This is a genomic window from Algoriphagus sp., from assembly GCF_046296635.1.
Classification (GTDB): Bacteria; Bacteroidota; Bacteroidia; order Cytophagales; family Cyclobacteriaceae; genus Algoriphagus.
In genome coordinates this window covers 57,672-115,342 of the sequence record NZ_JBKBKZ010000001.1, presented here as the reverse complement: position 1 = coordinate 115,342, position 57,671 = coordinate 57,672, and the positions used below count along the sequence as shown (strand labels likewise).

The 57,671-nt window shown below is 41.1% G+C and carries 50 protein-coding genes and 1 tRNA gene (2 of these 51 cut by a window edge); 23 read left to right on the top strand and 28 right to left on the bottom strand.

Annotated features, from left to right (window positions below):
* Positions 1-282, top strand: the final stretch of a protein-coding gene (locus tag ACK4HU_RS00490; protein WP_409802803.1) for a head GIN domain-containing protein. Its footprint begins 438 nt before the window's first position; the window shows 282 of its 720 coding nt (coding positions 439-720); its start codon lies beyond the left edge, outside the window; the stop codon is at positions 280-282.
* Between the two features lie 152 nt (positions 283-434).
* Here ACK4HU_RS00490 and ACK4HU_RS00485 read toward each other — a convergent pair whose 3' ends face one another.
* Positions 435-794 carry a bleomycin resistance protein gene (locus tag ACK4HU_RS00485; RefSeq protein WP_409802801.1) on the bottom strand — a complete coding sequence of 120 codons (360 nt, stop codon included), beginning with the start codon at positions 792-794 and terminating at the stop codon, positions 435-437.
* A gap of 321 nt (positions 795-1,115) precedes the next feature.
* On the opposite strand from ACK4HU_RS00485, the gene ACK4HU_RS00480 reads away from it, so the two are divergent.
* The 4 genes from ACK4HU_RS00480 to ACK4HU_RS00465 all read left to right on the top strand — a co-directional run bounded on the left by ACK4HU_RS00480 (position 1,116) and on the right by ACK4HU_RS00465 (position 5,831).
* Positions 1,116-2,018, top strand: coding sequence for a bile acid:sodium symporter family protein (locus ACK4HU_RS00480; protein WP_409802799.1), 903 nt, complete (start codon positions 1,116-1,118; stop codon positions 2,016-2,018).
* Positions 2,015-3,016 carry a 1-acyl-sn-glycerol-3-phosphate acyltransferase gene (locus tag ACK4HU_RS00475; protein WP_409802797.1) on the top strand — a complete coding sequence of 334 codons (1,002 nt, stop codon included), beginning with the start codon at positions 2,015-2,017 and terminating at the stop codon, positions 3,014-3,016. Before ACK4HU_RS00480 ends, ACK4HU_RS00475 begins: the two co-directional genes overlap by 4 nt.
* A gap of 182 nt (positions 3,017-3,198) precedes the next feature.
* Positions 3,199-4,293 (top strand): 4-hydroxyphenylpyruvate dioxygenase, encoded by a 1,095-nt coding sequence (gene hppD, locus ACK4HU_RS00470; protein WP_409802796.1) that lies wholly within the window; start codon positions 3,199-3,201, stop codon positions 4,291-4,293.
* Positions 4,294-4,751: 458 nt separating this feature from the next.
* Positions 4,752-5,831, top strand: coding sequence for an MBL fold metallo-hydrolase (locus tag ACK4HU_RS00465; RefSeq protein ID WP_409802795.1), 1,080 nt, complete (start codon positions 4,752-4,754; stop codon positions 5,829-5,831).
* On the opposite strand, the gene ACK4HU_RS00460 is transcribed toward ACK4HU_RS00465, so the two are convergent.
* Together ACK4HU_RS00460 and ACK4HU_RS00455 are read right to left on the bottom strand one after the other, a co-directional pair.
* Complete coding sequence (locus ACK4HU_RS00460; RefSeq protein ID WP_409802794.1) at positions 5,828-6,616, bottom strand: AAA family ATPase; 789 nt, start codon at positions 6,614-6,616, stop codon at positions 5,828-5,830. The genes ACK4HU_RS00465 and ACK4HU_RS00460 overlap by 4 nt on opposite strands.
* A gap of 686 nt (positions 6,617-7,302) precedes the next feature.
* Complete coding sequence (locus tag ACK4HU_RS00455) at positions 7,303-8,553, bottom strand: NAD(P)/FAD-dependent oxidoreductase (protein ID WP_409802792.1); 1,251 nt, start codon at positions 8,551-8,553, stop codon at positions 7,303-7,305.
* A gap of 189 nt (positions 8,554-8,742) precedes the next feature.
* Between ACK4HU_RS00455 and ACK4HU_RS00450 the strand changes: the two genes are divergently transcribed.
* The 4 genes from ACK4HU_RS00450 to ACK4HU_RS00435 all read left to right on the top strand — a co-directional run bounded on the left by ACK4HU_RS00450 (position 8,743) and on the right by ACK4HU_RS00435 (position 13,518).
* Complete coding sequence (locus tag ACK4HU_RS00450) at positions 8,743-9,957, top strand: serine hydrolase domain-containing protein (RefSeq protein WP_409802790.1); 1,215 nt, start codon at positions 8,743-8,745, stop codon at positions 9,955-9,957.
* Positions 9,958-10,197: 240 nt separating this feature from the next.
* Positions 10,198-11,541 (top strand): amidohydrolase family protein, encoded by a 1,344-nt coding sequence (locus ACK4HU_RS00445; RefSeq protein WP_409802788.1) that lies wholly within the window; start codon positions 10,198-10,200, stop codon positions 11,539-11,541.
* A gap of 468 nt (positions 11,542-12,009) precedes the next feature.
* Positions 12,010-12,507: a hypothetical protein gene (locus tag ACK4HU_RS00440; protein WP_409802786.1), complete on the top strand. Its 498-nt coding sequence runs from the start codon at positions 12,010-12,012 to the stop codon at positions 12,505-12,507.
* 309 nt (positions 12,508-12,816) lie between these two features.
* On the top strand, positions 12,817-13,518 hold the full coding sequence (locus ACK4HU_RS00435; protein WP_409802784.1) for a DUF1003 domain-containing protein: 702 nt from the start codon (positions 12,817-12,819) through the stop codon (positions 13,516-13,518).
* Between the two features lie 11 nt (positions 13,519-13,529).
* Here the strand turns inward: ACK4HU_RS00435 and ACK4HU_RS00430 are convergent, their stop codons facing one another.
* The 11 genes from ACK4HU_RS00430 to ACK4HU_RS00380 all read right to left on the bottom strand — a co-directional run bounded on the left by ACK4HU_RS00430 (position 13,530) and on the right by ACK4HU_RS00380 (position 26,964).
* Complete coding sequence (locus ACK4HU_RS00430; RefSeq protein WP_409802782.1) at positions 13,530-14,627, bottom strand: VIT1/CCC1 transporter family protein; 1,098 nt, start codon at positions 14,625-14,627, stop codon at positions 13,530-13,532.
* Between the two features lie 4 nt (positions 14,628-14,631).
* Positions 14,632-14,985 carry a hypothetical protein gene (locus ACK4HU_RS00425; protein ID WP_409802780.1) on the bottom strand — a complete coding sequence of 118 codons (354 nt, stop codon included), beginning with the start codon at positions 14,983-14,985 and terminating at the stop codon, positions 14,632-14,634.
* Between the two features lie 182 nt (positions 14,986-15,167).
* A complete protein-coding gene (locus ACK4HU_RS00420) occupies positions 15,168-17,420 on the bottom strand; it encodes a lipid-A-disaccharide synthase N-terminal domain-containing protein (RefSeq protein ID WP_409802779.1) in 2,253 nt (750 codons plus the stop codon).
* Entirely contained in the window at positions 17,417-18,142 is a 726-nt protein-coding gene (locus ACK4HU_RS00415; protein WP_409802777.1) for a glycosyltransferase family 2 protein, read from the bottom strand. The genes ACK4HU_RS00420 and ACK4HU_RS00415 overlap by 4 nt, the downstream gene beginning before the upstream one ends.
* A 62-nt stretch (positions 18,143-18,204) precedes the next feature.
* Positions 18,205-18,753 (bottom strand): YceI family protein, encoded by a 549-nt coding sequence (locus tag ACK4HU_RS00410; RefSeq protein ID WP_409802775.1) that lies wholly within the window; start codon positions 18,751-18,753, stop codon positions 18,205-18,207.
* Positions 18,750-19,709, bottom strand: coding sequence for a DUF5777 family beta-barrel protein (locus ACK4HU_RS00405; protein WP_409802773.1), 960 nt, complete (start codon positions 19,707-19,709; stop codon positions 18,750-18,752). The genes ACK4HU_RS00410 and ACK4HU_RS00405 overlap by 4 nt, the downstream gene beginning before the upstream one ends.
* 2 nt (positions 19,710-19,711) lie before the next feature.
* Positions 19,712-20,164: a Rieske (2Fe-2S) protein gene (locus ACK4HU_RS00400; RefSeq protein WP_409802771.1), complete on the bottom strand. Its 453-nt coding sequence runs from the start codon at positions 20,162-20,164 to the stop codon at positions 19,712-19,714.
* A gap of 290 nt (positions 20,165-20,454) precedes the next feature.
* Complete coding sequence (locus tag ACK4HU_RS00395; protein ID WP_409802769.1) at positions 20,455-22,050, bottom strand: SulP family inorganic anion transporter; 1,596 nt, start codon at positions 22,048-22,050, stop codon at positions 20,455-20,457.
* Between the two features lie 13 nt (positions 22,051-22,063).
* The gene (locus ACK4HU_RS00390) at positions 22,064-24,001 is read right to left on the bottom strand and encodes a proton-conducting transporter membrane subunit (RefSeq protein ID WP_409802767.1); all 1,938 of its coding nucleotides are present in this window, start codon (positions 23,999-24,001) and stop codon (positions 22,064-22,066) included.
* Positions 24,001-26,502: a YbcC family protein gene (locus ACK4HU_RS00385; protein WP_409802765.1), complete on the bottom strand. Its 2,502-nt coding sequence runs from the start codon at positions 26,500-26,502 to the stop codon at positions 24,001-24,003. Before ACK4HU_RS00385 ends, ACK4HU_RS00390 begins: the two co-directional genes overlap by 1 nt.
* 90 nt (positions 26,503-26,592) lie before the next feature.
* On the bottom strand, positions 26,593-26,964 hold the full coding sequence (locus ACK4HU_RS00380) for a hypothetical protein (protein ID WP_409802763.1): 372 nt from the start codon (positions 26,962-26,964) through the stop codon (positions 26,593-26,595).
* A 567-nt stretch (positions 26,965-27,531) separates the two neighbouring features.
* Here ACK4HU_RS00380 and ACK4HU_RS00375 point away from each other — a divergent pair.
* Positions 27,532-28,125, top strand: a complete 594-nt coding sequence (locus ACK4HU_RS00375; RefSeq protein WP_409802761.1) for a DJ-1/PfpI family protein — start codon at positions 27,532-27,534, stop codon at positions 28,123-28,125.
* The gene (locus ACK4HU_RS00370) at positions 28,122-28,439 is read left to right on the top strand and encodes an antibiotic biosynthesis monooxygenase family protein (RefSeq protein WP_409802759.1); all 318 of its coding nucleotides are present in this window, start codon (positions 28,122-28,124) and stop codon (positions 28,437-28,439) included. Before ACK4HU_RS00375 ends, ACK4HU_RS00370 begins: the two co-directional genes overlap by 4 nt.
* 57 nt (positions 28,440-28,496) lie before the next feature.
* Here ACK4HU_RS00370 and ACK4HU_RS00365 read toward each other — a convergent pair whose 3' ends face one another.
* The 7 genes from ACK4HU_RS00365 to ACK4HU_RS00335 all read right to left on the bottom strand — a co-directional run bounded on the left by ACK4HU_RS00365 (position 28,497) and on the right by ACK4HU_RS00335 (position 38,411).
* The gene (locus ACK4HU_RS00365; RefSeq protein WP_409802758.1) at positions 28,497-30,671 is read right to left on the bottom strand and encodes a c-type cytochrome domain-containing protein; all 2,175 of its coding nucleotides are present in this window, start codon (positions 30,669-30,671) and stop codon (positions 28,497-28,499) included.
* 34 nt (positions 30,672-30,705) lie between these two features.
* Positions 30,706-32,160, bottom strand: coding sequence for a DUF1501 domain-containing protein (locus ACK4HU_RS00360; protein WP_409802756.1), 1,455 nt, complete (start codon positions 32,158-32,160; stop codon positions 30,706-30,708).
* A gap of 1 nt (position 32,161) precedes the next feature.
* Positions 32,162-34,477: a PSD1 and planctomycete cytochrome C domain-containing protein gene (locus tag ACK4HU_RS00355; RefSeq protein WP_409802755.1), complete on the bottom strand. Its 2,316-nt coding sequence runs from the start codon at positions 34,475-34,477 to the stop codon at positions 32,162-32,164.
* A 331-nt stretch (positions 34,478-34,808) separates the two neighbouring features.
* Positions 34,809-35,327, bottom strand: coding sequence for an acyl-CoA thioesterase (locus ACK4HU_RS00350; protein ID WP_409802753.1), 519 nt, complete (start codon positions 35,325-35,327; stop codon positions 34,809-34,811).
* Between the two features lie 3 nt (positions 35,328-35,330).
* The gene (gene pncA / locus ACK4HU_RS00345; RefSeq protein WP_409802752.1) at positions 35,331-35,960 is read right to left on the bottom strand and encodes a bifunctional nicotinamidase/pyrazinamidase; all 630 of its coding nucleotides are present in this window, start codon (positions 35,958-35,960) and stop codon (positions 35,331-35,333) included.
* The gene (locus tag ACK4HU_RS00340; protein ID WP_409802750.1) at positions 35,947-37,434 is read right to left on the bottom strand and encodes a nicotinate phosphoribosyltransferase; all 1,488 of its coding nucleotides are present in this window, start codon (positions 37,432-37,434) and stop codon (positions 35,947-35,949) included. The genes pncA and ACK4HU_RS00340 overlap by 14 nt, the downstream gene beginning before the upstream one ends.
* Positions 37,435-37,604: 170 nt before the next feature.
* Positions 37,605-38,411, bottom strand: coding sequence for a DMT family transporter (locus ACK4HU_RS00335; protein ID WP_409803194.1), 807 nt, complete (start codon positions 38,409-38,411; stop codon positions 37,605-37,607).
* 145 nt (positions 38,412-38,556) lie between these two features.
* On the opposite strand from ACK4HU_RS00335, the gene ACK4HU_RS00330 reads away from it, so the two are divergent.
* Positions 38,557-39,006 (top strand): peroxiredoxin, encoded by a 450-nt coding sequence (locus ACK4HU_RS00330; protein ID WP_409802749.1) that lies wholly within the window; start codon positions 38,557-38,559, stop codon positions 39,004-39,006.
* On the opposite strand, the gene ACK4HU_RS00325 is transcribed toward ACK4HU_RS00330, so the two are convergent.
* Positions 39,007-39,663 (bottom strand): ABC transporter ATP-binding protein, encoded by a 657-nt coding sequence (locus ACK4HU_RS00325; RefSeq protein ID WP_409802748.1) that lies wholly within the window; start codon positions 39,661-39,663, stop codon positions 39,007-39,009.
* A 217-nt stretch (positions 39,664-39,880) separates the two neighbouring features.
* On the opposite strand from ACK4HU_RS00325, the gene sucC reads away from it, so the two are divergent.
* Together sucC and ACK4HU_RS00315 are read left to right on the top strand one after the other, a co-directional pair.
* On the top strand, positions 39,881-41,095 hold the full coding sequence (gene sucC / locus ACK4HU_RS00320; protein WP_409802747.1) for an ADP-forming succinate--CoA ligase subunit beta: 1,215 nt from the start codon (positions 39,881-39,883) through the stop codon (positions 41,093-41,095).
* 11 nt (positions 41,096-41,106) lie between these two features.
* Positions 41,107-41,180: transfer RNA gene (locus ACK4HU_RS00315), tRNA-Arg, on the top strand.
* A gap of 458 nt (positions 41,181-41,638) precedes the next feature.
* Here the strand turns inward: ACK4HU_RS00315 and ACK4HU_RS00310 are convergent.
* Positions 41,639-42,535, bottom strand: a complete 897-nt coding sequence (locus tag ACK4HU_RS00310) for a DUF3078 domain-containing protein (RefSeq protein WP_409802745.1) — start codon at positions 42,533-42,535, stop codon at positions 41,639-41,641.
* Between the two features lie 45 nt (positions 42,536-42,580).
* Between ACK4HU_RS00310 and ACK4HU_RS00305 the strand changes: the two genes are divergently transcribed.
* Genes ACK4HU_RS00305 through ACK4HU_RS00295 form a run of 3 tightly spaced genes read left to right on the top strand, consistent with a single transcriptional unit; the run spans position 42,581 to position 44,899 of the window.
* Positions 42,581-42,856 (top strand): YidH family protein, encoded by a 276-nt coding sequence (locus ACK4HU_RS00305; protein ID WP_409803193.1) that lies wholly within the window; start codon positions 42,581-42,583, stop codon positions 42,854-42,856.
* A gap of 3 nt (positions 42,857-42,859) precedes the next feature.
* Positions 42,860-44,641, top strand: coding sequence for an SLC13 family permease (locus ACK4HU_RS00300; RefSeq protein ID WP_409802744.1), 1,782 nt, complete (start codon positions 42,860-42,862; stop codon positions 44,639-44,641).
* Positions 44,642-44,689: 48 nt separating this feature from the next.
* Positions 44,690-44,899, top strand: a complete 210-nt coding sequence (locus ACK4HU_RS00295; RefSeq protein WP_409802742.1) for a hypothetical protein — start codon at positions 44,690-44,692, stop codon at positions 44,897-44,899.
* A gap of 104 nt (positions 44,900-45,003) precedes the next feature.
* On the opposite strand, the gene ppk1 is transcribed toward ACK4HU_RS00295, so the two are convergent.
* A complete protein-coding gene (gene ppk1 / locus ACK4HU_RS00290) occupies positions 45,004-47,124 on the bottom strand; it encodes a polyphosphate kinase 1 (protein ID WP_409802741.1) in 2,121 nt (706 codons plus the stop codon).
* 84 nt (positions 47,125-47,208) lie between these two features.
* Positions 47,209-49,164 (bottom strand): DNA topoisomerase (ATP-hydrolyzing) subunit B, encoded by a 1,956-nt coding sequence (gene gyrB, locus ACK4HU_RS00285; protein WP_409802740.1) that lies wholly within the window; start codon positions 49,162-49,164, stop codon positions 47,209-47,211.
* 351 nt (positions 49,165-49,515) lie between these two features.
* Here gyrB and ACK4HU_RS00280 point away from each other — a divergent pair, with 351 nt between their 5' ends.
* The 3 genes from ACK4HU_RS00280 to ACK4HU_RS00270 are packed head-to-tail and all read left to right on the top strand — an operon-like array spanning position 49,516 to position 52,319.
* The gene (locus tag ACK4HU_RS00280) at positions 49,516-50,265 is read left to right on the top strand and encodes a bacteriorhodopsin (protein WP_409802738.1); all 750 of its coding nucleotides are present in this window, start codon (positions 49,516-49,518) and stop codon (positions 50,263-50,265) included.
* A gap of 52 nt (positions 50,266-50,317) precedes the next feature.
* Entirely contained in the window at positions 50,318-51,460 is a 1,143-nt protein-coding gene (locus ACK4HU_RS00275) for a lycopene cyclase family protein (protein WP_409802737.1), read from the top strand.
* The gene (locus ACK4HU_RS00270) at positions 51,447-52,319 is read left to right on the top strand and encodes a Brp/Blh family beta-carotene 15,15'-dioxygenase (protein ID WP_409802735.1); all 873 of its coding nucleotides are present in this window, start codon (positions 51,447-51,449) and stop codon (positions 52,317-52,319) included. The genes ACK4HU_RS00275 and ACK4HU_RS00270 overlap by 14 nt, the downstream gene beginning before the upstream one ends.
* Here ACK4HU_RS00270 and ACK4HU_RS00265 read toward each other — a convergent pair.
* Genes ACK4HU_RS00265 through ACK4HU_RS00255 form a run of 3 tightly spaced genes read right to left on the bottom strand, consistent with a single transcriptional unit; the run spans position 52,316 to position 54,462 of the window.
* Positions 52,316-52,702, bottom strand: a complete 387-nt coding sequence (locus ACK4HU_RS00265; protein WP_409802734.1) for a CoA-binding protein — start codon at positions 52,700-52,702, stop codon at positions 52,316-52,318. The genes ACK4HU_RS00270 and ACK4HU_RS00265 overlap by 4 nt on opposite strands.
* Positions 52,683-53,648: a GNAT family N-acetyltransferase gene (locus ACK4HU_RS00260; protein WP_409802732.1), complete on the bottom strand. Its 966-nt coding sequence runs from the start codon at positions 53,646-53,648 to the stop codon at positions 52,683-52,685. Before ACK4HU_RS00260 ends, ACK4HU_RS00265 begins: the two co-directional genes overlap by 20 nt.
* Complete coding sequence (locus ACK4HU_RS00255) at positions 53,641-54,462, bottom strand: 1-acyl-sn-glycerol-3-phosphate acyltransferase (protein WP_409802731.1); 822 nt, start codon at positions 54,460-54,462, stop codon at positions 53,641-53,643. Before ACK4HU_RS00255 ends, ACK4HU_RS00260 begins: the two co-directional genes overlap by 8 nt.
* A gap of 180 nt (positions 54,463-54,642) precedes the next feature.
* Here ACK4HU_RS00255 and ACK4HU_RS00250 point away from each other — a divergent pair, with 180 nt between their 5' ends.
* From ACK4HU_RS00250 to ACK4HU_RS00240, 3 genes are all read left to right on the top strand, one after another.
* Complete coding sequence (locus tag ACK4HU_RS00250) at positions 54,643-55,467, top strand: SDR family NAD(P)-dependent oxidoreductase (protein ID WP_409802729.1); 825 nt, start codon at positions 54,643-54,645, stop codon at positions 55,465-55,467.
* 73 nt (positions 55,468-55,540) lie between these two features.
* Complete coding sequence (locus ACK4HU_RS00245; protein ID WP_409802728.1) at positions 55,541-56,437, top strand: class I SAM-dependent methyltransferase; 897 nt, start codon at positions 55,541-55,543, stop codon at positions 56,435-56,437.
* A 130-nt stretch (positions 56,438-56,567) separates the two neighbouring features.
* A protein-coding gene (locus tag ACK4HU_RS00240; RefSeq protein WP_409802726.1) for an aspartate aminotransferase family protein crosses the window boundary here: on the top strand, positions 56,568-57,671 show its 5' portion. 78 nt of this gene lie beyond the right edge of the window; 1,104 of the gene's 1,182 nt are visible here — the first part of the coding sequence; it begins with the start codon at positions 56,568-56,570; the stop codon falls past the right edge of the window.

Genomic DNA, 57,671 nt, shown 5'->3' with positions numbered 1-57,671 from the left:
GCAAATAAAATTGACGCAGACTTCAATATGATGGGGAATTTGACCCTTCAAGGCAAAACTGATGAAATCAAATTGAACAATGAAGGAATGGGAAATGTGGATGCATCTAATCTTATCGCTCAAAACATGACCCTAAAATCTTCCGGAATCGGCCGAGTCTCAGTCCACTGCGAAGGAGATCTATCCATTACTGTGGACGGAATTGGGTCCGTCAGCTACAAAGGCAATCCCAATGTGATCAAGGAACAAATAAATGGAATCGGAAAAGTGACGAGGAATTGAGTAGCTATTGCGAATAAGAGGATTGGGTTATTGGTTCTTAAGTTATTAGTAAAAGGTATTCAATTCTGCACAAGCAATCATTCTTGCAAAAAACTGGGGAAACTGAATTATGAAGAGGGCAACAATTTTTATGGGCAAAAACTCGACTTTGCCTATACTTTTTGCCCAAAAGTCAACAATGTGTGATTGGGGTCTAGGATCGCAAATTCCTTAATTCCCCAAGGTTTCATTTCCAACTTCCCATTTGGATGCATGCTGGCACCAGCTTTTTCCAGCTTGTGATATAATTCCTCAATTCCAGAAGGCACACGGATATAAATCATCGAATAATTGGTCAAAGGATCTAGCTCCTTAAATTCAAAAAAGTGAAGCTCTGTTGTCCCATTCTTCATAATTAAATACTCGGGATACCGACTGACTAGCGTAAATCCTAAAGCCTTTTCAAAATGAGAAAGTGTTTCATCCAGATTGATAGCGGGAAGTTTTGGTATGACCTGAAAATTTGAAAACATAAAACTGATTAAGCTAAGTGGACTGAATATTAGGATATTCTTTACGGTTATTCGCAGTTAAAGTCCCAAACTACTTTTAATATTTTATGTATATACGGAACTTTGCCAGTAGAATTGGTATAGACTTAAAATTACCTGGAAACACCAAATGTTAGGCTTCATCGGACATCGGACACCCGCCATCCGACCCAATTGAGTTATTAAATTTGTTTACTGGCAGAATAGCGTATAATCAGATAATATTTTTAAAAAAATGACATACTCAAATCTAGCTTTGATTAATATTTTGATTTCCCAACATTTCATTTGATTTTCGGGTAAATGTCCACCCCCAACCCACTCGATTCGATTCGGCTTAATTTTTCTCAGAATGATTTGATTCTGCTCAATTTAGCATTAGCGCTAATCATGTATGGAGTGGCTTTGGATTTGAAATGGGAGGATTTTCGTTACTTAATCAAAAATCCAAAAGGATTTGTTCTAGGTATTTTTTCTCAGTTTTTACTATTGCCTCTCTTGACTTGGGCATTAATTTCTATTATCCAACCACCCCCTAGTGTTGCTTTGGGAATGTTTTTGGTGGCGGCTTGTCCAGGTGGTAATGTTTCCAATTTTCTCAGCAGTCTGGCTAAAGGAAATACTGCGCTTTCGGTGAGTTTGACTGCATTTTCATCCGTCATTTCAATTTTTAGCACACCCTTGAATTTTGCACTTTGGGCTGGATTTTACGGGCCTACTTCCCTCCTGCTTCGTGAAATCAGTCTTGATATTTGGGATGTATTTTTCACTGTTGCAATTATCTTAGGAGTTCCACTGATATTTGGAATTCTTACACGTCAGAAGTTTCCGAGATTTACCGAAAAAGCCTCCAAAATCCTTAAACCGCTTAGTATTTTAATATTTGCAGCGTTTATTGGATTGGCCTTCGCCGGAAATTTTGACATTTTTATTCAATATATCGGACTCATTTTCTTTTGGGTATTGGCACACAATTTTATTGCCTTAAGTGCTGGTTTTCTGACTGGAAAAGTTGGCCGTTTACCTTTAGCAGATGTCAAAACTCTGACCATCGAAACAGGTATTCAAAATTCCGGGTTGGGGCTGGTACTAATTTTCACTTACTTTGAGGGTCTTGGGGGCATGGCTATCATCACAGCATTGTGGGGAATTTGGCATCTCATTTCCGGGATGACCATAGCCAGCCTTTGGAAATTACGCCAATGAAGAACCTGATTAATGCGATTTTAAGATTTTTGGTGAAAGTCGCCCTTCACGGCTATTTCCGCAAAATCATCGTCGAAGGCAAAGAAAATCTACCTAAAAATCGACCTGTACTGCTTGTTGCCAATCATCAAAATGCCTTGATCGATCCTTTGCTTTTGGCAACCCACACACGACTCAAGCCTTGGTTTTTGACCCGTGCTGCTGTATTTACCAATCCTGCTATCGCCCGAATGCTGCACTTTATTCGAATGCTTCCAGTCTATCGGGTTCGTGATGGTTTTTCCACGATTCAGCAAAACCAGCACACATTTGATCAGGCATTTGAAGTACTTAAAAAAAATGGGACGGTCGTAATTTTTGCCGAAGGCAGTCACAGCCTCGTGAGAAATCTTCGACAGCTGAGTAAAGGATTTACTCGTATTGCTTTTGGTTTAAAAGAAAAGTATCCGGAATTGGAACCGGTGATTTTGCCCGTAGGACTTCAATTCAGTGCGCACATGCGTTCAGGGGGCACTGTAAGGATTACTTTTGGAGAAGTTATTCCTGTGGATATGCCACCCGCCCAATCTGGCAAACTGACCAAATCAGTGGAAAATGCACTCAGATCCCTGATAGTTGACATTCCGGACGAAGGATATGAGGCGACGCTTCAAAAACTGATCGAACATGAGGTTGATTTGACTTCCAAAACCGAGGTTCACACCTTTCTGGAAACAGGCCAAGTCCTTAATCCATTGTCTATGGTTGGAAGCTTAAACAACAAGCTGATGAAAATTTTTAATCTACCATTGTACTGGTTGTGGTTATGGAAAAGAAAGAGTGTGGAAGATGAAGTTTTCAGCTCCACATGGAAGTTTTTGATCGGGTATGTTTTAGCTATGCCCTACTACTTCCTTTTGCTCTGGTTAGCCATGGATTCTGCATTAGGAGCTTGGGCCTTGACATTTTTGATTATGGCTTGGATCACGCTTTGGAGGAATCAGAATCCGCAGGAATAGAGGATTTTTCTAACAGATGCAACAGATGACCACAGATGAACCTAAAAGTTCAACCTATTAAAATCTGTGTTCATCTGAGAAATCCGTGAGAACTCCTTCAAAAAAAGATTCTCAACAAACCAAATTTTCTTTGGCTTTGTTTCTACCTTTGAAACAGAATAACAACCCAAATTTGACCCACTATGAACCAAGACTTTCTTCCTCTCAACGGTACCGATTATGTAGAGCTCTATGTTGGCAATGCCAAGCAAAGTGCACTTTACTATCAATATGCCTTCGGATTTGAATTGATCGCTTATGCTGGTCCTGAAACCGGCGTCAGAGACCGTGCTTCCTATGTTTTGAAACAGGACAAAATCAGACTGGTCCTCACCTCTCCTCTTGGTCCACATCACCCTATCGCACAGCATATTCAGCGCCATGGGGATGGAGTCAAAGTTCTGGCGCTTTGGGTAGATGATGCAGAAAAATCCTGGGAAGAAACTACTTCCCGTGGAGCTGAATCTGCGTCAGCACCAGAGGTAATCAAAGATCAGTTTGGTGAAGTAAAAGTAGCCTCAATCGTCACCTATGGAGAAACGATCCATACCTTTGTAGAGCGAAAAAATTACAATGGTGTTTTCTTACCGGGATATCGCCCTCGTAAAAGCACCTATCAGCCAACTGGCATCGGTTTAAAATACATAGATCATTGTGTTGGAAATGTAGAGTTAGGACAAATGAATCGCTGGGTTGAATTCTACGAACAAGTCATGGGATTCAAACTTCTCTTGACCTTCGATGACAAAGACATTTCTACTGAATATTCCGCACTGATGTCCAAGGTCGTTTCCAATGGAAACGGTTACATCAAGTTCCCAATTAACGAACCAGCAGCGGGCAAAAAGAAATCCCAAATCGAAGAATACCTCGAATTTTTCGGTGGTCCTGGCGTACAGCACATGGCCATTGCGACAGATGATATCTGTCACACAGTTAGCGAGTTGAGAAAAAGAGGCGTAGAATTTCTTGAAGTACCTTCCTCTTATTATGACGATTTATTAGACCGTGTTGGAAAAATCGATGAAGACCTTCAGCCACTCAAGGATCTCAATATTTTGGTTGACCGGGATGACGAGGGGTATTTGCTTCAAATCTTCACCAAACCTGTTCAGGATCGCCCAACACTTTTCTTCGAAATCATTCAGCGAAAGGGTGCCAAGTCCTTCGGGAAAGGCAACTTCAAAGCGCTTTTTGAAGCCATCGAACGCGAGCAGGAATTAAGAGGGAATTTATAAAATAAAGTGAATGTCACTCCGATTTAGAAAAATCCGGGATCTTCAAAAAGGAAATGTCTGGATTTAGCAAACCCAAAGTCAATAAATCCTGAATTTAGGTTTGAATTTTATTTGTATAAACAAAACATTGATCGGAAGGGCGCGGTGGGAGGATTTGCCAGCGAGCCAGCGTTTGGCCTAGTGCGGTGGGAGCTTTGGCAAATCTTGACCTTTTGGTTCTTTTGGGTCAAGCCAAAAGAACGAAAAAAAGGATTTTAAAAACTCCTTCATTTGCAGTACAATCGAGAATGTTTTTCACTATTATAAAAAAGCCGCTCCAGATCAAGTTCTGGATCGGCTTTTGCTTTTGAAGGAATTCAAAAAAAAATTCCGTCTGAAAACAAACGGTAAGATTAACAAAACAACCATGAGCAACTTTTTATCCCGATTAAGGGTTTGTTTTCAGTAATCTAACCCTAATGCAAAGAAGAACTTTTATTACCAGTTTGGCTGCCGTGATTCCTGCGGGAATTATTCTGTCCAACTTGGATTTAAACGAACCTACTACCTTGAACCATACCTCTAATCCCAAACTCCCCTACGACAAAGTTCCCGATGGCTGGAAAGGCACTCCCCGTCTCAGCGATGGTACTTTTCAAAATTTATATTATCCATTTGAGGCAAGTTTGGCAGCTGTTCTTAAGTGGAAATTGGGTAAAAATCCACAGCAGGAAGAAAAGAAAGCAGATAAACGTCGCCTTGAAGTAGAGCAAATTGGCACCTTCAAGCCCAATGGCAAAGATGAATTGATCTGGCTTGGGCATGCCAGTTACCTCATTCACATTGCCGGGATTACCATTCTCACTGATCCTGTTTGGTTGGATAATTGGGTTCTGAAGCGCAATTCGGAACTGCCAATCGTACCCGAGCAAATTAGAGATGTGAATTACATCTTGATTTCTCACGATCACCGGGATCACTGTGATGAAGCTACACTAAAGCTTTTGGGAGAACTTTTGCCGCAGGCGCAAATCCTTACAGGAATGAATATGGCTCCTTTGATACAATCCTGGATGCCAAAAAACAAAATTCAGGAAGCTGGTTGGTTTCAATCGTATGATTTGAAGGAATCTCTTCGAATCACCTATCTACCTAATCGGCATTGGTCGCGAAGAGGTTTGATGGACACCAATCAACGACTTTGGGGCGGTTATTACATCGAAAGTGATGACAAATCCGTCTATTTCATGAGTGATTCGGGTTATGGACCGCACTTCAAATTGATTTCTGAAACGATGGGTTCTCCTGATTACGCATTGATGGGAGTTGGTGCTTTTAAGCCTGAGTGGTTTATGAATTCATCCCATATCAGCCCCATGGATGCTGCGAAAGTTTTTAATGAGATGGGTGGAAAACACTTCATTCCAATGCATTTTGGCACTTTTGACCTTTCTGATGAACCGCTTTTAGAACCCTTAGATTGGCTAAAATCAAATCCAGAAGCTGTTAATAATGCACTTATCGATCCTATGATAGGTCGGAATCTTTTTGTCGGCTAAAGAAATCTCAAAAACGCTTCAGGATTATTGAGGAAGTTTTTCATTATCGAAAAATGCTCTGTCTCCTCAACGGATACTTGATGCACTGATTCGTCAAACTGAAGAATCTGGGCATCGGGTAAACTCATTAAAATTGGTGAATGCGTGGCGATGATAAACTGACAGTTTTCATTGACCGCCAGATTTTTAATCATGGAGAAAAGCGCAAGTTGACGCTGAGGAGAAAGCGCTGCTTCAGGTTCATCAATCAGGTAAATTCCTTCGGGTTGAATGCGGCTTTGAAGTACTTTGAGGAAACCTTCACCATGTGAGACTTGGGTGAGATCACCGTATTTGCGCTGTAAAGCCTCCTTTTGACCATGAATTGCTCCAACGGCGACTTTGAGTCCATAACCACTTAGGTTTTTCTCAAAATCAACGATGTCCCCTTTCAACTCCTGATCGATGGATCTCAATCGTTTAACAAATCCAAAGTAATCTTCTGCACGAAAGAAGAAGCCTCTGTAGGTTTTGGTTCGCTCCCATCTGGTGATAATTCCTTCACTGAATTCCCGAAATCCTGTCAAGGTATCATCCTGCTCCAAATCTGTACTCCCAATAGCAGGCAGATTTATTTTCATGGCCAAAGCTTTCAGCAAAGTAGATTTTCCCGAGCCATTCTCTCCAACAAAAACCGTTATCGGACTTTTGAAATCCACCGAATCCAAATCCTTAAAAGCTGGAATGCTAAAAGGAAATTGTCGGGAATTGCCAGTAGGTAGCGATATTTTTTGGAGGAAGATCATGGCTAGCTAAGAAACCTAACGAATATAATTCAATCTAGATTCTAATGTGCTCACAGATAGCACGGATAAGCATAGTTGTTACTTGACTGTTTTAGAATTTAACTATAGAGTTTGGAGAAAAAGCCAAAGGTTCTGTAATTAAACCGCATAGCCGCAAAGGAAACCTGACTGACGTCAGGTAAGTCTGCGAAATTCAGCGACCTTTTTTGCGCCAAAAGAAATGCGCCAGATTTTCTCTTATGAGACCTTGAAATAGGTCTGATTTGCTAGCAAGAATCAAGGCTCTTACAAGAATCAGAATTCTCAAAACCCTTTTCTCAGTGGCCTCTGAAGTAAAATTCCTTTGCGCTCCTTTCGGTAAAAAACAAAAAGCTTTAGCTTTTCCCCTCCGTGAACTTGAAAAAGACCAATTGAGCCTTTAAGGTTAATAGTCCTAAGCAGGGTCTGATCCCTAAACTTTGGTTTCTCCGTTTGCTCCGTAGTAAAATTTCTTTCCCGCAGAATCTAGCAGAAAAAGTCACAGATTTCAACTGATTACCTTTGCGCCTTTTGAACTTAGTGGCAAACCCAAAAAGCTTTAGCTTTTCTCTGCGTCCTCAAAAAAGTTTGAAATGGATTCTGAGATTGAGGCTGCAAGAAAGTTCAAGAGTCCTAATTCATTTCTCTCAATGTCCGTGGTGAAAGCCTTAATGCGTCGGCATATAGCTATGCAACACCGCCTCAGCAGCAGTCCTACCCGAAGTCATAGCCGCATTGATGGATCCATTCAGCAGGTAGTCTCCCGCGAGGTAAACATGATCGGTAATTTTACATTCAGTGAAGGGTACGCTGTATTTCATATCATCCAAATTCGGCAAAGCATAAGGAATATGGTAGGCTTTCACAAATTTGAAATACTCAGCCTTAATGCCAGAAATAGCTTCCATTTCCACCTGAACCCCTTTTACCAATTCTTTTTCTCCTAAGCTAGACTCGAGAACTGATACAGAAAGCAGGGCTCTTCCATTGGTTGAATAGGCTTTGGACACATCATCCATGTAGACAATATTATTCACCAAATGATTATCTCCCGGAATCAATCCAATCATCGGTCGGGCAAGGAAAGATTTCAAAGTAGAAAAATACAGGTTGATTACCTTATGCGAAGGAGCAAACTGTCCTTGTAGCTGCTTCATCACTTTATCTGGTTGCACGGCAATGATGATCCGGTCTGCTTCCAATACCTCTCCATTTGCCATATGAATTTTCTTACCCTCAACTTTTTCTACCGGATGATTAAAGTATAGCTGAGTTTTAATTAATTGACGGTGAATCATAGAAGGGATTTCACCCATACCATTTTCAGGAACTGCAGCATTGCCCAAGGCAAACATCTTGAAGACAAACTCAAACATTCTGGAAGAAGTATTCAGATGTTTTTCAAGAAAAATCCCTCGAAAAAAAGGTTTGAAGAAATTGTCAATAATCTGATCCGAAAAACCATAATCCTTCAAGTATTGATGAGTAGGCACAGAAGGTTCATTGAAAATTGCCTCATTGGATTTCTTCTTTACTTCCTGAGTTAGGGTAAACATCTTAACCTTATCAAGGAAGGTTCCCACTTTAGAAAATGCCATTCCGACGATTTTGAGTGGATTTCTCATTGGGTCGGTAATGATATAGGAATTTTTTCCCTCAAATATCACCGCTCCGGGGTCAAAAGTTTTGAGTCGCAATGCCTGAAAATCGAGGTATTTTTTCGCCTCGGGATATGCTGTATTCAATACCTGAAATCCATGATCCAAAAGAAAACCATCCACCTCATCGGTTTTCATTCTACCTCCAATTCCCTCACTTGACTCCAGAATGACAGGTGAAAAACCAGATTTTTCAAGTTCCAATGCTGCGATTAAACCGGACAAACCGGCACCGATAATGTATATTTTTTCTTCTTCCATGGATTGGATATTAGTTAAAAATAAAAAGGCTTACCCACCTCGTAAAATAAATCATATAATTTGTCGCCTCAATTTACAAAACCACCATTTCATAAAAGAGTTTTCTGACACCACTTGAAAAGGAATGTTTTTACAGGAGGTTTTTCCCAAAACTCAAAAATCCCTAAAATCGCATCAAATCCCTTTCCTATGCAAAAGCAAATTCTCATTCTTTCCTTCTTCCTAATCGCCATCTCGGTCCAAGCCCAGACTTATTTCCCCGAAAAAAATAACTGGCAGATGAAGAAACCAGCTGAACTCGGGCTTAATGATGCTAAAATAAATGAGGCCATTGAGTTTGCTAAAACGCATGAAAGTGAGCAAAACCCAAACCTCAAGATCGCACATTATGAAAGTGCCTTTGGACGGGAACCTTTTGGGTACCCAATTGGCCCGATGAAAACTCGAGGTCCTGCGTCGGGATTGATTATCTACAAAGGCTATGTCGTAGGACAGTGGGGTGAACCGGAGCGAGTGGATTTAACATTCAGCGTAGCAAAAAGCATTCTTTCTACAACGGCAGGTTTGGCTGTAGCGGAAGGCTTGATAAAAGATGAGAATGACTTGGTCTATCCCTATATGGCACCGATCTATCCTTATGATCCGGTGAAATCAATGATGAATAAGTCTGATCATTTGAACGAGGAAGATGTATTCGAGCTGTTTGCCACCGAACATAATCGGAAAATTCGATGGGATGATCTTCTCCGCCAAACATCTGATTGGGAAGGAAGCCTTTGGGGAAAGCCTGATTGGGCAGATAGACCAAGTGGGGCTGCAAATGAATGGAGAACCCGTGCTCGATTTGCACCAGGAACGGCCTACGAATACAACGACACTCGGGTCAATGTCTTGGCTTTGGCACTGTTGAACGTCTGGAGAAAACCACTTCCAGTAGTACTAAAGGATCGTATCATGGATCCAATCGGCGCTTCCGATACTTGGAGATGGACAGGATATGAGAATTCTTTTGTGATCCTTGACGGGCAAATCATGCAATCTATTAGTGGAGGTTCGCATTGGGGCGGCGGCATGATGCTGTCGGCTTGGGACCAGGCAAGATTTGGCTATTTGACTTTGAGAAATGGCAACTGGAAGGGTAAACAGTTGATACCAACTTCCTGGATTGAGAAATCCCGCACCCCTACTCCTGCTCAACCTGATTATGGTTTTATGAATTATTTCCTGAATCATGATCTAAAACTGGCACCCGCAGCTCCAAAAACTGCTTACATGCATATTGGTGCCGGAACGAACATGATCTACGTGGATCAGGAAAATGACTTGGTTATCGTTGCACGCTGGATCCCGAATGGTGATAAAGCGGAGTTGGTCAGATTGGTATTGGAGAGTTTGAAAAGGTAATATTTGTGTGTCTGGTTCATTCTTATGGAAGGGCCAAAACAACCCTATACGCCTGCAAATTCCCTGAATCAAATGTGAAAGTAGAAGACAAAATCAAAAATGAGAGATCCCATTACTTCAATTTTTTTCAAACAAAAAATTAAAAAATTTTACCCTTTGGTGGGAAACAGACTCCCTTTAATTCAGTTTTAAAAATAATTATCGTTTTTAAATTCCTAAATCAAAATTAATTAGCTCTTTATGACAATTTTTAGAACCACCTTTTTTACAACATTCGGCATTTTATTTTGGCTAGTCTCCACTAGTCTCTTTGGACAAAAGAAAACTATTCTAATCAATAATGTTGAAATCTTTAATGGAAAGGACCAAGCTACAATCCGTGGAAATGTCCTCATCGAAGGAAATGTAATCAGCAAAGTCTCCAATGCTCCCATCCCTACGAATCGAGGTACGAACGTTCAAATCATCGATGGAAAAGGAAAATTTCTTATGCCGGGTTTGATCGACGCGCATTACCATGCGATGTTTGCCAATCTGTCTCAAATAGCTTTACTCACAGGTAATCTTGGCTTTGTCAATCTTGTGGCTGGGAAAAGTGCTGAAGCGCTGCTAATGCGGGGCTTTACCAGCATTCGGGATTTGGGTGGACCAGTCTTCGGACTCAAACAAGCGATTGACGCAGGTATCATTGCCGGCCCTCGGATCTGGCCTTCGGGTGCATTTATTTCTCAAACGGGAGGTCATGGTGATTTTCGACTTCCCAACGATGTTCCCTCGGATCCATCCAATGGATTGAGCTATGCCGAGCGGATCAATGCCGCGGCAATAGCTGATACCCCTGATGGCGTCAGACTCAAAGCTCGGGAACAGCTGATGCTCGGAGCCAGTCAGATCAAACTCATGGCAGGAGGAGGTGTATCGTCTATCTACGACCCCCTCGATGTCACTCAATATACCGAGGCCGAGATTCGCGCTGCAGTGGAGGCAGCCGAAAACTGGGGAACCTATGTCACTGTGCATGCCTACACACCTCGCGCGATTCAGCAGGCGATACGAGCTGGAGTTCGCTGTATAGACCATGGTCAGCTGATCGATGAAGAAACTGTCAAAATTATGGTGGAAAATGGAGTTTTCTGGAGTCTTCAGCCCTTTGTAGATGAGGGTGATAAAGGTGTATTAAGTCCGGAAAGTCGAGCAAAACAGCTGGAAATGTACCAAGGAACAGATACGGCCTTTGAACTTGCTAAAAAGTATAAGATGAAAATAGCCTATGGCACTGACGTGCTTTTTGATGCAAAAAAGGCCGCACAACCGGGAGTTCAACTACTAAAAATGAAACGCTGGTTTAGCAATGCCGAAATTCTTCAAATGGCGACCAGCAACAACGGAGAATTACTGGCTCTTTCTGGAAAAAGAAGTCCTTACACCGGTAAATTAGGAGTTATTGAAGAAGGGGCTTTGGCCGATTTGCTTATAATAGATGGCAATCTGATTCAAAATTTGGAGCTGATCACCGAGCCAGAAAAAAATCTTTTGTTGATCATAAAAGATGGTTTGGTGTATAAAAATATCTTAAAACAATAGTGTGCATAGATTAGACAATTAAATGTCCAATTCATTCTAATTTAATTTCTAGTCCGAATGAATAATATTGATGTTGTAAAAATTTTATTTTTACTTATTTAGAATTTTTTTGGTAAAATTAAATCTAAATATCTCACTTATATTTCTCAAAGCGGGGAAAATTTATCCCTTATTTTTTGTGAAAAAATGGTGTAAAAATTGAATTAAGGGGATATCTGGATGAAATTTGGCTGTTTTATTTATATAAGGGTATTTATACTTATAAATAAATTAGACTTCAATTTTTTTCAAAAATCATGCTAATTAGAACGCCATAAAAATCCACAACTTTTTATTCCTAATTGGAGTTCATACCTAAACAGTCCACTTAAAAAACATAATTAGCTTAAAATTTTCAATTATCTAATATAAGTAGGTACAGTCATTTATTACATTTCTTGTCTTTGATCCAAATTAAAAATTTTTCTTATGAATGCCTCAATTATAACTAGTTGGCGATGCGTTTTCTTTATGATTTTAATCGGTCTGACTTCAAGTTGTCTTGATGAAAACGCTAAGACTTTTCCATGGATTGAAGGTGAAGGAACCGTTCAAGCAACAAATGTTTCTTTGGATTTTGATGGCAAATTGCTTTATAAAAGTTCGTCTGAAGTTCATTCTTATTATGCCAAAATAAAGGATAAAGTAGTCGAAGGCACATTTGAAGTTTATAATTTTGATCTGCAAGGGAAATCCGTCTCTGACGCACAGGGGGAGGTAGATAGTATCGTGTTTGAAAAAGATTGCAAGACCGCTCGAATCACAGGAATAATCACGAAAGGGTCTGATCCTACCTTTATTGGAAAGTATGCAGTTTGGACAGTTTTGGATAACGGATCGACTATTAATCAAACATCCGATATTCGATATCCTGTTGATGTCGAATCGGCAAAGTATCATCTAGATGGTGGCTTATCACTGAAATGATTTGGATTTCCTTCCTTCTTCTCAGCTGCAAATAAAGTGCAACTTCAGTCCAAGCGTTGTAAGTGAAATTAATTCCACCAGGACAAACAAAGTATTAATCCGCGTCCAGAAATGGGTGCGTTTTTTTTTGAAATTTTTCAAATATTGCGTTGCATCTATGAGTTTGATTCTACAATTCGAATGCAGATTCCTAATTTAGGCCTTATTTGAATTTGAAATGAAAGGTAACAGTCAATTGAATTTTCAGATTTTAGATTGGGTTTCCCAATTTTTCTCCCCAATTTTTGTTCTGCAATTTTTCGAATATGTATGAGAACGAGCTTCATCAGTAAAAAGCCAATCCCTAATGGCGAAAGCATCCAAGGATCTGATATTCGGGCGGGAATTTTTGAATTGATCCTCAGAGATCATCCCGGATTTGCAGTGGACAGTTATATCTCACTTTTCGAACTTAATCTTTACAGGAGGCTTTATCTGACGAGCTTAATGGAACAGGAACGAGGTGAACTCGCACTCTTGGATCAAGATGTAATGAAAGCTATCCGTGAAAACTCCGTACTCTCAGAAAAAATTGAAGATGGAATTGAAGCCAAGCTTACTCTTGGTGAACGCATGGCGGATCGAATTGCAACGTTTGGAGGAAGCTGGACATTCATCATTTCCTTCTTTTCATTTTTATTAGGATGGATTTTTGTCAATGCATTTATCTTGATAACCCGACCATTTGATCCTTTTCCTTTTATCCTGTTGAATCTGATACTCTCCTGCCTTGCAGCGATACAGGCACCGATCATCATGATGAGTCAAAACCGACAAGAATCAAAAGACCGACAGCGCGCAGAGCATGACTACAAAATCAACCTCAAAGCCGAACTTGAAATCAAGCTCCTGAGCGAAAAAATTGACCACTTACTCGTTCACCAAAACAAGAAATTGCTTGAAATACAGGAGGTTCAGGTTGACTACTTAGAAGACTTGCTGAAGAAGGTCAAGGAGAATTCAAAGGAATAAATCAAAACCCCTTACCCCGCAATCGAAACTCCGATCAATCTGCCAATACCGAATGTAATCGCAGCTGCAGCTAAGCCAAACAGTACCTGACGAAATCCGGAATACCAGATGGACTTTCCGGTGAATAGCGTGATCGCAGAACCGATTCCAAACAGGCCAATTGCGCTAAATAAGGCACTGAACAAGACGGCTTTTAATCCACCCAAGAAGAAAAATGGAATCACAGGAATCACTGCGCCAATCGCAAATAATACAAAAGAAGTGATGGCCGCTTCCATAGCAGAACCTTGCAAATCTGAGGTATTGATTCCCAGTTCCTCTTTCACCAATATCTCATGGGCGTGTTCTTTATTTCCAATGACATCCTTAGCCATTTGCCTAGCTTGAATTTCAGGGACGCCCTTAGAAAGGTAGATCAAAGCCAGTTCCTTTTCCTCACCCTCCGGATTGGCTTCCAGTTCTTCCATTTCAAGGTTCATCTGATTTTCGAATAGTTCCTGGGAACTCCGTACAGAAATCCACTCTCCCAGCGCCATGGATAATGCGCCTGCCAATAGACCTGCTAGTCCAGTCAAAAGGACTGTTTCCTGACCACTCGTGGCACCTGCTATGCCCATCACCAAACTGAAGTTGGACACGAGGCCGTCATTTCCTCCCAAAACCGCCGCACGTAGCGCATTGCCTCCCACGGATCGATGTCGCTTTTCAAATCTTGCCAGATTGGTGGCTGAGACAGTTTTGGAGCTGTTCAGGATATTCTTTAAGATGGTAACATGAGCCGTATCCGAAATCGACGAACTAGATTTTGACTTCCTTCTAGCTCCAGCGATTGCAGTGGAAATACTCTTCTCAGTATCCAGCAATACTCCAAGTACATAGTCGTAGCCAAAGATTTTTCCGATAAAAGCCAGTGTTTTCGCTCTTCCGGAAGGACCGGGTAGCTGCCCAACATCAAGCTTGAATTTCTTCGCAAAAGCCAGTGCATGGGTATGCTCAATCTCACTCATTTGACGAAAAACTGCTGAGACATTTATGTCTTCCTCATGGTCTGCCAAAAGTTTGTAAAGAAAAGCTGCATCAACTTCGGTTTGAATATTTTTCAGATTCATTGGTTTATGAGTTTTCAGGATTAGAGTCCTCCACATGAAGGATATGAAGCAGTCGGTGAATGATCGGAGCAAAAAAGACAGCTGTAATACTCAAAAAAGCCACTCCGCTGTACAAGGCGTAAAACGAAGAAAACAGCTTGGACATATCGGTCTTCATTTCTGACACAGGCCCCATTCCCGTCAGGATCATACAGGCCATGTAAAAACTGTCGAGCCAGCTTAAATCTCCAAAGACCCAATATCCAATTGTCCCAATACTGACCGAGACTACAACCAAGGATAAGGCGAACAATCCAAAGCGACTCATTCGGATTAAAAAAGATGGAAAAGCCAAAACTTTTTGGCTCTTGTGCTCCATTAATTTTCGAGGAGAATTCGAAGGTTTGTTCATTGTTTATAAGGCTAGTAAATCTTATTCTTAAGTTAGCTCTTATTCCTCACCGCTTGAATAATTGTTTTCTCCGGGGAATAATTATCTCAGAGTTTCAATTTTTTTGAATCCAATACCTTATCACACATCCTAACTTGCTAAAAGACTGATTACTCGACCTTCCAGAGCCTCCACCCATCTACTTCAGCCAGCAGTACCCATCCCTTTCCATTGGATAGAGTCGGAAGTTTCTTTTTGGATTTTGCCATCCAGATTCCATTTTGGTTTTCGGTCTGATGAATCCAGTCAGGATATTCCTTCAGGTTGATCAAGTTGTTTCTCCAATCCTCCGTTTTTTCAAATTGTGTTTCCCGATTTAGACTTTCGTCTCCATCATAGACAGAGATGAGGGGAATTTCGGACTGAAAGGAAATGGAAGGTAGGCGCTTATCATAGATGACCAAGCGATCACTATCATTTGCATTTTTCTCCAGCCACTCCACCACTCGACGAGTATCATTTCCCAATTCAGGATTTTGGGGAAAGAAGTAGGTGGACATGACCGTAAGTCCCATCGTAAATACAAAAGCGGAAATAATTGGTCGATCTAATTGCCTGATTCCTGATCTGAAAAAGACCAAAAGTGTAGAAAATGTCAGGATCCAGATAAACCAAAACTTGTAATTCAGGACAAGTCGGGACTCCATAAAAGGAGCAGTGAGCAAACCAAAAAGCAGTATTAAGTGGAAAGCAAGCTGAATTTTTTCCCATAGTTTTTGATCTCTTTCGGAAAGTTTTTCCCAAGTCAGATAACTTCCAATAGCCAATCCGGCCATGAGTGGAAGAATATACAAAACCAATTTGGATTTGCTCACAGAGAAAAAAAGTAAGGCCACAATCACCCATATCCAAGCAAGTGCATGAGGCGACTTCAAATGAGAGAGCGCAGATTTACTTTTCCAAATCAACAAAATAAACCAAGGAAATGCGGACCCAATCAAAAATAGCCAATAGTACCAAAATGGCTGAGACCGACTAAAGGAATCCGATGCAAAACGCTCCACAGTATGTCTAAAAACGAAATAATCAAAGAATTGAGAATCCTCAAGCATTAACATGCCAAACCAGCTCAGACCAATCCCCAACATCAAAATCCAGCCAATCCCCTGAACCCATCCAAATTGAGGTCTTCGCCTGAATCTAATCCATTCGGACACTTCCAAAATGATCGGAATGATCCAGACTACAGGGCCTTTGGTCAAAAAGCCAAATCCATAACAAACGTAGCTCAGCAGACTACTGATAGGCTTTTTCTCTTTTTTGAACCTAAGCCAAAAATATATCCCCGCCAAAACCCATGCAGTCAGATATGCGTCCGTGGTCAAAGCTCGTGAGCCCACGATGACTACCGGGATCGAGGCATAAATCATGGCAGACAAAAATGCTTTCCTCCGATCATCAAGCAATAGAATCGCAAGTTTATATACCAAAAACACTTGAACCAAGACTGCCAATTGGAGAAAAAACCGAGCTGAAAATGCCGATACTCCAAATATTTGGTAGGAAATAGCGGTAATCCAATACGTAAAGGGTGGCTTGTGGTAATGATGAATTCCCATCAAGCTCGGGTGTATCCAATCTCCGGATTCCAACATCTCCTTACTTATTTGAGCATAGCGAGCTTCGCTGGATTCGGTCACTGACCAAGCTCCAAGATTAAAGAAAAGTACCAAAGCCAAAACTATCAGCAGGAGAGGTAAGCGGAATTTTGAAATTCGATCCAGCAGATATTCTCTTTTTCCCGAGGTCTTTTTCAGATCCATCCAGAGATTTCTTCCATAGACGACTAATCCAAACGCCTGTCCGATAAATAACACCGCATCTTTTCTTACCAAAGCATAGACAGCAATACTCAATGCTCCTACGATGGAGATGTACCAAAATTCCCTGGGAAAATAAGATTCTTGCCGCTGCTCTGAAGCATACCACTGCACCACAAAACGAGCCGTGAAAATAACCTGGCCCACACTTCCCCAAGTCAAAAGCAAAACATCTATGTCAGGATTATCAATCAGGCGATCAAAATCCACCAACTGGAAATAAAACAGATCTAAGAAAAAAACTAAAGGTAAAATCCAAAAAAAGAATCTTGTCCATTTGGGAAATAGATCCCAAGCTTTTTGAATCTGAAGATTTCGGATGTAGACCAAATAACCCACTAGCTGCCCTCCTACGATAACTATATCCTGACGAAAGGTGCCATAGACCATCAATAAAAAGGATGCAAACAAACTAAGTTGCCAAAAAATAACCGGGCTGACCACTTTTCCGGCTTTCTCACTTCGAATAAGTTGAATTAGAAATCGGGCAGAAAATAAGCTCTGAGCCACTAGCCCTAATCCAATCAAGACATGGGTGTTCATGCTTCAACCGGATTACTTTCCGCCTTGATCTGGTATTGGATCACTCGGGACTTCATCCAACGAATAGCGATGGTATCAGCTATTGGACCCCAGAATCGATTTTTGAAGCTAAACTTACTATATCCGGTCATCCTTGGATAATGCCTGACTGGCACCTGCTTAACGCTCCCGCCCATGATCAAGATCAAAGCGGGGATAAATCGATGCATTCCTTTGAAGAATGGGAGACTTTGGGCCATTTCTGTTTTTAGAATCTTGAGTGGACAACCTGAATCGCTCACCCCATCTTCCAAAAGCCAACTTCGAAATCCATTGGCAAACTCGGAAGTCAATCGCTTGGTCAGATTATCCTTTCGGTGGACACGATTTCCTATCACCAAGTCAAAGTCATTCAGGTAAGGCTCAAAAAGTAAAAAATCCTCCGGTGAGGTTTGAAGATCTGCATCAATATAGCCTACCCACTTGGATACTGCATGGTCAAATCCTGCTTTGAGCGCGGAACTTAATCCCCTATTTTGAACCAAAGAGATATATTGAAACTGGGAATTTCGATCACAGATAGAATGAATTTGAGAGAGACTTTGGTCCGTGGATCCATCGTCTACAAACAGCACTCGTACCCTGAGTTTAGTCGAAGAAAAAAAGGGTTGAAAATCCTTTTCAATTCGACTGATTCCCTCTTCCTCATTATAAACCGGGATAATTATAGTTAGGTCACACATTAAACTATTCAGTTTAAAAACTTGAAAATAAATTTTCCAACCCCTTGGCAAGAAGGGTTTTATTATCTTTTGGCAAGTATCATTTTTCCAGTCACATCTATCGTCTCGGCGATTTTGGTCACTACCAAGGATGGTACTTCGATCTTATAATCTTCGGGTTTAACCTGGAACTTGAAATCCAACTTCAAGTCACTTCCAGTTGATACAATCGTGCCTTTCACCAACACAGGTTTGGTCACACCATGGATGGTCAGACTTCCTTCTGTGGCTACAGGATAGGTTCCCGGCACACTGAGGTCTACCGATTCCTTTATTTTACCTTTGAATGTTGCGTTAGGATATTTTTCACTTTCCAGATAATTCTCATTGAAATGCTCCTGCATGAGTTTATTGGGAAAGATAAAATCGGTGATTTTCATCTGCACCGCCAATTCCCTGGAGGTGGCATTGATGATACTCCCTGTCTTTTTGTTCACTGCTTGGATATTTTCCAGCGGTGTCTCCGAGAAAAATGACACTTCGCCAGTTGAGGTAGCATATAAGGATTGCCCTTGCGCATATCCAATTTGAAGCAGAAAAACCACTGCCAGCATTTTTATTTTGGTCATCATTTGTCTTTGTGTTTAGCGCCTTTGTCAAAGCTGAATGTCCTTGCGATGTTGAATCCGTAGTAGATGTCACCGTCTTGCCAGGCGCCTGTAGTTTGACCAATGAAATGCTTCTCGATCATTCCCCGGGAATTGGTAAAGTGGAGCTGAAAAACGTGTCCACCGGTTTCGATATCCACTCCGATCGAGATGGCATCGTGATAGGGATAGGTTTTGCCGGTACTCGCTTCATAGGCACCCGGATCTGTAAAGGCATGGTAATACTCGCCAGAAAGCGCAAAGCGTTTGGTTAGTTTATATCTTCCTGCCAGACCCAAGGCCAAAAGATCATTGGGGATGGAAGGATCCTCGACTTTGTTGAAATGCAGAAATGTAGGCATCACCTGAAGGGAGAGTTTCTCATTCAATTTCCGCGCAATCAGGACCTGTCCCCAATAGGAATACCGCTCCAGATTGTCATTGAAGCGCATTTCAGCTCCCGATTCCATCCCATAGCCCGTTTCCATCGTATTGATGGCCCAACCTCCAAGTCCTGTCACCGTGACGGGGAATTTGTTGGATTGCCTGAGCACCTTGTATTTGGTGTACATGTCATAGGTCTTTTCGAGCGAACTTCTCCCCGCTCCGATCAGCCAATTATCCGTCAGACCGTACTCCAATCCCAATCGAATCTTGGCTTCATCCAAGCCAAAGAAATTAGCCAGAAAGCCACTGTTGACGGCCCCGAATCGATGGGAAATCCAGAAGTTGAGGTGGTTTTTGGAAACCGTCTCAATGGTCTGTCCATTGATCAGTCGGGAAGCTTTGAAGGTGGCAAGCGTGTAGGTCGTTTCCTTGGATTGCTCTTGGTTCAGCATCTGAAGGAGATCATCCTGTGCTATGGCGTCCGGCACCCAAATCATGGAGATCAAGCTCGTGAGTCCGATTACAAGAAGTACCTTTCTTAAGATCTGACTCATGGTTATAAGATTACTTTGAGCGTAGTTCCTGCCAGTTGAGTTTGGTAAGTTTTCAATCCTTTCCTCCCTTCAGAGTTCAAACCTACTCCAGCAGCATCAAATCGTGCTCCATGTTCCGGACAGTAAAATTCTCCTGAGCGAAAATATACTTTCCTCTTTCCCTCATGAGAGCAAACCTGCGTGACGGCGGCAAAAGCAGTTTCTGAAATCCGGGCGATCACAATACCGCTAACGGTAACATAATTTCCCGTAGTATTTAGCTTGGAGTAAGTGGGTTCATTGAGGTCGAGTGTCAACTCGTTGGCATTTCCACCGGTGCCAGGTGGCAAAGTCGGATCCATACTCTCATTGATACAACTGCTCAATCCCGATGCTGCACAGTACACGGCAAATAGAGAAGCCCCTTTCAATCCTAGGGATTTCAGAAACTCCATGCGGTTCATTTTCTCGTTCATAAACTTTGGCCTTTAGGCTGTTAAGTAAATTTAATCGGGTACTTCTTCAGACTTTCTTAGCTTATTCTTAAGATTGGCTTAAAAGAAAATCGGAAGGATTTAAGCTTTCCATTCAGTCTTATAGGTTAAAATTTTTTTGATGGAAAAGGTGAATTCTTTTACACTTTTTGGATTAGCTACATTTCTGAGATCTTTGATATTCAAAAATCCCATTGAAAAAAATTTAGTATCTGAAGGAAGAAGGAATTCTTAGATGAAAGTCTAAAAACTTCTTCCTTCAGATTTCATTTTCAAGTCACTACAACTTTTCTAGCTGCAAGTTGATGATCAGATACGGCTCGATGCTTTTCCAGTCCAATAATCTTGACATGACCTCCATTTTCTTCGTACTCATGTTGAAAATGGTGCAAGTTTTCCATTACCGAGTGATCGACGAGCTTGGTGTTTTTCAGATCAATCGTCACATTAAATCCAGCAGGAATTTCATCCAGTTTACGTTTGATTCCTGGAAAATTGGAGAAGATGGCGGACTTGTCTATTTCCACGAGATATTCATTTTTGTCAAAGGATACCACTGTTGGCGCCTTGAAAAATGAGCTGATTGGTGTGCCGTTGATCAAATGTAGAATCATCTTTAAAACAATTCCTGCTGTGATACCAATTAACAAATCTTCAAATATGGTGAAAGCAATCGTCACTAAGAAAATAGCCAACTGCTCTTTCCCGATTTTGAATGTATTGATAAACTCCTTGGGGTGAGCAAGCTTTATACCCACGGTGATCAACATAGCCGCTAATGCAGCATTGGGAATCATCTCGATCACAGGTGTCGCAACCAAGACAAAAATTAAAAGGAAAACGCCATGAAAAAAGTTTGCCCAACGCGTTTTAGCTCCATTGCTTACATTCGCAGCACTCCGAGCCACTTCCGAAATCATAGGCATACCGCCAAATAAAGAACTCACCGTATTTCCAATCCCTACAGCTATCAGATCCTTATTATTGTTCGACTTTCGTTTGAAAGGATCAGCCATATCGATGGCCTTCACGGTCAAGAGTGATTCCAGGGATCCGACCAAGGCAAACATGATGACGTATTTCACAAAAAGTCCCGTCTGAAAAATCCCGGAGAAATCTGCGTTGTACTTGACATTTTCGACCAAATTTCCTACATGAAGTAGTGCGTAGGTAGGTTCGGTATGAACAAAATCCATGGCCAATTCGGATGGAATTGCCACGATTAAGACCATCAGTGGAGCTGGTATTTTTCCCAGTTTGAAGTCCTTCAGATAGGGCCAACCCAGCATAATGGCCAAACTGTACACGCCAATCATGGTCGCACGTGGATCGAAATTGGCGAAGAATTTTGGAATGGAGGTAATCATACCTATCATGCTCAAACCCTTGTACAAGTCCGGATTTACGTCTAATAAAATAGGAATTTGCTTCACGATGATGATAATCCCAATCGCTGCCAGCATCCCGTGAATCGCCGAAAGCGGAAAGATATCCGCCAGTTTCCCCAGTTTCAAAACCCCAAACAGAATCTGTACAAGACCTGCCACGACCATTGCGCCGAGAGCGAGTTTCCATCCTGTATCTCCTCCTCCAAAGTCGGCGACAGCTCCAGCGATCACCACGATCAAGCCCGCAGCAGGGCCTTTGATCGTCAAGCGTGATCCTGAAATAAAACTAACCAGAATACCACCAATGATGGCAGTGACCAGTCCCATGATCGGCGGGAAATCCGATGCTTTGGCAACGCCCAAACTTAAGGGCATAGCCAATAAAAACACCACAAATCCAGCCTTGGAATCTGCGCCAATATTTTCTATAAAACCCCTCCAGCCATCGCTTGGAGGATTAATTTTTTGAATACTTTTCATAAACTGGATTAATTCAGTGATTTTTTTTGAAAATGGTTTTCTTGAAATTATTCTTTGAATACCCAATCCCTCCCAGCACTTTGAAGATAGGTACAGGCTCAAGTGGGTTTGCTTTTTTGCTGCCCATAAAAAGCCTGGCAAAAATCCTGACTGCTGCGATTCCTTCCATAACAAATGCCAGTGCAGCAAAAAAGGCGAGGAAAAACTGATCTTCATGGATGTGGCTAAACAACAAATCCACTCCCAGGAATGTCGGGGATATCGGAAATCCCATCATCCCGAGCGTACAGAGAAGAAACAGAAAAGCAATAAATGGATACCTCCGCACATTTCCATGATAAGTGTAAAGTCCCGACTGCCCAATATTTTTCCTCATCCAATTGATAATCGACAGTCCTGCAAGTCCAAAAACCAACACACCACTCAAATAAATCGCCATTTCCCCTATCGAAAACCGTTCATTTTCAGCAATCGCCAAAACCATCCAGAAGTGATTTAGAAGGAGCAATGTCCAGGCAAGCCTTGCAGACTTTCGTTCGGTAAATGACTTCAAAACCAACAGAAGGGCAATAAAAGAGAAAACCGCCGGCAGTACTTGATGTAGCCTTGTTGGTAAATTGTATCCTATTGCCAATAAGACCACCCCGATCAAAAAACTTGGAATAAAGTAATACAGCAAAGATTTATAGGTAATGAAATCAAGCCGGTGTCCCAGTTTTTTTAATGGCCCAAATACAACTTGTGAGATAAACCTATCAAGGTTCCATTCCTTCAAACTCCAGACGTAGAAAGACATTTTTACCCGTTGAATGAAGCCAGGCTTGAACACTTTGTTCACCGGCTCATAGCCATAAAACTGCTCCCTAATCAAGTAAGCGACAATCGAAGGTGAAATCAGCAACTGGTAGGTTCTTAGAAACGCATTCCCGGCAAAGTGCACTAAAGCAAGGGCTTCCAATCCTGCTGCCACCTCTATAAACATGATGCCTATCTGAGTCAAAGAAGCGTAACCGATCTGAGTTTTGACCGATGTCTGCACCCGCGCAATCATAGTAGACACAATTGCTGTCAATAAACCCATCAAGGCGATAAGGACCCGAACAGTGATTTGATGCTCCCAAAAAGGAAAAGTCCGCATCAAGAGAAATACCCCCAAATGCACCGAAAGTGAGCCATAGAAAATGGCAGAAGATGGCGTAGGGCCTTCCATTGCTCGAGGGAGCCAGGAGGAAAATGGAAATTGGGCAGACTTTGCCGCCGCCGCAAGCAACAGCATCAGCGCGATAAATAGACCGATTCCTGAATGACCCGTCAAGAAATCCGACACTAATTCAGCGTTGTTCAGCTTGAGGAAGGTGATGTTTTCATGCCAAAGATGATGACTCGCCCACATGGCGAGAATCAATCCTACATCGCCAATTCGATAGATCGAAAAGACTTTGATGGCGTTTCTGGTGGGAAGGTAATTTTCCCTGTAGAACGCCACCAAAAGGAAGGAAGACAAACCCAGAATCTCCCAACCCACAAACAAGGTTTCGAAATTACCTGCTAGCACCGTGATATTGAAGCCGAGATAAAAGAACAAGACGGTGTTGAAAAACCGCTTGTATCCACTTTCTCGATGCATGTAGTATCGACTGTAAAAGGTGATGAGAAATGTCAGCATCCCACCGATCACCATATACACTGCCCCTACTCGATCAAAGAAGAAATCCACCAAGAATACGAAATCCGGGTTTTGATAGAGCACCACCTCCTTAAGGTTCAATGCATGAAATCCCTGAATGGCCCAGAAAACCAAAAAGATCAATAGACTGAGCAAATTAAATCCTGTGGTATAAAGCGCAACCTTTGAAAGTAGCTTCTCACGATGCTCCGGCACCATCAAACTCAGCACAAAGCCAATAAAAGGTATCCCAATCATTAGCTGAATCCAAGTTGAAAGTTCCATTAGATTGAGTCGATTTGGTAGATTGGAAGATTCTCTTTGGAACCCAGGAGGGTGTCTTGCAAGTGAGAAAGATGGGACACCTTGGATTCGGGTATATACCTTTCAAAACCTCCATCTTTGAACCTCAGGAAATGTCTGCTACTGGGTTCTATGATCACTAGGTGAATCCAATAGTTTTTGAACCATTCATACGTAGCTGGATTTTGCTCAAGCACCTTGAGAACCAAAGCAGGAACTTGCTCTACAATCATCAACAATCTTATCGGATCGTGAATCTCGACCATTTGATAAGGAAGGCCTGTCCTCAAATCACCATCAGCTCCATTGGCTACTCCGATCAAGCCCATAACATTGTGGGGAAGCTTGGTCCCGGCACCGAGTTTTTCATTATCCATCCTGGAGAAATAATACTCTAAATTGATACCACCGCAGACAGGTGCAGCGGCACCAAGGATTTTTGCGAGCGCTTTTCCTTCAGGATCTTTTCGATAATCGTAGGAGTTCAGGAATGCTCTTCTGTCCAGAAATAAGCCCTTAAGGCTTGACTTTCTAGAGACTATACAAAGTGCGTTTGTGGCATGATTGTATTCTGGTCTTGGCTCAAAAAGAGAAAAGGCTCGTTTCTTAACTGCGCTATGCAATTTGGAAATCGACTTGTCCTTGGATAATGTATCAAATCTTCTGGATCGCTCCAAAGCATTAATTTCCATCGTTTTATTGAAAATCAATTCATTGGATTCGTGGCTGATTCGATTTTCGGCACTTAAAATCTCGATATCAAAATAGGACAGCTCATCTTTGGTCGTATCATGTAAAGCCCCAAGAAATTGAGTTTGCACAGGAATATTTATTCCTCGATCCTTAAGCAGCATTCTGACAATAGGCAAATTGGCCATCTGTGCAGCGGCTCTGGCATTAACAGAACCTGGACGACCACTACAGGCACCGCAATCATAGCCTGCATAGTGTGTATTGTTGATGCTGGATGCTCCATGACCGATGATATAAATCAAGGGTGAAAAATGATCAACCAAACCAATACTTCTCAATAACCCCTCGATTCGGTCAGCCATCTCCTCAGGTTTGAATCCAACCTGAAGCCCGTCTTCATGCAATCCTGTGAATTCAAGGGTTAGCGTACTCTCCGGGTCCATGTGTTTGGCACTGGATACCTCTAGAGCTGAACTGGCGGAAGGACTCAAAATATTCACAACCAACTTCAAAGCAGACCAAAACCCTAGTGTCTGTGCACTTAACCAACCTCGAAAAAGAGAATGATTATTCTGATTAAAATGAACATCCCGAACCAGCTTTTTTCGGGTGGAATTTTCTTTAATCAAAAATTTGGGACTTACCGGAGCAGGGCAAAGCTTGGTGCTGAATTTTCCAAATTGTGGTCTATAGTAAAATTCCACATTGAAAAATCCCGGAGTGCCATAGGTAGCACAACCCGGTTCTAGAATCTCCAAATGACGTCGGGTAGAACATTCCCGGTCATCAATGCAAAACAAAGCCTGGAACATCGGAACATCTGTCAGCTCCTTCTCCTGCTTCACTCCAGCAATACCTGCAAGCACTTCATCGTAAAAACTCCATTCGAAAGCTTCCTGCCAGCATTGCAAAACCATGTCCAATTCCTCAAAAGGACTATTTTCAAAGAGCTCGTTGGTTGGATGAGGAAATCGAATACCTATTGGACTCCAATTTTCGCCAAACTTCTGGTCCAACGCATCAATTTCGAGTAAACACTCAAGTTTGATCAGATTTTCAAATTTTATGATTTTGGGATCCAAAAGAGAGTTAGGCTGATCTTCCAAAACGGATACCATCCCCGACCAACCTGGATGGGCAAACTGCTGATCAAAAAGATACCAGCCATAACTCTCCGGATTGCCAACAAGAATTTCCAATAGTGATTCCAGCTTTAACTCCGGATCCAATAACAGTTTGATGGTGCGAGGACTTTTCAGAATTCTGGAGAAACTCTGCTGATGGAGAATCCTTACCGCATCCAAAAGACCGTTTGCTTCCAGTGGAAATGACCAAATAGAAATTCCCTGATCGAAATAAGCTGCAAGGATTCTGAAAAGAAATGGATGGACCACTTTGTCCAAATTAAAATGATTGTCATCCTTCCAATGGGCGCGGAAAACGCCAAGTTTGGGTAATCGATCCTCTTGGTATATTGAATCAAAGAGTTTAACCACCCAGTGGACGGAATCTTTCTCTCCAAAATTCTCTATCAATATTTTTTGAAGAATTTCCTCCTTGATTTTCCCTTCATGGTAGAGTTTTCTGTAATCCTGCAACGAAAGAAATCCTTTGTAACCAAATTGAATATTTCCTTGCTTTAGGGCTTGAAAGAATGGTAAATGCTGAAAAGCATGCAAAGTATTATGATGGACGAAGTCCTTGAGTGGGGCTTGGGCAGGGAGAAAATGCTTTAATTCATGCAAGATCTCCACTATGCCAAAGGCATGGTGATTCGAATGATGTTTCATTTGAATTAATTTGGAGTTAATAATTTCAAATGACTTGTTAGCCATTTGCACCGGTTAAAACCCGGATATCCTTGCCCTATGGGCCAAAAATTAGCTCAAATGGATCTTCAAGGAATGGAAAAGATCATAAAGATGCCGGTCTCCCAACAAAGCTTTATTTCCGAAAAATGGATTGTAATAGTTTTTGTATTGCTTGGCAACTCCAGCTTCATATAAAGCATGAAGAAAGTTTGCTAAGGAATCGATTTCTGATTCACTCTTTTCCTCCTTTTCCGCTTCATACAACGCAGCGGAATTTCCATTCTCAAAGTTTTCTAAAGCATGAAACTGATGATTAGTCCCTTCATGAACGACACAACTTTTACCTTCAAAAGAATCAATCGGCAAAACGGCAACAACCTGACCTTGAATTGCCAAAGTCAGGCGAAGTAAAAACGTGATTAAGCCGAGAATAGAAATCATTTGTTCAATAAAACATTCAAAGATACAGAATTAAACAAACCGCAAAATTATTTAGAAATAATTATAAATATTTTAACAGCCTAATCAAATAATTAGCGATTTCAGATTACGTCAACTATACTTTTTTAAGTGACTTAAGATTTTCACCTGAAAATTTCAAAAAAAATCCCGGTTGATTAGACCGGGTTTCAGGGGGGATTTTACAACTTTTTACTCGTTCACTTTTTCAGATTTTCATCTTTTGAATTCAATAAGGATGCCAAAGAAAATTTGGATATTAAATTCAACTTACTCGTCTTGCATACAAAGTTATGCTAGCTAATTGATTCATTTTCAAACGATCCAAATTAATTGACTTAAGTCAAACTAGGGCTTACTCTGAATGATGAAGGAAATGTCTCACCCTTTTGCGAGAAATACCAGAAAATAAAATAAATGGAAACAGATTGTAAATGATAGGTAATCTTCCATCTTTTTTAAAATGAAATACAATTCAATTATTGTTTGAAATTTCAACTATTAACCCTCCAAAAAGAAAATTACCTTTATTGAGCAAAATTAAATTATATGAGGCATGTAGGAATTTTTCTTTTTGACGAAGTGGAAGTCTTAGACTTTGCTGGGCCTTTTGAGGTTTTTTCTGTTGCTTCACAAATGTCAAATTATACCCAATTAAAAGTCTCAACTTTTGGAGCAAGCGACTCTTTAATTCGGACAAAAAACGGGCTTCAAGTCAAGCCTGATTTTGGCTTTGATAATCTTCCAGAATTTAATTATTTGGTTATTCCAGGTGGTGATGGCACCAAAAAGGTAATCCAAAATCCAGCTTTGCTTTCCTTTATTAAGCAAATAATCCTGAATTCTAAATGGACGATGAGTGTGTGTTCTGGTTCAAGGATTCTGGGAATGATTGGTTTCCTAAATGAAAAGCATTATTGTACCCACCATCTAGTATTTAATAGCATGCAAGGAATTGTACCCAGCGGAATTGCAAGACCGGGTTTGAGGTTTGTCCAAAGTGACGACACTATTTGGACAGCCGCAGGAATATCAGCAGGGATTGATTTAGCCTTACATCTTTTGGAAAAAACCTTTGGTGAAAAGCTTGCAATCGAAACCGCAAACTATATGGAATACTTGCCTTATCTCGAATCAAAATGATCGCTAAAACCCCACCACCACCCTATTACGCAGTGATTTTTTCCAATCTCCGAACAGAGATTGAAGACGGCTATGAAGCAATGGCTGACGAAATGGTACGATTGGCAGAACTTCAACCTGGATATTTAGGCTATGAAAGTGTCCGATACGGCCTGGGAATCACCATCAGTTATTGGGATAGTCTGGATGCAATTAAAAATTGGAAAGCGAATACAGACCATTTAATCGCTCAAAAATTCGGTCGGGAAAAATGGTATGCTGCTTATAAAACTCGGATAGCCCTGGTGGAAAGAGATTATGGTTTTGAGCTGTAGCCTTTTTCAGTTCTAAAAGGTAGGCTACTGCGAGTCCCTTATTTGTTCTCCAATATTTCAATTCACAAACAATTCATCTACGAGTAAAAGACCACCGGCACCTTTTCGTCGACTCCATTCTCCAATTTTTTCCACAGGTTTGGCTACTACTTTTACATAGTTCACCAAGACAGGTTTAAAGTCACAGGTAATGAGCTCAATGTAGGGTTCTCCTTCCTTAGCGGGTTGCTTGGGCTTTATTTTCCCCACTAGCTTCAAGGAATTTGGATCATCCCCAGCCCAAATCTCAATGGATTCAGGAGGAGAAATCACATTACTTGGTTCTACCAAGACACGCATGCTTATAGAACTGACCTCCACTTTTTCTACATATTCCAACAGCACTTCCATATTATTTCCCCTAAACCCAGCCCAATTGTTCGCCCAAGCGGGGCTATTTGCATTGAAAGTCCCCAATTCCTTATCAAAGAAAGTTTTGGAACCATTCGCAGGATGAACCCTACTCATTTTACTCAAAATCATCACCGAATTCGGGGTGTATCGGTTTTTATATACATTGAATGTCACTGCCTCACTGGCAGCCCATCCTTGCTTATAGGCACGAGCCTTAATTAGCTTTCCTTCCCTCAGGACTGTTTCTCCAGTCACGAACATCGGAGAATTTTCCCGATCCGGTTCCGTTCCGTCTAGGGTATAGCGAATCTCAACATCCCGGATCGGGTGTTCGATCTGCAGAGCCAAGGTATCTGTGAAGATATAAGAGTCATTTCCGAGTCGAGGTAAGTTCAATTGCAAAATATCTTCATCCAGGTCATCTCTGCCTGCGATCCAAATGATGTTTTTATGTGCTTTTTTAAGTGTTTCCAATTCAGACTTGGTCACTGGAGTTTCCCAAACGATCATCTTTTGCAACTTTTCGAATTTCTTTGCAGCCTCCTGTATGGCAGCAAAATCTACTTGGGTTCCCGAAACTGAAAGCTGTTGGAGATTTTTAAGTTTCACCAACTCATCAAGACTTTTGCCTGTGATATCAGTGTAATTCAGATTAAGCCGAATAAGATTTTCAAAACGCAGGAGGGATTTCATATCCTGGTCTTTGACAGGCATTTTATTCAAGTTGAGTGTGACGACTTGTTTGCTCACCTTGGCAAGTTCTTCGATGGAGGCTGGAGTAAAGTTTGCCGCACTGAAAAACACCACGTCTAGTGCAGGGGAATTCTTGGCAAAAGGAATAACTGCCCGATAAGAAGTATTGAGCTCTTGGATAGTTTTGGGATTTGCTGCCTCAAAATCAAAAAAATCCTTCTGGGACTGTGACTCAAAAAATCCAATGGACATGACTCTAAGGGAATCCGTCTCGGGCAATGAAACCAGCTTCGTGTCAGGTTCAAGGTTAGATTTTATCCACTGCTCCAATAGGGCAATCTCCTCCGTGGTCAACTGAGGTTTACCGGAAGGGGGCATGTGGTCATCATCATCCTCAGGCAAATGAATCCGCTGCAGAAGTGCACTTACTTCGGGTTTGCTAGCGACAAATACAACGCCGTTTTCTCCCCCTTTCATTAATGCTCGGAAATTGGTCATATTCAATTCCCCTTTTGATTTGGATGGATTGTGACACGAATTGCATTTGTTCTCCAGCACCGGAAGTATCAAATGGTCAAAGACCAGTGCCTCCTCGAAGGGTACCATCTGGACTTTGGATGAGAGGATTGGCTCAAGAATAAAGTTTTCCCCATGGGTGAGCGACGCACCAAAATGTCCTGCCAAAAGGATTGAAAGGGTGGTCAATCCAATTCCAATTTTTGACACTTTTTCCTGATACCAGGTGGAATTGCGAAATGCATAAATCAAAGTAGCCAAGAAAACCATTCCTGCTCCCGACCATTTATGCCAATCCAACATTTGCCCCGAGTAACCTTCCTCCTGTGACAAAAACAATCCCATGATGGCAGCTACGAGTCCAGTCAAGACAGATAACAAAAGCAGATATCCGGAAAATTTTTGAAAGAAAGGCTGGGATTTGAATTCTGGCCTAAAGCGAAAAAATTCAAGCAAAAGAGCCAAGAGCAACAAGGCTATGGGGAAATGAAGCATCAAAGGATGCATTCGTCCTATCGGCTGCATCCATTGAGGAATGTAGATATAGGATTCAAACACTAGTAAAAAGAGCAACAGAATATTGCCTCCAAATAAAACTCCTTCTGCAATGCTGATAAGCTTGCGCTTCATAAGTGAGGTTGGATTAAGGGATCGGGTGTTTTTTTTAAGCTATCAGACCTTTAACTACATGGCCAGACACATCTGTCAATCTGAATCTCCGACCGAGGTGCTTGTAAATCAGCTTTTCGTGATCTAATCCCATCAAGTGTAACACTGTAGCCTGAAAATCATGAATGTGCACCGGATCTTTGGCCACGTTGTATCCCAACTCGTCGGTTTCCCCATAAATGAGTCCTGGCTTCACACCACCCCCTGCCATCCAGATGCTAAAGCAGCGGGGATGATGGTCACGTCCATAATCGGCTGGATCAAGTTTACCTTGACTGTAATTAGTCCGCCCAAACTCTCCTCCCCAGATGACCAAGGTCTCGTCCAGAAGTCCACGCTGCTTCAAGTCTGTCACCAAAGCGGCAGAAGCCTGATCGGTGTCTTTGGCTTGGTGGGTGATTTCGTAAGGTAGATTTCCGTGCTGATCCCATCCTTGATGGTAAAGCTGCACAAAGCGGACACCGCTTTCGGAAAGCTTTCTGGCCAACAGGCAATTGGCAGCATAGGTCCCAGGAACCAAACAATCTGCGCCATACAATTTGATAATAGAATCAGGCTCCTTGTTCAAGTCCATAATTTCGGGTACCGTAGTCTGCATTCTGTAAGCCATCTCGTACTGTTGGATTTTGGTATTGATCTCAGGATCTCCAAATTTCTGATAGGACAGATGATTCAAATCTGAAATATTGTCCAACATGATTCGACGTTCCTCCCGGCTCAAACCTTTGGGATCTTTGAGGTAAAGAACAGGATCTTCTCCACTGCTGAATTGAACACCCTGGTGAACCGAATCCAGAAAACCGTTGGTCCATAGCTTAGAATAAACTCCTTGTCCGTTACCGATACCCCTTGAAAGTAATACTGTAAATGCCGGTAAATTCTGATTTTCGCTGCCCAATCCATAACTCAACCAAGCACCCATACTTGGGCGATTGCCTTGCTGCGCTCCAGTCTGGAAAAAAGTAAGTGCCGGATCATGGTTGATGGCTTCGGTATGCATGGATCTGACAATGCAGAGATCATCTGCGATTTTGGCCGTGTAGGGCATCAAATCACTGATCCAGGCACCGGATTGCCCATATTGCTTGAAATCCACAAATGATCCTACCAGCGGAAATGAGGACTGATTGGCAGTCATCCCGGTCAAACGCTGCCCACCTCTCACCGAATCAGGAAGCTCTTGTCCAAACAGTTCTTTCAGCTTGGGCTTGTAATCAAAGGTTTCGATCTGAGATGGGGCTCCATTCTGAAAAAGGTAAATGACCCGCTTGGCTTTAGGAGCAAAGTCCCTCAAACCCGGAATTATATCCGCTTCCATACTGCCTGTACCTTTAAATAAGTCAGGCATCAGCAGAGATCCTAAGGCCACACTCCCAACACCTAGACTCAGTTTGGATAAAAACCTTCTCCTGTTAATATTTAATCGGTATTCAAAAATATCTTTTTCCATGTCAGGTTTTGGAAATGGTTTCTTCTAAGTTATAAATGCTGGCAATCACCTGCATGAGTGAGGCCAATTGAATTGTATCAAGTCCAGGTGGATTTGGATATTCTCCAACCGCCAAGAGCTCGTCTGCTTCATTTTTCTTTAAGCGCTGGATGATGCCATCGTAATAATTTTTAAGAATTGTCAGCTCTTGATCAGTAGGAGTTCGACAGACGATAATTCGGAACGCATTCCGAATATTCGCTTCCGAATAGCTTGAGTTTTTCAGAAGTTTACCGGCCAGAACTCTACTGGCCTCCAGAACAGTAGGGTCATTGAGCATGATCAAAGCTTGAAGGGGAGTATTGGTGATCGGGCGTTGCACCTCGCATTGGTCTCGGTTACTGCCATCGAATATGATCATGGCAGGAGGCGGAACAGTACGCTTAATAAAATTGTATAGCCCTCTTCGGTAGAGTTTTTCATTATGGTCTTGCTTGTATACCGACAATATCCCTCTGCCTGAAGTAGCGCCTTCCCAAAGTCCTGCTGGCTGATAGGGTTTGACACTTGGCCCGCCGATTTCTTGGTTGAGTAAACCACTACTGGCGAGAATCACATCTCTGACAAATTCCGCCTTGAGTCGATGACGGGGAGCCCGACTGAGTAATACGTTGTCGGGATCTCTTTCCAGTTGCTTTTTACTTACTACCGCAGACTGACGATAGGTAGCGGAGGTCACCAAATGTTTTACCAAACGCTTCACGTCCCATCCATTTTCCATCAGATCCACAGAAAGCCAATCCAACAATTCGGGATGCGTGGGCATTGCCCCTTGCATTCCAAAGTCTCCCGGAGTACTCACAATCCCCTGACCAAAGATTTCCTGCCAGATTTGATTTACAAACACCCTTGATGTCAGTGGATTGTCTTTGCTGAACATCCACTTTGCTAAGCCTAAACGGTTTTTTTCATACTTGGGACCAAAGCTCAAAATCGATTCTGGCATAGTGGTTTCTACTGCGACAGTTGGTCTGTCATAGACTCCCCGATCCAAAATAAAAGTAGGACGGATGGAATCTAACTCTCCCATGACCGAAACAATAAGATGCAGCGTATCTCTCTTATTGATAAATGTCAGAATTGAATCCACTTCAGCATTAGTGATTTGCATCAAAGGCCGCTTAGCATACGTCTCCGGACCTCCTACAGAGGATTCAATTCCTTTTTCTTTTACGTTGTTGAAAAAGGAATAAAACGAATAATATTCCTTTTGGGAAATTGGATCATATTTATGATCATGGCAGCCTGCGCATTCCATGGTGATCCCCATCAGGGATTTACCTACTGTATTGGTTCTGTCAGTCACGTACATCACCCGATATTCTTCATCCACTACTCCCCCTTCCTCAGTGATTTTATGATTTCGGTTAAATCCTGTAGCAAGGATTTGCTCCTTAGTAGCATTAGGGATTAAATCCCCTGCTAGCTGCCAAGTAATGAATTGGTCATAAGGCAGGTTTTTGTTGAAAGCATGTATGACCCAGTCTCTCCAAGGCCACTGACTTCTATAACTATCATCCTGGAAACCATGCGAATCTGCAAATCGGGCAATGTCCATCCAATAGACGGCCATTTTCTCACCATATGCAGGACTTGCAAGTAGTCGATTGACCACTTCAGTATAAGCATCGGGAGATTTATCTGCCAGGAAGGCATCCATCATTTCTAAGGTTGGAGGCAAACCCGTCAGATCCAAACTCACTCTTTTCAACAGTGCTTCCTTATCGGCTTCTTCATTGGGTTTAAGTCCTGATTCTTCCAGTTTCGCAAGAATAAAATAATCAACTTCGTTTCTTGGCCAATCTTCATCATCTACCTCGGGGATTTCGGATTTTTTCGGTGGGACAAATGCCCAATGCTTTTCGTATTTAGCTCCTTGGTGAATCCACTTTTCGATCAATCGGATTTCCCTATTGGTGAGTTTAAGGTTAGATTCCGGGGGAGGCATCATGAAGCTTGGATCTTCAGATACCAGACGGCGGTAGGCCTCAGATTCATTTGGTTTGCCAGGCACCCAACCATGAGCTCCCGGAGTTTCTTTCAATACTTTGTAAGCTTCTGCTTCAATATCCAACCTCAATCCTGCTTCTCGCTTATTGGCATCGGGCCCATGACAGGCAAAACAATTGTCAGAAAGAATTGGCCGGATGTGAAAATTATAACTTACCAGACTGGGGATTTTTTGATTCTCAATTTCCCCTCCTTCTTTCTCGCAGGATTGGAAAAGGAACACAGCTATAATTAGTACAGATCCTAGTAAGTATAATCGATTATTCATAAATGAATGATTCTGGATGAATCGAAAAGAAACCGAGAAAATCGCAACTTTTTGAACTTCGTGAGTATATATTTTTCTATTTTTTCGGGTATCCTTTACTGTCCTTTTTTTTCAAAAATGTTTCGACTAAACATGAAAAATTTATAAAATTATCCGTAACAAAGGAAAAAGGAGATTTTTATTTCTTAGATACTAGGTGTTTTTAAAAAATCCTGTTGTGTTTCGTACCTTCTGATTGAAACACAAAGAAACATAGGACACAAAGGGGTTTTATTTTGATTTCTTCGATGCTTTGTGTTCCCAAAAATGGTTTAAACTCGTGAGTTTAGATTTATTTCCCTTTTTCGATTTGTTCCTTCAGCTCTTTGACCCGGTCTTTAATGCTCATCTGAGATACATCCAGGTTGCCGGAAGTAGCTTTTAGAAAATCCTGAACAGCCCCCGTATGATCGGTTGATTTCCCCTCTGCCAGTGTCACATACCGCATAGTAGACCATAAAACAGTTTTCAACTGCGTTTTGGAATCATCGGTCATGTAATATTCCACTACGATGGTGTTGTGATTGTGCCAAAGGATTCGACTCATAATTCGAACCCACTCCCCGACCATGGCAGGCTTCACATAGCTGATATTATGGTTGTAAACTACCCAAGCTGCTTTGTAGGTTTTGATCAGATCGATGATCTCCAATCCATAAAGCTTTGGCACTTGATCCTCCCGTGCATTGAAAAAGTAGTCGAAATACTTGGCATTATTCAAATGTCTAAGCGGATCACAATCCTGAAATCGAATGACAACCCGGCTTTCGGTTTCGCTTGGGTAATGTTTATCTGGGTTATAATCAAACATGACTTAAAGATCTTTACTTGTTAGAATTCCAATGCCAACTGCTTCCATTTCCGCAATTGCCAGTTCTCCGTCATCTGGATTGAGGTTAACCGCACGAGTGGCATCAGCAATCAAAAATGTCTCAAAACCCAAACTTTTAGCATCCAAGGCGGTGAATTTGACGCAATAATCCAATGCCAGTCCACAGACGAAAACCCGCTCTACTCCTATCGATTTAAGATAATCTCCTAATCCTGTGTCGCCTCGCCTTGCATTATCAAAGAATCCAGAGTAAGAGTCAACTTCTGGATTCTTTCCTTTTTGGAAAATAGCTTTCCATTGACTTTGATTCAAGTCAGGATGAAAAGACGCTCCAATTGTGCCCTGTACGCAGTGAACTGGCCAGAGAATCTGAGTTAATCCTGCCAGTTCGACGAATTCTCCCGGTTTCCTATTTGGATGATTTGCTGCGAAACTTCCATGATCGTCAGGATGAAAATCTTGAGTTGCGATCAAGTGCTTGAATTTATTTTGCAATTCATTGATTACAGAAACAATCTGATCTCCTTCCCTTACCGCTAATTCTCCGCCTGGAATAAAGTCGTTTTGAACATCCACGATAAGCAGGGCGGAACTGTCGTTAATCCATTTCATTATCAAATTTTTTAGCCTTCAAAACTAATTGCATCCGTAAATGATGGAGTTTTTCCTCCAATCCAACCGGATATAAATGAGGATTAACTAATCGCTTGTGAGTTTTGTCAAGGGATTCGAGTTGAATTCCCGCACGATCCCTTATTTCACTTAGGCTAGGAATCGTGTAAACAAGTTGTCCTTTTTTGAAAATCGGTTTCAACAAAATTTCCTCCTGATAAAATGCTGGCATCAAGCGCTTCCTCCGAGTTGCATCGATGGGATCAATTATTATCACTCCTTTGGGGTCTATTTCCTGATTTTCCAAATAAATCATATCAGCGACAGCTTTCCCCCTACTGAAGTACCGCTTTATATTGTGAAATCCCGGGATATTTATTTTGACTGACTGCGAAGAAACCTTCACTTTTGGTTCCCACATACCGTCCTCCAATCTTATTGCAGACAACTTGTAGACTGCACCCAGAGCCGGCTGATCATAGGCAGTCACCAATTTAGTTCCCACTCCCCACACATTTATTTCAGCCTCCTGGGACTTAAGAGAGGTGATGATATGTTCATCGAGATCATTGGAAACAACAATCTTGGCATCAGGAAAGCCAGCCTCATCCAAGAGTTCTCGGGCTTTGGTACTGAAATAAGCCAAGTCACCGGAATCGATCCGGATGCCTATCATTTCTTTTCCTCTGCTTCGCAAAATCTCCCCGACTTTAATGGCGTTTTTCACACCATTCAGGGTGTCATAGGTATCTACCAAAAAAACACATTGGTCGGGAAAAGCATCTGCATAGGATTGAAAAGCTTCCAACTCAGTTTCAAAAGACATGATCCAGCTATGGGCATGAGTTCCTGAAACTGGAATTCCGAACAGTTTGCCGGCCATAACATTTGAAGTCGAGGTACAGCCACCAATATAAGCAGCACGGCTAGCTGCCAATGCTCCATCGATGCCTTGGGCTCTCCTAAGCCCAAATTCCAAAACCGGTTCGCCTTGTGCGGCAATATTGATTCGAGCTGCTTTAGTGGCGATTAAGGATTGGAAATTGATGATATTCAATAGCGGAGTCTCCAAAAGCTGACATTGAATCAGAGGACCTTTGACACGTACCAGAGGCGCATTGGGAAAAACAACTGTTCCCTCTTCTACTGCATCGATGTCGCAATTGAATTTGAGATTTTGCAAATAATCAAGAAAAGCTGATTCAAAAACAGGGGTTCCATCCTTATTTTTCATGACTTCGAGGTATTCCAAATCTGCTTTTTCAAATTTGAAATTTCTGCAAAAATCAATGACATAATCGAGACCAGCAGCTAAGGTAAAGCCACCTTGAAAGGGATGTTTGCGAAAGAAAAGATTGAAAACTGCCTCTTGCTCCCCTTTTCCTGACTTCCAATAAGCATACGCCATGGTAAGTTGATAAAAGTCAGTCAGTAATACCAGATTACTTTGATAGAGGTCTTTGGTGATTTTCATAAGGAAGGTAAAAACTAAACTAAAGGTAAGCCTAACTCTTAATTAAGACAAAAGACGCTAGAAACAAGATACGTGACTTTTGACAAGACTCTTATTTCTATCCTACTGTTTCTAGTCTCTGCGCTTGATACTATCATCTTGATACTTGATACTTTTCTGGTGTCTAATTTCTAGCCTTTCACTCTCAAATTCAAAACAATCCCTAGTAGCACCAATGCCATCCCAACATAAGAAAGCACTTGGAAGGTTTCTCCGAAGAAGAAAAACCCAAATATCAAGGCATAAATAATGCCGATATAACTTAGACTTGAGACCTTGGCAACATTTGCATTTTGGTAAGCCAAAGTCATAAAATACTGCGCTGTCTGCGTACAAATACCTATCCATAGTAACAAAACCCAATCCCATCCCTCGGGCTGAACCCATCCAAAATAACTCCACAAAGCAGCAAAAGGCAAAGTGACTAAGGGAAAATAAAAAATAATCACCAGGGGATGCTCTGTATTTTTAAGCCTACGTATCACATTGTATGCAAGTCCTGAAAAAAGCGCCGAAACAATTCCGATGGAAGCATAAAATAAATTCACCCGTGGATCAAATCCCTGTAACACCAAAACTCCGGCAAATGAAATTGCGAAAAACAAAAACTGAATCGGCCTGATTCGTTCTTTTAGTATAAAAATTCCCAAGATCGAAGTAAAAATAGGTGAAAGGTATTGCATCGTGACAGCACTTGCCAAGGGGATTTTTTGGAGAGTATAAAAAAATGTAATCAGACCAATCGAACCGACAATCCCACGAGTTATGAGTAATTTCTTATTATTTCCAAAAACATATACGCCTTGATTTTTTAACACGAGATAGCTGAAAACCAAGCTGAAGATTGATCTGAAAAGGATTATTTCAATGGCTGGTATGTGTGGAATATACTTCACCGAAACATTCATCAAGGCAAAAAATATTCCTGCCAAAAGCATCGACTGAACGCTGGAGATTTTCAATTCGATTATGAGTTTGAATTTTCTGCAAAGCTAATCTGAATGTGAAAAGTTCAAGCCATGCTTAAATTCTTTAGACTAAACCAATCTCGTTCTTTATAAGTTAGAGAAGAAAAAAACTGAAATGGCACTCTCCATTGGAGCAAAAGCTCCTGATTTTACGCTTCCTTCCACTTCTGACAAGAAGTTCTCCCTTTCAAAGGACATGCTTGGAAAAGCGGTGATCATTTATTTTTATCCAAAGGATTTCACAGGTGTTTGCACAGCCGAAGCTTGTGAATTCAGAGATCAATTTGAGGCATTTCGTGAATTGGACATTCCTGTGTTTGGAATTAGCCGAGATGATATCCCTACGCATGAGAAATTCAAAAAAGTACATAAACTTCCTTTTGAGCTACTTTCTGATGAAAGTGGTAAAGTCTGCAAAGTTTATGATGCGTTGATCCCACTGATCAAAATGCCAAAAAGAATCACTTACCTTCTAGACAAAGATCATAAAATTGCAGGCGTATTTTCCGATATGTTTGAATCAAAAGGTCATATCGAAAGCATGCTCCGAAAGCTCAAGAGGTAATCAGTAAGACACGATTAAGCCGTCCTGCATGACCACTTTTCGGTCTGCCATTCCCGCCAGTTCTTCATTGTGGGTGACGATCACAAATGCCTGCTTCAACTCGTCTCGAAGCTTAAAAAATAATTCGTGAAGTCCTTTTGCATTTGCCGTATCCAGATTTCCGCTTGGTTCGTCAGCAAAAACCACAGAAGGATTATTGATCAAAGCCCTTGCCACTGCCACCCGCTGTTGCTCTCCTCCTGAAAGTGTAGATGGTTTATGGTCCAATCGATGACTGATTCCAAGTATCTCCGCCAATTCAGCGGATTTTCTTTTGAGTTCGACTTCATTGGTGCCTTTGATGAATCCGGGTATTTGAATGTTTTCCTGAGCAGTGAATTCAGGTAAAAGATTGTGAAACTGAAAAATAAATCCAATCTGACTGTTTCTGAAATCGGCCAAACTATCGCCTTTCAAGGACGATAAATTCTTTCCATGCATACTTAAATCACCCCGCTCCGGTTGATCCAGTGTGCCTAGAATGTGCAGTAATGTACTTTTCCCCGCACCGGAAGATCCCACGATGGAAACAATCTCGGATGTGGAAATTTCAAGATCAACGCCTTTCAATACGTGAAGGCTTCCGTAGGATTTATGGATCCCTTTGGCAATCAGCATAGTAGTTTTTTTTGAGTTTTTAAAAGTAAAACAAATCCCTCAATTACAGGAATTAAAGGCTTTTCTTCTGGAAAATTGAAAATGCTCGACTTGATTTATCCACATCATCGCCTTATCTTCGTGCAAAAATTTTCTAGGGTTAGGATTTAGCAATTTGCAAGATTTCACCTGACTGCTGCAAAGCAGGTTTGGCTTTTGAGAAGAAAAACATACACATATGAACATTCACGAATATCAGGCTAAAGAAGTATTAAAAGGTTACGGAGTAAAAATTCAGGAGGGTTATGTAGCAGATTCTCCGGAGGCCGCACACGAAGCTGCAGTAAAACTCAACGCTGAAACCGGTACTTCCTGGTATGTGATCAAGGCACAGATTCACGCAGGTGGACGTGGAAAAGGTGAGGTAAAAGAAACCGGTTCCCGAGGTGTGGTGCTCGCCAAAAAACTGGACGATGTGAAAGAAAAAGCCGCCGCAATTCTTGGCGGAACTTTGGTGACTATTCAAACTGGCGCTGAAGGTAAAAAAGTAAATAAGGTCTTGGTCGCTGAGGATGTGTATTATCCAGGTGCTTCCGAACCAAAAGAATATTACATGTCAATCCTTCTTGACAGAGCCACAGGATCTAACGTGATCATGGCTTCTACGGAAGGAGGAGTTGACATCGAACATGTTGCTGAACATACTCCTGAGAAAATCATCAAAGAATGGATCGATCCGAAGGTCGGACTTCAGGGTTTTCAGGCTAGAAAAGTTGCTTTCAAATTAGGCCTTACGGGAAATGCATTCAAAGAAATGGTGAAATTCATCACTTCTCTTTACAATGCATACATCGGTACTGATTCAGCTCAGTTTGAGATCAATCCGGTACTTAAAACTTCTGATGATAAGATTTTGGCAGTAGATGCTAAAGTCAACATCGACGACAATGCGCTTTATCGTCAACCGAAATTAGCGGAATTGAGAGATTTGGCAGAGGAAGATCCTTTGGAAGTGGAAGCAGCGAAGTCAGGGCTTAACTATGTGAAACTTGACGGTAACGTAGGTTGCATGGTGAATGGTGCTGGACTGGCGATGGCAACGATGGATATGATCAAGCTTTCCGGCGGTGATCCTGCCAACTTCCTCGATGTGGGAGGAGGAGCAAATGCCACTACTGTCGAGGCTGGTTTCAGAATCATCCTTCAGGATCCTAACGTAAAGGCAATCTTGATCAATGTATTTGGTGGAATCGTAAGATGTGACCGAATCGCTAACGGAGTGGTAGAAGCTTACAAGTCAATTGGAGACATCAAAATCCCGATTATCGTAAGACTTCAAGGAACAAATGCTGAAGAAGGCGCTAAAATCATTGACGAGTCCGGATTGAAGGTGCAGTCTGCTATTACATTGAAAGAAGCTGCTGAGAAAGTACAGGCTGTACTTGAGGCATAAAAATAAGGTACGCACTCGTAGTTCAACTGGATAGAATATCGGATTTCGGCTCCGAGGGTTGAGGGTTCGAATCCTTCCGAGTGTACAAAGCTCAGACGCAAGTCTGGGCTTTTTTTTATGCTAATGAAAATCTTGGCGATAATAATTCAGAATGGTATTTCCGAAAGAAGGGAAATTCAAATTTTTCAAAAAATCGAAGTTTCTTGAAATTGGAATTGATGAAATCTGCCTGCTATGCATTAATAATTAAAAAACTTGGATCCTTGTCCTCCGCCTCAGTGAGTGTCTTCATTCACCGAAACAATTAATTTATAAAAAGGCTATAAATGAGTGTGATTTCCTTATCGAAATGAAAATATTGGGTTCTAAACCCTGGTTATTCAAAAAATAGCATTATTCCGTGATAGGGCAACAAAAAAGCAGGAGAAGATCTCCTGCCCTTTATTTGAAAACTAAACCAACTATTATTTAACTACCACAATGAATTCAAAAATAATACAAATCCCTTTAAATCAAAATCCAGAAGAATAATTTGTATTTTTTTTATTTTCCATCAGGAAAATTTCCTCGTTTATAAACTAATCCAATACCCAGACCCTGGCTAAATTGGACTTTATCGTCCTGATCCAAATCATATATGGCGATTGTTGTCAAAGTCACGCTGATTGCATTGGAAACCTTCGCCGCCAAGATTAGATCCATGCGATGGTCAATTGCATTGAAAGCCAATGTTTCATAATTGGCATACATCTGATAGCGTGCTTTGAAGGTGATGTTCTCGGATAATTGCTTATTCCAGTCTGCCATCAGGCTGAAAGCAAGCCATTCTGTTCGTACGGTTTGACCAATTGGAACTCCGTAATTCAGAGGTACATTCAGGTATAACTTTTTGTCAGTCACAAAGGTGAATCGCGGAGAAAAAGGAGATAATCGCAGGCTAAACTCATCATTTGGTTTGTATTCCATGCCCAAAGCAAAAGTCAGGAAAGCCGGGTTCGCAAACTTTGAAATCAGAGTCCGATCCGTATCGGTGAAAATATAGCCAGGTGCGAATTGTGAAAGAAAGTTTCCCGAAAAGAAATAATTCCAATTCTCGGATGCTTTCAGGCCAACTTTGGAATCCAGGAAGATTCGATCATTTGACTTCCGTTCATCCTGACCTTGATTTTTGACCACCCCGTATAGAAAATCTAGGGTATTGTCCCAAGACCAGTTGCCTTTTGCATAATTTGCTCTTCCCAGCAATCCAGCACTGAACGCCATAGAATTCACTCCCCCACCTGTCCAGTTTCCACTGAAGGAGGCTTGATTTAGGGCAAAAGTACCTTCGATTGATTTGAGCCAATAGCTTGTGTCAGCTTCAACTACTCCAACTGAATCTTGCGCTCTTGAAAGTCCAATTGTGATAAAAAAAAGAAAAATTGTAAATACGTTCTTCATAAGTTTAGATTTTAAGACCAATTCCCCAAAAATAATAATAGAATGATGGAAAAAAACTTTGAACAAGAACTTATAGTCAGAGATTACCTTGCACGTCAACGCACTTCGCTTGCTAATGAAAGGACGCTACTTGCTTACATCCGCACAGCACTTTATTTTTTGGTTTCTGGAACAGCTTTATTTGAAGTAAATAAACTATCACACATCAAAGAGCTCGGATATTTGGCTTTTGGATTGAGTTTTGGCTTTTTAGTGACTGGAATATTCAGCTATTTTAGAATTAAGAAGAAATTAAAGAAGGGAAATTACCTGACCATGTAGATTATGCAGGAGGATACATGGATTGTCTTTGGAATAATTTCATTGGCAATCATCCTATTTTTTACAGAAAAGTTCACCATTGATACCGTCGCCATCGGAGTGATGGTTCTATTCATGTTGTTCGGAATTCTGGATTTGGAAGAAGGACTTGCAGGGTTCTCCAATTCAGCCACGATTACGGTTGCGGCCATGTTTGTAATTTCTCAGGCTATTTTCCGTACTGGGATTCTTAATCAGTTTAGCAACTACCTGAGTGACCAAGCTGAAAAAAGTGAGACCAAGCTGATGTTAAGTTTAATGATCAGCGCCGGTTTACTTTCGGCAATCATTAATGATACTGCTGTGGTGGCCCTATTGATGCCGTCTGTGATCCATATATGCCAGAAGAATCAGATTCCTCCATCCAGACTATTGATGCCTCTTTCTTTTGGTGCTTTGATGGGTGGTATTTGTACATTATTGGGGACAAGCACCAACATTTTGGTGAGTGGAATTGCTCAAAAAGCGGGATTGCCTGCTTTTGGAGTATTTGAAATGAGCGCAATGGGGCTGATTTTTTTAGCCACTGGAACATTGTATATGGTTACACTCGGGAAATGGTTACTACCAAATAGAGAATCAAAATCCGGACTTTCCGACTCGATGGATTTGGGAAATTATGTGGTTGAAATTTCAATTACCGATGAATATGAAAAACTCCAAGAATCCATCTCAAGCGAAAAAATCTTCAAAAATGGAAATGTAAAAGCACTTCAAATCGTACGTGAAAACGGAAATAAAATCAGGGTGTACCCAAATACTCCTATTCTAGCAGGAGACGTCATCAGGGTTATCACCAATCAGGATAATCTCAAAAAGATTAAAGAGCTAAAGGGAGTGATAATTAAAGCTGAATTGGATTGGAAAGAAGAAACTGTGACTGATGAAGAAGAAAAGCTGTATGAAGCCCTGATTACTCCTCATTCATTTTTGATCAACAAAAGCATCAAATTCATCAATTTTAAGCAGTTGTATGATCAGGTTTTTGTAATTGGAATTAGGCACAGAGCAGGACTTTTTGACACGGTTCTATCAAAAGCCACGCTTAAACCAGGCGATGTACTTTTGCTTCGATCCACCGAAGAATCCATACAGTCCGTAAATCAATCAGAAGATCTTCTTTTGATTTCCGCAAGAAAAATAGAAAATCTAAATAAAACACAGGTGATCCTCACCCTTAGCACCTTGGCATTGGTCGTGGGATTGGCCGCATTTAATGTTTTTCCGATTACACTTACAGCTGTAGCAGGGGCAATTGTAATGGTCACAGTTCGATCAATCAGTCCCGATGAAGCCTATAGAGCAATTGACTGGAAGGTTATTTTCATGCTCGCCGGAGTATTGTCCATGGGTTCTGCACTTGAAAAAACCGGTGGGGCAGAACTGATTGGAGAAGGTGTGGTCAACCTTTTTGGATCTTATGGACCGCAACTCGTGCTAAGTGCCATTTTTGGATTGACATTTTTAATGACAAATATAATGTCAAATAATGCTGCAGCAGCTCTTTTGGCTCCTATTGCAATAAGCATAGCGGTAGGGCTTAATGTTGACACCAGGCCTTTTTTGATGGCGGTGACATTCGCAGCAAGTTTAAGCTTCATGACACCAATGGGCTATCAAACCAATACCATGATCTATAATCCCGGAAACTACAGGTTTGCAGACTATTTAAAGGTAGGCACTCCACTCAACCTTCTTTTTTGGATTCTCGCTACTCTAGTGATACCCATTTTCTTTCCATTTTAACACCTATATTCAAGTTCAAATTCATTATTCACTAACCCCTCATCACTAATGAGAACATTTGGAATTGTATTAATTGTCGTTGGCTTGATCATGCTGTTCGTACCTGGGTTTGATTTTATCACCAGAGAAAAAGTGATCGATGCGGGCCCTATCCAAGTTACCGCAGATAAGAAGAATGAAATAGGATGGCCAACTTATGCCGGAGGTGTGGTTGCTGCAATTGGACTAGTTTTAGTGATTACTGCGAAAAAGAAATAATCCTGCTTGATTATCATTTGGTAAAACACGTGACACTAACTTAAAAAAGCCCCCTAGATTCAATTTTTGAATTCAGGGGGCTTTTGATGTATAGAGGATTCAGGTCAGACAAGCTTTACCCTGGCCACATCTTCTGCTTTAAGTTTGAAAAACTCCTTGTGTACATTAAACTCCGGTTCTTCGCCAGTAGGATGTTTAGCGACATAAGTACCATCTTCCTGCATCACGTAGGAGTTTACGTTGTCTTTGAGGTTATAAGAAATGATATTCATCAATTGCTTTTCCAGCAGAGGGGATTCAATCTTGAATAAGGACTCTAGTCGCTTATCAAAACTTCTTACCATCATATCAGCACTTCCTGAATAAGTTCGGGTGTCGCCATTATTATGAAAATGATAAATTCGGCTATGTTCTAGAAAATCACCTACTAGTGACAGCACTTCGATATTTTCGCTCAGCCCAACTCTTCCCGGTCTCAAGCAGCAGATGCCCCTCACAATTAATTTGATGGTAACACCTGACTGGGATGCTCGATAAAGCGCATAAATGATTTCCGAATCCTCAAGTGAATTGACTTTAATAAAAACTCCCGACGGCAATCCTTTGCGTGCATTTTCCGCTTCCTCCTCGATAAACTCAATCAATTGATTTCGCATATCACGCGGTGCAGTGATGATGTTTTTGTAAGTATTTGGAACAGAGTGTCCGGTGATTACATTGAAGAATTCAGATACATCATTTGCCAAAGTTTCATTCGTTGTCAATAGACCAATATCTGTGTAAAGCCTTGCGGTATCTTCGTTATAATTGCCTGATCCCAGGTGAACGTATCGGGTTATTTCTGTGTCATCTTTTTTAACGATCAGCAGTAATTTTGTGTGCGTCTTTAGATGAGAAATCCCATAGATCACGAAGCATCCCGCCTTTTGTAATTTCTTCGCTTCCCTTATATTGTTTTCTTCATCAAACCGAGCTTTAACCTCAAAAAGAACCGAAACGTGCTTCCCGTTTTCAGCAGCTCGCAGCAATGTTTTTGTAATTCTACTTTCCTTGGCTAAACGGTAAATGGTCATTTTTATCGCCATTACATCCGGATCATCGGCGGCCGTCTCAATCAAGTCTAGTATTGAATCAATGTTGTTGTAAGGGTGGTGAAGGAGAATGTCTTTTTCTTTTAAAATTTCAAAAATATCGCCTCTCCCCTCCTCCGGATAAGAAAGCGGCTGAACTGGTTCCGGGATTTGAGGAAGTCTTTCGCGAAAGCGTTTGTTTCCGACTATTTGCCATAATCCCGTGAAATCAATCATACTCGATCGATTAACCATATAAACTGAGTCAGACCTCAGGTTCCATCGCTCAAGTAGAGAATTAAGCATCCATTTGGAATAGCCTTCTTCAATTTCGATCCGAACAACCCGACCAGTCTTCCGCTCCATCAGTTTTCGCTTTACTTCTTCCAGGAAGTTGGCATCCATATCCTCACTCTCCTCAAGGGTAAAGTCTCCATTTCTGGTGATTCTAAACAAACTGATGGATTCGATTTCTACATTTCGGAATAGCGAGATGATATTTTCACGGATCACTTCTTCAATTGGAATCAGCAAAAGTGAATTTTCCCGTTCGATTTCGAAGAAGCGTGGAATATTCGCTGGAATCTGCACAAAACTCATTTTGCGCATATCCTTGCGCTCACCCGGACTGGTAGTGACCACACCAAATACAAGAAGTTTATTCATCAAAATCGGAAAGGTCCTGTACCCATCGTAGACCATCGGAGTCAGCATTGGATAGATGGCTTTCAGAAAATACTGCTTTACTATTTCCTGTTCTACTTCTGTAAGTTTGGAAACATTAAAGAGTGAAATCCCCTCTTGATGTAATTCGGGAAGAACCACTTTAGTAAAATGGGTATGTTGATCACGATGATAATCCTGGCAATCTTTCATGAGTTTGTCCTTGAAAGGTTCCTCACGCAGACCGGAATAGTCCACACGCTCTTTTTCGTAGTCCAGGTAATTGTACAAGGAGCCAACTCGAATCATGAAAAATTCATCCAGGTTTGATGCAGTGATTGCCAAAAACTTCAGTTTCTCAAAAATGCTTCGATCCGCTTTTTTAGCTTGATCGAGTACTCGTTCATTGAACTTAACCCAACTTAAATCCCTACTGACGAGATCACTTTTTTGGATTATGGATTCATATTTATCTCCAATTGCCAATTTCATATCGTTCAAAATTCTATTACAAACCGCCTGTTCTACTTGTTTTTGTCTTTCGTTAAAAAAAGGGGCCAGATAAGCCCCAGTATATTAAGAATCAATTTTCGCATACTTCGCGTTTTTCTCAATAAATTCTCTTCTTGGTGCTACTTCATCTCCCATCAACATACTAAATAAGTGATCTGCTTCTGCCGCAGATTCAATATTTACCTGCTTGATCGTTCTTACGTTGGGATCCATTGTAGTCGTCCAAAGTTGCTCAGGATTCATCTCACCGAGACCTTTGTATCGTTGTACTCCTACACTGTCTTCCCGACCATCTTTTGCCATCTCGGCGGTCATGATTTTTCGTTCTTCTTCGGTCCAGCAGTAGCGCTCATCTTTCCCTCTTTTTAAGAGATACAAGGGAGGAAGTGCTATGTACACATATCCATTCTCAATCAAGGCCTTCATATATCTAAAGAATAATGTCAGAATGAGAGTTCTAATGTGAGATCCGTCAATGTCAGCATCGGTCATGATGATGATTTTGTGATATCTCAGACCAGACATGTCCAGCTCCTTATCATCATTGGCTGTACCAAACTTCACGCCCAATGCTGTAAGAATATTCTTGATCTCCTCGTTATCATAAATTTTATGCTCGTGCGCTTTTTCCACGTTCAGGATTTTCCCCTTCAGAGGTAATATCGCCTGAAAGTCCCGGTCACGACCTTGTTTAGCAGATCCACCTGCAGAGTCCCCTTCCACCAAATACAATTCACAAACTGTTGGATCGGAATTGGCACAATCAGCAAGTTTTCCGGGAAGTCCTCCCCCACCAAGTACGTTTTTACGCTGTACCATTTCTCTTGCTTTCCGGGCTGCATGACGCGCCTGTGCTGCAAGAATGACCTTTCCTACAATGATTTTTGCTTCTTTAGGATGTTCTTCCAACCAACTTTGAAGTGTCTCAGAAACCGCACTATCGACTGCTCCGACTACATCAGAGTTACCAAGCTTGGTTTTTGTCTGACCTTCAAACTGAGGCTCCTGAACTTTCACCGAAATGACAGCTGTCAACCCTTCACGGAAATCATCACCTGAAACTTCAAGTTTTAACTTATCCAGCATGCCCGATTTGTCGGCATAAGATTTCAAAGTTCGGGTCAATGCCCTTCTGAAGCCAGTCACGTGTGTACCACCTTCATAGGTGTTGATCGTATTGACGTAAGAAACTACGTTTTCCGAATAGGAATTATTATAATTCATTGCCACCTGAACAGGAACTCCGTTTTGGTCGGACTCGATATAAATCGGATAGTCAATGATTTTTTCTCGCGTTTCGTCCAAGTATTGAACAAACTCCACCAATCCACCTTCGGAAAAGAATTCATCACTCTTTGGTACACCATCTTCGATTTCTCGAAGGTCAGTCAGCGTGATTCGGATTCCTGCATTGAGGAATGACATTTCTCTCAGACGATTGGCAATTGTTTCGTACTTGAATTCAGTAATAGCAAAAATGCTTGCATCCGGTTTGAAATGGATGGTTGTTCCTCTTTTATCAGTCGGCCCAATCTGACGAGCTGGATATTGGGGCACACCGATTTTGAATTCCTGTTCGAAAATTACTCCATTACGATAAACGGTCGCTTTGAGGTCGCTCGATAGCGCATTGACGCAGGACACACCCACTCCATGCAGACCACCAGAAACCTTATATGTATCCTTATCAAATTTACCACCGGCATGGAGAACTGTCAACACCACTTCCAGTGCTGATTTCTTTTCTTTATGGTGCATGTCTGTGGGAATACCTCGACCATTGTCTTCGACCGTAACAGAATTATCTTCGTTGACAGTGACATGTATTGTGTCACAATGGCCTGCCAAGGCTTCATCGATCGAGTTGTCTACGACCTCCCATATTAAATGATGGAGACCTTTGACGCCAATATCGCCGATGTACATTGCAGGTCTCTTTCGAACTGCCTCCAGGCCTTCTAATACCTGAATATTATCAGCTGAATAATCAGCAGAATTTTTAGCTTTTTCTTCACTCATATTTTTTGGAGAAAACCCTCAAATCGGGCTTAGAAAGGTGATTTTGTGTTCAAAATAATAGTCTGCAAGATAGGTAAAAAAAGTGAGTTCTGACCAGTTTTTTATGAGATCAAGTGCTCATTTGTACTTATTAGCGAAAATAATATCAATCCAAACTATATTTTGAATTTCTCTAAAATTTCAGAAATTTTTTCTTGCTGTTTATACCATTTTAAATTGCCTACACACCTGATATTCAACCATTGATCTCATTTTGTTTAATTATTATTAATCAAGGTTAAACAAATAATATACTAAGAATCTTTATGTGAGTGATAATTAACCATTTCATAACCAAAAAATTCACCTTTTATGAACCTCACCTTAGCAGCGGAACTAGTAGGACTAGACCGAATCATTAACAGTGACCCAGTAGCCATAACCTTCTTCATCGGTTACATGGCTATGTTTGCATCTGCAGTATTCTTCTTTGTAGAAAGAGGATCTGTAGACGGTAAATGGAAGCTTTCCCTTCTTGTATCAGGCTTGATCACGGGAATCGCAGCTGTCCATTATTATTACATGAGAGACTTTTACATGCAGACTGGTTCCAGTCCCACAGCCTTCAGATATGTGGATTGGACTTTGACAGTACCATTGATGTGTGTGGAATTCTACTTATTAACAAAACCTTTTGGAGCAAAGGGAGGAACCTTATTTAAGTTGATCGTTGCTTCTTTGGTCATGTTGATCACAGGTTACATCGGTGAAACTTCCGGTATAGACAGCAACATTATGTGGGGTATCTTCTCTACGCTAGGTTATCTGTATATTGTTTATGAAGTATTTGCAGGTGATGTAGCCAAGTTGGCAAAAGAATCAAACAGCCCGGCTTTAGGAAATGCAATGTTCCTTTTGAAAATCTTTATCACGCTAGGTTGGTCAATCTATCCTATCGGATACATGGTATTGCCAGGAAATTTGTTGTCAGGCGCATTTGAGGTAAGCTCAATTGACCTATTCTACAACTTGGCCGATGCTATCAACAAAATCGGTTTTGGATTGGTAATTTATTCAGTAGCGGTAGCAGAGACTGCTAAAGCAAGAAAATCTGTAGCCTAATTAATTATAGGTGGGTTGATAAGGGATATCCTGTCAACCCACTTTTTATTTTATGGAAAGCTATGACTACATATTTGCCGGTGCGGGTTGTTCAGGACTAAGTCTGGTCCACTACCTTTTGGAAAGTGATCTTAAGGATGCTAAAATTCTCATGATTGATCCTCAAGGTGATCAGATTCCCGACAAAACTTGGTGTTACTGGGCAGAGAAGCCACTTGATATTCACCCATCGAAAAATATACACTGTTGGAATAATTTGAGCTTCGTCGCTGATCACACCAAAATCACAAAAAATCTAGGCAGACTTAATTATTACCATCTTAATTCTCATGACTTCTATAATTCAATTTTTAAGAAAATCACCAAATCCCCCAATGTTACATTGATTCAGGATGAGGTTTGGGATTTGACTGAATCATCGGAATCAATTAAAATTCTGACAAAAAATGGTAAGAAATTCCAAACGTCTTTTGTTTTTGACTCTAGGCTCAACGAAAATGAGTTTAAAAATACAAATAGCTTAAAGCAAATATTTTCCGGTTGGAGAATCAAAACACAATCTGAAGTATTTGATCCAACAAGTCTTATCCTGATGGAATTCCCAAATGGCAAATCCTCTCAATTTGATTTCTTTTATATTTTACCGTTTTCCAAAACAGAAGCTTTAGTCGAATTCACGGCTTATTCTAAAGACTCAATCTCCAAAGATGATTTGAATTCCACTTTAGAAACCTATTTAAGAAATAATTTAAACGACATTTCCTTCGAGATTACTTTTCAGGAATCCGGTATTATTCCTATGAGTAATCGCAAGGCATCAAAAAATCCCTACAAAAGAGTAATCAAACTGGGAACAGCAGCAGGTTGGACCAAGGCATCCACAGGCTACACGTTTCATACGATTCAAAAAAATTGCAAAGAAATTGTACAGGCACTTTCTTTTGGTAAAATCCACGAATTACAATTGCAAAGTTCTTCCCGTTTTTCTTTCTATGATAATGTGTTATTGAATGTTGCCCATAAGTGGCCTGATCAGCTTCAATCGCTATTTTTAAATCTTTTTACAACCTCCTCAGCAGATTTGGTTCTCCGATTTTTAAGTGAAGAAACCAGTTTTAGAGAAGAAATTACTTTGCTAAGCAAACTTAAATTTCCGATTTTCATTAAAAGCTTGTTGAATTATGAATCGCATTGAAAATATAGCCAAGGCACTTGGGATAATCCTGTGTCTCATTTTCATGCTTTTCTTTCAAAATAATCTTACTGTTCAGCTTGCACTTTTTGGGGTGATTCTCATCGCTGTTGGTATTCCGCATGGTGCCATAGATCACCTCATTTCCAATCCAAAAATTGATCAAAAGGGTCTTTTTAAATTCCTTCTGATTTACATATCAATGATTGCTGGGTACTCGGCTGTATGGTACTTTATACCTGTGGTTGCGCTCCTTGCTTTTTTGTTTATGTCTGCTTATCATTTTGGGCAATCTCATTTTTTTAATGAATCCTCCCTTAAAAATTATTCCTTGCTTTTATATGTAAGTCGAGGTGGATATTTCCTCTTTGCCATTTTGCTTGGAGACTGGGAGGCTACCAAATTGATACTTTCTCCCCTTGTCAATTTGGAATATCTAAATAATTCCCGACTATTTGTTTTGGGAGCTTTTCTTTTTTCAACCCTTTTGGCGCAAAATTTATTTGGGCCAAAATTCGGAAAAAAACACATCCTTGAACTAGTGATTCTGGGTCCAATTCTTTATTTAAGCCCTTTATTGATAGGTTTTGTAGTCTATTTTGGATTTTGGCATGCCTTGCCAAGCATGATGACTGAATACAAATTTCTTCGCTCCTTTAAAGCCTACGACTCTTTCAAAAAGTTTGCTATCCAACTTCTCCCATTTTCACTTATCAGCTTTGTGGGTATTGGTTTGATTCTATTCTTTGGTCTTGAATTTCTGGATAACACCCAGTTGATTTTACTATTCTTCGTGCTTATTTCTCTGATATCATTTCCTCATATCTTTTACATGGATAGTTTTTTGAAGAAACAAAATTAAAATTGATCAGTGCTCAGCATCACCAAATTGCATGCGTGCACGACCTCAATTCCTGCTGATTTTGCTTTTCTGTAAAAATCCGGATTTTCAGCACCGGGATTAAAAATGATCCTTTTTGGATTAAGTGCGATGAGATAATCCATCCATTCGCCTTGGTGCGAAGGACCAATGTATAAAGTGATTGTATGGATTCCTTGCAGTTGAGGCTTAGTTCGCAAGTCGATAATTTCCTTACCAAAGACTTCTCCTTTTTTGATACCAATGGGTATAAAATCAAAGTTGCGCTCAGCCAGCATTTTTGCTGCAACAAATGCGTAACGTGAAGGATTAGGGCTAGCGCCTACCAATAAGGTTTTTTTGGATTCAACTTTTTCTTCTACCATATGTCTTATCACGTACAAACGTATCCATATGGCGATGTTTTTTGCTTTCGTATATATCAGCTAGGGTAATCATGATGCCCGTCTCTTCCACTTCTCCAAACTCGTCATTTAAGGCTGTGCCAAAAGTTCGCATGGTAGGTGACAGGTTCATATAGGTATTTATCAGCGGGGGTATATTCTCGCCCAATGACCTGATCTTCCCATTTAGGAATTTATATCCTTCCTTATAATCCAGATTTTCAAAAGGATTTGGCTGCTTTTCTATTCCAGTTTCGTATGTTAATTTAAGCTGAACCTTAGGGGTAACAAGCAATTCATTATCAGGGAAGTAATGATTCATAAAGTAAAGCAAAAGATCCCGTCCCTCCCGATTATAATGGGGGTACATGGTCACTTTTCCAAAAAGATATTTGACATCCGGATTAAGCAAAACTACCGCTCCTAACCCGTCCCAAAGATTATCCAAACTGAAAATTCCCTTCCGGTTATCCAAGCTGGGTTGATACTGTGGTTGAACAAAAGATCGGCCTAATTCCAGCGTGTTTGGGATGTATTCTTTTATAAATTTCTCTGAAAAATCGAAAAGATGCGTGGTCGAAAGATTAATAGATCCATCAGGATTGATGGCATTTTTACACATGATTACACGATAGCCAGCTACGATTTCTTCATCCTCAGGACTCCAGGTAATCAGCTGATCGTAGCAGTTTTCGCATATATCATTTTCATCCAAATCCACTTCCATTCCGGTACCGCCACCCGCAACACGGAAAGTCAATTCTCGTAGACGTCCGATTTCTTTCACCACGTTTGGTGCATTATGATGATTGACCAGATAGACAAGATTGTCACCATTATTGGTATACCGGAGAAAGCGATCAGGATTCAACTCCTTTTTAAGGAGTTTACGATCTACTGCTGGAATAATAGGTAGAACCTTATCCATTAGATTCGCCGAGTTTGTAAACCAAATCTTTCATATACTCAGCCCATTGGGCATCATTTTTTTCTGAATTAAAATATTGGTACGAAACAGGACTGCCTACTTTGATCACCACCTTTTTCCCTCGCTGCTTATACATCTCATCTACCAACCAAAACATTTCGACATTGGCTTTGATACCAATTCTTTTACGCCAATTAGCAAGATTGTAAAAAAACTCAGAATTCCTCCCTTCAATATGGCAAGGAAGTACATCAAGTTGGTATTTTTTTGCCTTGGAAATGAAGCTTTTTTTCCAACTCAAGTCTTTTATTACTCCCTCTTGCTTTCTGGAAACCAGTCCTGCAGGGAAAATCAAAACGGGATGTTTATTGGCATACGTTTCTTCGATCCTTAGGCTGGCATTGACTGAATTCTTCCCTAGGGTGTTTACAGGCACAAAAATCGGTTGAAAATTATCAAAACTCATCAATAGGTCATTTACCAGAAAGCGTATATCAGGCCTGATTTTTCCAATAGCAAACATCAGTGCTACCCCATCTATTCCCCCTAGAGGATGGTTGGCTGATAATATAAACCCACCACTTAAGGGGATGTTTTCTTTTCCTAAAAGTTCTACATCCAATTCAAATTCGGCAGTCAATGCATTGACAAAATCCATACCCTGTAAGTGGTGAATTTTTTCCATGATACCATTCATCCATTTTTCATGGGTCACATTTTTGATGTATTTCAAAGTAAATCCAGGCATCCATTTCAGGATTTTTGGATTTTTTGAATGAATGGCTTTTTCGATATCGATAAATTTCTTTGACATTGGAGCAAAAAAATTGAGCTTTTAGGAATTAATATGGTATGAAAATTGAAATTTTCACAACGCATTCGTTCAAAAGTACAAAAATAAAACCTTCCCTTCCCTTTCAAAAAAGAGACTAAAACTAGATTCCTGAAAACCAAGTGCCTAAGTTTAGAGTAATCATGTCAAATAACACACATCATGAATTTAGTATTAACAGGAAGTACCTCAGGGATCGGTTGGGAAACTCTGAAGGAATTGCTGCCTCAATTCGAACTGGTCATCTTGCCGGTCAGAAATACGGAGAAAGCTCAAAAAATGATAGCTGAATTACCCGGAAAGGATAAAATCCGAATTGTCTCTGTGGATCTGGGTGAAATGAAATCGGTCAAGACTGGTGCGAGCGAAATCCTCAAACTGACTGACAAAATTGATGTCTTGATCAATAACGCCGGCGGAATGTTTCCAGCAAAAAAACTCACTTCGGAAGGTCTTGATATGACTTTTGCAACCAATCATCTGGGACACTTTTTACTGACACAGGAACTCCTTCCAGCTTTAAAAATGGGAAAGGCAAAAATCATCAATGTAAGCTCAGAAGCGCATCGGTTTGCTGGCAATCCCAGTGATGATTATAGCCTAAAAAAATCATCAAATACTGGCACTGCATATGCAAAAGTAAAGTTGTATAATATACTCTTTACCAATGAATTGAAAAATAGGTTTGAAAGTGATGGAATAAGTTCTTATTCGCTTCATCCCGGTGCAGTACGAACAGCATTTGGCTCGGAAACTTCCGGTATAGCAAAGGGGGTAATTCGGCTAACTCAGCTCTTTTTTATCAGTCCAAAAGCTGGTGCACAAACCACAATTTTCCTTGCTCAAACCCCAAAGGCAAATCTCAGAAACGGAAGTTACTACAACCGAAAAAAACCAAAATCCCCATCATCTTTTGGTCTAAGCAGGGACTTATCTGCCAAACTTTGGGAATACAGCGTGGAGGTTTTGAGAGAACTCAATTTCTAAATGTTTCCATGTTTCCAAAGAGGATTGGTCATCGACTTTTGTGGACTCTTCGCAAAAGACCTAAATTGCGCCAATGAACGAAACCATCCTCTCCCTTTGCCCTGGCCCCTGGTCAGATTATGAATTGATCGACACCGGAGGATTTGAAAAACTGGAGCGATTCGGAAAGTACATTTTGAGTCGACCTGAACCACAAGCCATTTGGGATAAAACTCTCCCTGAGACTGAATGGAGAAAGTTGGCTCACGCACACTTTGCAAAGGAAAAAAACAATCCTGAAAAAGGTCAATGGCAGCAAATCAAGCCCATGCCCCACAATTGGTCCATAGATTATGAAAATCAGGATGGGCTCAAACTGACCCTTAATCTTGCTCAGACTTCCTTTAAGCACATCGGCCTATTCCCCGAACAGGCAGTCAATTGGGATTATTTATATCAAAAAATAAAAGCATTCCCTGGCCAAAAACCGAAAGTATTGAATCTCTTCGCCTATACCGGAGCTGCGAGTGTAGCCTGTCGCGCAGCGGGAGCTGATGTGACACACCTTGATTCGGTCAAACAAGTCGTTACTTGGTCTAAACATAACATGGAATCCTCCGGGCTGGATGGCATTCGATGGATGGTGGACGACGCAATGAAATTCATCAAACGCGAAGCTCGACGGGGAAATATCTATCAAGGCATCATCCTGGATCCTCCTGCTTATGGCCGAGGACCTGAAGGTGAAAAATGGATTCTCGAAGAGCAAATCAATGAAATGCTGAAAACCTGCGCTGAGATTTTAGATCCAAAAGAACACTTCTTATTGCTCAATATGTATTCGTTAAGTTTCTCTTCTTTGATTGCTGCCAACCTGATCCATTCCAACTTCGGAGCTGTCAAAAATCCAGAGCAAGGTGAATTGTATTTGGAAGAAAAACAGGGCAAAAAGCTTCCTTTGGGTATTTTCTTCAGATTCTCAAGTTTTTGACCTGCGTTTAAAAAAATGAAATCGAGCGAGAGTAAAGCATCACAAATTGGCCTATTTACCAATCAAGCGAGATTCTCCCGAAGAAAAATCGGGACAGGCTATCTGACCTCTTTGGACAAAATTTAAACAGATGAATAACCGCCAACTTTTTCTTTCTCATTTGGCTCAGACCACTGATTTCCCTTTGATGATCGAGGTGGAGAAAGCTGAAGGAATTTACCTTTTTGGGCCAAATGGCGAGCAATACATCGACTTGATTTCTGGTATCGGAGTCAGCAATGTTGGTCATCGACATCCGAAAGTTATTGAGGCGATTCAGACCCAATTAGACAAATACCTGCATCTGATGGTCTACGGGGAATATGTGCAAACTCCTCAGACGCTTTTGGCTAAAGCCCTTTGTGACACCCTCCCCCCCCATTTGGATAATGTCTATCTAGTCAACAGCGGTTCGGAAGCGATCGAAGGCGCGCTGAAATTAGCAAAGCGATACACTAATCGAAGAGAACTGATTTCCTGTGTAGATGCCTATCATGGTTCAAGTCATGGTTCGCTCAGTGTGGGAGGAAATGAGGTTTTCAAACGCGCTTATCGCCCACTACTTCCAGGAATCAAGCATATTTTCTATGGAAGCTTCTCTGATTTGGAAAAAATCACCACCGAAACAGCGGCAGTCGTCATTGAAACCATTCAAGGTGAAGCAGGAATCAGAGTCGCATGTAGAGAGTATTTTCAAGCATTGAGAACCCGTTGTGATGAAACAAGCACACTTCTGATTTTGGATGAGATTCAGGCGGGATTCGGACGAACCGGGAAATTCTGGGCTTTTGAGCATTTTGAAATCGTCCCGGATATGGTTGTCTGTGCCAAAGGAATGGGAGGCGGGATGCCAATCGGGGCTTTCATCGCGAACAAGGAAGTGATGAGCGCATTCAAAAACAATCCGCTTTTGGGGCATATCACCACATTTGGAGGTCATCCGGTCAGTGCTGCTGCATCTTTGGCTACGATTCAAATTCTCCTGGAAGAAAAGCTGATCGAGCAGGTGGAAGCAAAAGCCAATCTATTCAAAAGCTTGCTTGTCCATCCAAAAATCAAAGGTTTTCGGAATAAAGGACTGATGATGGCAGTGGAATTTGAGTCATTCGAAGTCCTCAAACCTATCATTGATCGAGCAATTGAACTGGGCGTAATCACTGATTGGTTCTTATTTTGCGATGATTCCATGCGGATT

What these genes read in the sequence shown, in the direction of transcription:
- ACK4HU_RS00280 (WP_409802738.1), top strand. Translation starts at nt 49,516, where the DNA reads ATGAACCTCACCTTAGCAGCGGAACTAGTAGGACTAGACCGAATCATT.
- ACK4HU_RS00370 (WP_409802759.1), top strand. Translation starts at nt 28,122, where the DNA reads ATGATCGCTAAAACCCCACCACCACCCTATTACGCAGTGATTTTTTCC.
- ACK4HU_RS00455 (WP_409802792.1), bottom strand. Translation starts at nt 8,553, where the DNA reads ATGGAAGAAGAAAAAATATACATTATCGGTGCCGGTTTGTCCGGTTTA.
- ACK4HU_RS00445 (WP_409802788.1), top strand. Translation starts at nt 10,198, where the DNA reads ATGACAATTTTTAGAACCACCTTTTTTACAACATTCGGCATTTTATTT.
- ACK4HU_RS00245 (WP_409802728.1), top strand. Translation starts at nt 55,541, where the DNA reads ATGAACGAAACCATCCTCTCCCTTTGCCCTGGCCCCTGGTCAGATTAT.
- ACK4HU_RS00325 (WP_409802748.1), bottom strand. Translation starts at nt 39,663, where the DNA reads ATGCTGATTGCCAAAGGGATCCATAAATCCTACGGAAGCCTTCACGTA.
- pncA (WP_409802752.1), bottom strand. Translation starts at nt 35,960, where the DNA reads ATGAAATGGATTAACGACAGTTCCGCCCTGCTTATCGTGGATGTTCAA.
- ACK4HU_RS00415 (WP_409802777.1), bottom strand. Translation starts at nt 18,142, where the DNA reads ATGTGTGACCTAACTATAATTATCCCGGTTTATAATGAGGAAGAGGGA.
- ACK4HU_RS00465 (WP_409802795.1), top strand. Translation starts at nt 4,752, where the DNA reads ATGCAAAGAAGAACTTTTATTACCAGTTTGGCTGCCGTGATTCCTGCG.
- ACK4HU_RS00330 (WP_409802749.1), top strand. Translation starts at nt 38,557, where the DNA reads ATGGCACTCTCCATTGGAGCAAAAGCTCCTGATTTTACGCTTCCTTCC.
- ACK4HU_RS00310 (WP_409802745.1), bottom strand. Translation starts at nt 42,535, where the DNA reads ATGAAGAACGTATTTACAATTTTTCTTTTTTTTATCACAATTGGACTT.
- ACK4HU_RS00400 (WP_409802771.1), bottom strand. Translation starts at nt 20,164, where the DNA reads ATGAACGAGAAAATGAACCGCATGGAGTTTCTGAAATCCCTAGGATTG.
- ACK4HU_RS00360 (WP_409802756.1), bottom strand. Translation starts at nt 32,160, where the DNA reads ATGGAAAAAGATATTTTTGAATACCGATTAAATATTAACAGGAGAAGG.
- ACK4HU_RS00460 (WP_409802794.1), bottom strand. Translation starts at nt 6,616, where the DNA reads ATGATCTTCCTCCAAAAAATATCGCTACCTACTGGCAATTCCCGACAA.
- ACK4HU_RS00390 (WP_409802767.1), bottom strand. Translation starts at nt 24,001, where the DNA reads ATGGAACTTTCAACTTGGATTCAGCTAATGATTGGGATACCTTTTATT.
- ACK4HU_RS00420 (WP_409802779.1), bottom strand. Translation starts at nt 17,420, where the DNA reads ATGAACACCCATGTCTTGATTGGATTAGGGCTAGTGGCTCAGAGCTTA.
- ACK4HU_RS00295 (WP_409802742.1), top strand. Translation starts at nt 44,690, where the DNA reads ATGAGAACATTTGGAATTGTATTAATTGTCGTTGGCTTGATCATGCTG.
- ACK4HU_RS00335 (WP_409803194.1), bottom strand. Translation starts at nt 38,411, where the DNA reads ATGCTTTTGGCAGGAATATTTTTTGCCTTGATGAATGTTTCGGTGAAG.
- ACK4HU_RS00435 (WP_409802784.1), top strand. Translation starts at nt 12,817, where the DNA reads ATGAGAACGAGCTTCATCAGTAAAAAGCCAATCCCTAATGGCGAAAGC.
- ACK4HU_RS00480 (WP_409802799.1), top strand. Translation starts at nt 1,116, where the DNA reads ATGTCCACCCCCAACCCACTCGATTCGATTCGGCTTAATTTTTCTCAG.
- ACK4HU_RS00475 (WP_409802797.1), top strand. Translation starts at nt 2,015, where the DNA reads ATGAAGAACCTGATTAATGCGATTTTAAGATTTTTGGTGAAAGTCGCC.
- sucC (WP_409802747.1), top strand. Translation starts at nt 39,881, where the DNA reads ATGAACATTCACGAATATCAGGCTAAAGAAGTATTAAAAGGTTACGGA.
- ACK4HU_RS00385 (WP_409802765.1), bottom strand. Translation starts at nt 26,502, where the DNA reads ATGAAACATCATTCGAATCACCATGCCTTTGGCATAGTGGAGATCTTG.
- ACK4HU_RS00340 (WP_409802750.1), bottom strand. Translation starts at nt 37,434, where the DNA reads ATGAAAATCACCAAAGACCTCTATCAAAGTAATCTGGTATTACTGACT.
- ACK4HU_RS00355 (WP_409802755.1), bottom strand. Translation starts at nt 34,477, where the DNA reads ATGAATAATCGATTATACTTACTAGGATCTGTACTAATTATAGCTGTG.
- hppD (WP_409802796.1), top strand. Translation starts at nt 3,199, where the DNA reads ATGAACCAAGACTTTCTTCCTCTCAACGGTACCGATTATGTAGAGCTC.
- ACK4HU_RS00250 (WP_409802729.1), top strand. Translation starts at nt 54,643, where the DNA reads ATGAATTTAGTATTAACAGGAAGTACCTCAGGGATCGGTTGGGAAACT.
- ACK4HU_RS00410 (WP_409802775.1), bottom strand. Translation starts at nt 18,753, where the DNA reads ATGATGACCAAAATAAAAATGCTGGCAGTGGTTTTTCTGCTTCAAATT.
- ACK4HU_RS00425 (WP_409802780.1), bottom strand. Translation starts at nt 14,985, where the DNA reads ATGGAGCACAAGAGCCAAAAAGTTTTGGCTTTTCCATCTTTTTTAATC.
- ACK4HU_RS00275 (WP_409802737.1), top strand. Translation starts at nt 50,318, where the DNA reads ATGGAAAGCTATGACTACATATTTGCCGGTGCGGGTTGTTCAGGACTA.
- ACK4HU_RS00265 (WP_409802734.1), bottom strand. Translation starts at nt 52,702, where the DNA reads ATGGTAGAAGAAAAAGTTGAATCCAAAAAAACCTTATTGGTAGGCGCT.
- ACK4HU_RS00450 (WP_409802790.1), top strand. Translation starts at nt 8,743, where the DNA reads ATGCAAAAGCAAATTCTCATTCTTTCCTTCTTCCTAATCGCCATCTCG.
- ACK4HU_RS00255 (WP_409802731.1), bottom strand. Translation starts at nt 54,462, where the DNA reads ATGTCAAAGAAATTTATCGATATCGAAAAAGCCATTCATTCAAAAAAT.
- ACK4HU_RS00260 (WP_409802732.1), bottom strand. Translation starts at nt 53,648, where the DNA reads ATGGATAAGGTTCTACCTATTATTCCAGCAGTAGATCGTAAACTCCTT.
- gyrB (WP_409802740.1), bottom strand. Translation starts at nt 49,164, where the DNA reads ATGAGTGAAGAAAAAGCTAAAAATTCTGCTGATTATTCAGCTGATAAT.
- ACK4HU_RS00305 (WP_409803193.1), top strand. Translation starts at nt 42,581, where the DNA reads ATGGAAAAAAACTTTGAACAAGAACTTATAGTCAGAGATTACCTTGCA.
- ACK4HU_RS00350 (WP_409802753.1), bottom strand. Translation starts at nt 35,327, where the DNA reads ATGTTTGATTATAACCCAGATAAACATTACCCAAGCGAAACCGAAAGC.
- ACK4HU_RS00365 (WP_409802758.1), bottom strand. Translation starts at nt 30,671, where the DNA reads ATGAAGCGCAAGCTTATCAGCATTGCAGAAGGAGTTTTATTTGGAGGC.
- ACK4HU_RS00440 (WP_409802786.1), top strand. Translation starts at nt 12,010, where the DNA reads ATGAATGCCTCAATTATAACTAGTTGGCGATGCGTTTTCTTTATGATT.
- ACK4HU_RS00430 (WP_409802782.1), bottom strand. Translation starts at nt 14,627, where the DNA reads ATGAATCTGAAAAATATTCAAACCGAAGTTGATGCAGCTTTTCTTTAC.
- ACK4HU_RS00270 (WP_409802735.1), top strand. Translation starts at nt 51,447, where the DNA reads ATGAATCGCATTGAAAATATAGCCAAGGCACTTGGGATAATCCTGTGT.
- ACK4HU_RS00300 (WP_409802744.1), top strand. Translation starts at nt 42,860, where the DNA reads ATGCAGGAGGATACATGGATTGTCTTTGGAATAATTTCATTGGCAATC.
- ACK4HU_RS00485 (WP_409802801.1), bottom strand. Translation starts at nt 794, where the DNA reads ATGTTTTCAAATTTTCAGGTCATACCAAAACTTCCCGCTATCAATCTG.
- ACK4HU_RS00405 (WP_409802773.1), bottom strand. Translation starts at nt 19,709, where the DNA reads ATGAGTCAGATCTTAAGAAAGGTACTTCTTGTAATCGGACTCACGAGC.
- ACK4HU_RS00395 (WP_409802769.1), bottom strand. Translation starts at nt 22,050, where the DNA reads ATGAAAAGTATTCAAAAAATTAATCCTCCAAGCGATGGCTGGAGGGGT.
- ACK4HU_RS00375 (WP_409802761.1), top strand. Translation starts at nt 27,532, where the DNA reads ATGAGGCATGTAGGAATTTTTCTTTTTGACGAAGTGGAAGTCTTAGAC.
- ACK4HU_RS00380 (WP_409802763.1), bottom strand. Translation starts at nt 26,964, where the DNA reads ATGATTTCTATTCTCGGCTTAATCACGTTTTTACTTCGCCTGACTTTG.
- ppk1 (WP_409802741.1), bottom strand. Translation starts at nt 47,124, where the DNA reads ATGAAATTGGCAATTGGAGATAAATATGAATCCATAATCCAAAAAAGT.